The 57671-nt window shown below is 63.9% G+C and carries 54 protein-coding genes, 1 tRNA gene and 1 pseudogene (2 of these 56 only partly in view); 28 read left to right on the top strand and 28 right to left on the bottom strand.

Going from position 1 to position 57671, the window contains the following annotated elements:
- The 13 genes in view from MB901379_RS06350 to nuoN are tightly spaced (at most 49 nt apart) and all read left to right on the top strand, a layout consistent with a single transcriptional unit that may run on beyond the window.
- Nucleotides 1–270, top strand: partial view of a NuoB/complex I 20 kDa subunit family protein gene (locus MB901379_RS06350; RefSeq protein WP_158015848.1) — the final stretch only. Its footprint begins 285 nt before the window's first position; only the last 270 of its 555 coding nucleotides appear in the window; its start codon lies beyond the left edge, outside the window; it ends in the stop codon at nucleotides 268–270.
- Nucleotides 267–983, top strand: coding sequence for an NADH-quinone oxidoreductase subunit C (locus MB901379_RS06345; RefSeq protein ID WP_158015847.1), 717 nt, complete (start codon nucleotides 267–269; stop codon nucleotides 981–983). Before MB901379_RS06350 ends, MB901379_RS06345 begins: the two co-directional genes overlap by 4 nt.
- A 37-nt stretch (nucleotides 984–1020) precedes the next feature.
- Nucleotides 1021–2319, top strand: coding sequence for an NADH dehydrogenase (quinone) subunit D (gene nuoD / locus MB901379_RS06340; RefSeq protein ID WP_158015846.1), 1299 nt, complete (start codon nucleotides 1021–1023; stop codon nucleotides 2317–2319).
- Nucleotides 2316–3077, top strand: coding sequence for an NADH-quinone oxidoreductase subunit NuoE (gene nuoE, locus MB901379_RS06335; protein WP_158015845.1), 762 nt, complete (start codon nucleotides 2316–2318; stop codon nucleotides 3075–3077). Before nuoD ends, nuoE begins: the two co-directional genes overlap by 4 nt.
- Nucleotides 3077–4423, top strand: coding sequence for an NADH-quinone oxidoreductase subunit NuoF (gene nuoF, locus MB901379_RS06330; RefSeq protein ID WP_158015844.1), 1347 nt, complete (start codon nucleotides 3077–3079; stop codon nucleotides 4421–4423). The genes nuoE and nuoF overlap by 1 nt, the downstream gene beginning before the upstream one ends.
- Before the next feature lie 7 nt (nucleotides 4424–4430).
- A complete protein-coding gene (locus MB901379_RS06325) occupies nucleotides 4431–6848 on the top strand; it encodes an NADH-quinone oxidoreductase subunit G (protein WP_158015843.1) in 2418 nt (805 codons plus the stop codon).
- 49 nt (nucleotides 6849–6897) lie between these two features.
- On the top strand, nucleotides 6898–8172 hold the full coding sequence (gene nuoH / locus MB901379_RS06320) for an NADH-quinone oxidoreductase subunit NuoH (RefSeq protein ID WP_158015842.1): 1275 nt from the start codon (nucleotides 6898–6900) through the stop codon (nucleotides 8170–8172).
- On the top strand, nucleotides 8165–8710 hold the full coding sequence (gene nuoI, locus MB901379_RS06315) for an NADH-quinone oxidoreductase subunit NuoI (RefSeq protein WP_158015841.1): 546 nt from the start codon (nucleotides 8165–8167) through the stop codon (nucleotides 8708–8710). Before nuoH ends, nuoI begins: the two co-directional genes overlap by 8 nt.
- Before the next feature lie 20 nt (nucleotides 8711–8730).
- Nucleotides 8731–9519: an NADH-quinone oxidoreductase subunit J gene (locus MB901379_RS06310; RefSeq protein ID WP_158018991.1), complete on the top strand. Its 789-nt coding sequence runs from the start codon at nucleotides 8731–8733 to the stop codon at nucleotides 9517–9519.
- Nucleotides 9516–9815 (top strand): NADH-quinone oxidoreductase subunit NuoK, encoded by a 300-nt coding sequence (gene nuoK, locus MB901379_RS06305; protein ID WP_011740432.1) that lies wholly within the window; start codon nucleotides 9516–9518, stop codon nucleotides 9813–9815. The genes MB901379_RS06310 and nuoK overlap by 4 nt, the downstream gene beginning before the upstream one ends.
- A gap of 10 nt (nucleotides 9816–9825) precedes the next feature.
- Nucleotides 9826–11712 carry an NADH-quinone oxidoreductase subunit L gene (gene nuoL, locus MB901379_RS06300; protein ID WP_158015840.1) on the top strand — a complete coding sequence of 629 codons (1887 nt, stop codon included), beginning with the start codon at nucleotides 9826–9828 and terminating at the stop codon, nucleotides 11710–11712.
- Nucleotides 11709–13283, top strand: coding sequence for an NADH-quinone oxidoreductase subunit M (locus MB901379_RS06295; RefSeq protein ID WP_408632338.1), 1575 nt, complete (start codon nucleotides 11709–11711; stop codon nucleotides 13281–13283). The genes nuoL and MB901379_RS06295 overlap by 4 nt, the downstream gene beginning before the upstream one ends.
- Nucleotides 13280–14866 carry an NADH-quinone oxidoreductase subunit NuoN gene (nuoN, locus tag MB901379_RS06290; RefSeq protein WP_158015838.1) on the top strand — a complete coding sequence of 529 codons (1587 nt, stop codon included), beginning with the start codon at nucleotides 13280–13282 and terminating at the stop codon, nucleotides 14864–14866. Before MB901379_RS06295 ends, nuoN begins: the two co-directional genes overlap by 4 nt.
- Before the next feature lie 115 nt (nucleotides 14867–14981).
- Here the strand turns inward: nuoN and MB901379_RS06285 are convergent, their stop codons facing one another.
- The 8 genes and pseudogenes from MB901379_RS06285 to MB901379_RS06250 form a co-directional block, all read right to left on the bottom strand.
- On the bottom strand, nucleotides 14982–16856 hold the full coding sequence (locus tag MB901379_RS06285; RefSeq protein ID WP_158015837.1) for a PPE family protein: 1875 nt from the start codon (nucleotides 16854–16856) through the stop codon (nucleotides 14982–14984).
- Between the two features lie 369 nt (nucleotides 16857–17225).
- Complete coding sequence (locus tag MB901379_RS06280; protein WP_174236996.1) at nucleotides 17226–17675, bottom strand: hypothetical protein; 450 nt, start codon at nucleotides 17673–17675, stop codon at nucleotides 17226–17228.
- A 1-nt stretch (nucleotide 17676) separates the two neighbouring features.
- Nucleotides 17677–18954, bottom strand: coding sequence for a DUF58 domain-containing protein (locus MB901379_RS06275; protein WP_158015836.1), 1278 nt, complete (start codon nucleotides 18952–18954; stop codon nucleotides 17677–17679).
- A gap of 9 nt (nucleotides 18955–18963) precedes the next feature.
- A complete protein-coding gene (locus MB901379_RS06270; RefSeq protein ID WP_158015835.1) occupies nucleotides 18964–19944 on the bottom strand; it encodes an AAA family ATPase in 981 nt (326 codons plus the stop codon).
- Between the two features lie 39 nt (nucleotides 19945–19983).
- Nucleotides 19984–20466 (bottom strand): hypothetical protein, encoded by a 483-nt coding sequence (locus tag MB901379_RS06265; RefSeq protein ID WP_174236995.1) that lies wholly within the window; start codon nucleotides 20464–20466, stop codon nucleotides 19984–19986.
- Nucleotides 20463–21443 (bottom strand): DUF4129 domain-containing protein, encoded by a 981-nt coding sequence (locus MB901379_RS06260; protein WP_158015834.1) that lies wholly within the window; start codon nucleotides 21441–21443, stop codon nucleotides 20463–20465. The genes MB901379_RS06265 and MB901379_RS06260 overlap by 4 nt, the downstream gene beginning before the upstream one ends.
- Before the next feature lie 254 nt (nucleotides 21444–21697).
- Nucleotides 21698–22563, bottom strand: a pseudogene (locus tag MB901379_RS06255) (SDR family NAD(P)-dependent oxidoreductase).
- Entirely contained in the window at nucleotides 22560–23162 is a 603-nt protein-coding gene (locus MB901379_RS06250; RefSeq protein WP_158015833.1) for a TetR/AcrR family transcriptional regulator, read from the bottom strand. Before MB901379_RS06250 ends, MB901379_RS06255 begins: the two are co-directional and overlap by 4 nt.
- A 44-nt stretch (nucleotides 23163–23206) precedes the next feature.
- On the opposite strand from MB901379_RS06250, the gene MB901379_RS06245 reads away from it, so the two are divergent.
- From MB901379_RS06245 to MB901379_RS06220, 6 genes are all read left to right on the top strand, one after another.
- The gene (locus MB901379_RS06245; protein WP_158015832.1) at nucleotides 23207–24343 is read left to right on the top strand and encodes a phosphotransferase family protein; all 1137 of its coding nucleotides are present in this window, start codon (nucleotides 23207–23209) and stop codon (nucleotides 24341–24343) included.
- Nucleotides 24343–25467 carry a hypothetical protein gene (locus MB901379_RS06240; protein ID WP_158015831.1) on the top strand — a complete coding sequence of 375 codons (1125 nt, stop codon included), beginning with the start codon at nucleotides 24343–24345 and terminating at the stop codon, nucleotides 25465–25467. The genes MB901379_RS06245 and MB901379_RS06240 overlap by 1 nt, the downstream gene beginning before the upstream one ends.
- A 231-nt stretch (nucleotides 25468–25698) precedes the next feature.
- A complete protein-coding gene (locus tag MB901379_RS06235; protein WP_158015830.1) occupies nucleotides 25699–26421 on the top strand; it encodes a class I SAM-dependent methyltransferase in 723 nt (240 codons plus the stop codon).
- 12 nt (nucleotides 26422–26433) lie between these two features.
- Nucleotides 26434–27186, top strand: coding sequence for an SAM-dependent methyltransferase (locus tag MB901379_RS06230; RefSeq protein WP_158015829.1), 753 nt, complete (start codon nucleotides 26434–26436; stop codon nucleotides 27184–27186).
- Between the two features lie 101 nt (nucleotides 27187–27287).
- The gene (locus tag MB901379_RS06225) at nucleotides 27288–28217 is read left to right on the top strand and encodes a ThiF family adenylyltransferase (protein ID WP_158018988.1); all 930 of its coding nucleotides are present in this window, start codon (nucleotides 27288–27290) and stop codon (nucleotides 28215–28217) included.
- Nucleotides 28214–29269 (top strand): nitroreductase family protein, encoded by a 1056-nt coding sequence (locus MB901379_RS06220; protein ID WP_158015828.1) that lies wholly within the window; start codon nucleotides 28214–28216, stop codon nucleotides 29267–29269. Before MB901379_RS06225 ends, MB901379_RS06220 begins: the two co-directional genes overlap by 4 nt.
- A gap of 74 nt (nucleotides 29270–29343) precedes the next feature.
- Here MB901379_RS06220 and MB901379_RS06215 read toward each other — a convergent pair whose 3' ends face one another.
- Nucleotides 29344–30351: a TIGR03617 family F420-dependent LLM class oxidoreductase gene (locus MB901379_RS06215; RefSeq protein ID WP_158015827.1), complete on the bottom strand. Its 1008-nt coding sequence runs from the start codon at nucleotides 30349–30351 to the stop codon at nucleotides 29344–29346.
- Between the two features lie 102 nt (nucleotides 30352–30453).
- Here MB901379_RS06215 and MB901379_RS06210 point away from each other — a divergent pair, with 102 nt between their 5' ends.
- On the top strand, nucleotides 30454–31800 hold the full coding sequence (locus tag MB901379_RS06210) for a flavin monoamine oxidase family protein (protein WP_158015826.1): 1347 nt from the start codon (nucleotides 30454–30456) through the stop codon (nucleotides 31798–31800).
- Here the strand turns inward: MB901379_RS06210 and MB901379_RS06205 are convergent.
- On the bottom strand, nucleotides 31795–32766 hold the full coding sequence (locus MB901379_RS06205; protein WP_197717868.1) for an alpha/beta fold hydrolase: 972 nt from the start codon (nucleotides 32764–32766) through the stop codon (nucleotides 31795–31797). The two genes, MB901379_RS06210 and MB901379_RS06205, sit on opposite strands and share 6 nt — an antisense overlap.
- A 138-nt stretch (nucleotides 32767–32904) precedes the next feature.
- Here MB901379_RS06205 and MB901379_RS06200 point away from each other — a divergent pair, with 138 nt between their 5' ends.
- Nucleotides 32905–34284 (top strand): flavin monoamine oxidase family protein, encoded by a 1380-nt coding sequence (locus MB901379_RS06200; protein WP_158015825.1) that lies wholly within the window; start codon nucleotides 32905–32907, stop codon nucleotides 34282–34284.
- A 164-nt stretch (nucleotides 34285–34448) separates the two neighbouring features.
- Here MB901379_RS06200 and MB901379_RS24480 read toward each other — a convergent pair whose 3' ends face one another.
- The 8 genes from MB901379_RS24480 to prpD form a co-directional block, all read right to left on the bottom strand.
- Nucleotides 34449–34655, bottom strand: a complete 207-nt coding sequence (locus MB901379_RS24480) for a hypothetical protein (protein ID WP_232022003.1) — start codon at nucleotides 34653–34655, stop codon at nucleotides 34449–34451.
- Between the two features lie 13 nt (nucleotides 34656–34668).
- A complete protein-coding gene (locus MB901379_RS06190; protein WP_158015824.1) occupies nucleotides 34669–35046 on the bottom strand; it encodes a nuclear transport factor 2 family protein in 378 nt (125 codons plus the stop codon).
- Nucleotides 35047–35100: 54 nt separating this feature from the next.
- Nucleotides 35101–35826, bottom strand: coding sequence for a DUF2652 domain-containing protein (locus tag MB901379_RS06185; RefSeq protein WP_158015823.1), 726 nt, complete (start codon nucleotides 35824–35826; stop codon nucleotides 35101–35103).
- 159 nt (nucleotides 35827–35985) lie between these two features.
- Entirely contained in the window at nucleotides 35986–36219 is a 234-nt protein-coding gene (locus MB901379_RS24475; protein ID WP_232022002.1) for a hypothetical protein, read from the bottom strand.
- A gap of 150 nt (nucleotides 36220–36369) precedes the next feature.
- Nucleotides 36370–36855 carry a DUF5994 family protein gene (locus MB901379_RS24470; RefSeq protein WP_232022086.1) on the bottom strand — a complete coding sequence of 162 codons (486 nt, stop codon included), beginning with the start codon at nucleotides 36853–36855 and terminating at the stop codon, nucleotides 36370–36372.
- Nucleotides 36856–37406: 551 nt separating this feature from the next.
- On the bottom strand, nucleotides 37407–38540 hold the full coding sequence (locus MB901379_RS06180) for a bifunctional 2-methylcitrate synthase/citrate synthase (protein ID WP_158015822.1): 1134 nt from the start codon (nucleotides 38538–38540) through the stop codon (nucleotides 37407–37409).
- Complete coding sequence (prpB, locus tag MB901379_RS06175) at nucleotides 38537–39454, bottom strand: methylisocitrate lyase (RefSeq protein WP_158015821.1); 918 nt, start codon at nucleotides 39452–39454, stop codon at nucleotides 38537–38539. Before prpB ends, MB901379_RS06180 begins: the two co-directional genes overlap by 4 nt.
- Nucleotides 39451–40959, bottom strand: a complete 1509-nt coding sequence (gene prpD / locus MB901379_RS06170) for a 2-methylcitrate dehydratase PrpD (protein ID WP_162334335.1) — start codon at nucleotides 40957–40959, stop codon at nucleotides 39451–39453. Before prpD ends, prpB begins: the two co-directional genes overlap by 4 nt.
- A gap of 119 nt (nucleotides 40960–41078) precedes the next feature.
- Here prpD and MB901379_RS06165 point away from each other — a divergent pair, with 119 nt between their 5' ends.
- Nucleotides 41079–42524, top strand: a complete 1446-nt coding sequence (locus tag MB901379_RS06165) for a short-chain fatty acyl-CoA regulator family protein (RefSeq protein WP_158015819.1) — start codon at nucleotides 41079–41081, stop codon at nucleotides 42522–42524.
- Nucleotides 42525–42531: 7 nt separating this feature from the next.
- On the opposite strand, the gene MB901379_RS25270 is transcribed toward MB901379_RS06165, so the two are convergent.
- From MB901379_RS25270 to MB901379_RS06145, 4 genes are all read right to left on the bottom strand, one after another.
- Nucleotides 42532–42684: an SDR family oxidoreductase gene (locus MB901379_RS25270; protein WP_158018986.1), complete on the bottom strand. Its 153-nt coding sequence runs from the start codon at nucleotides 42682–42684 to the stop codon at nucleotides 42532–42534.
- 6 nt (nucleotides 42685–42690) lie between these two features.
- Nucleotides 42691–42834: an SDR family oxidoreductase gene (locus tag MB901379_RS25265; RefSeq protein WP_158015818.1), complete on the bottom strand. Its 144-nt coding sequence runs from the start codon at nucleotides 42832–42834 to the stop codon at nucleotides 42691–42693.
- A 214-nt stretch (nucleotides 42835–43048) separates the two neighbouring features.
- Nucleotides 43049–44410 (bottom strand): WS/DGAT/MGAT family O-acyltransferase, encoded by a 1362-nt coding sequence (locus MB901379_RS06150; RefSeq protein ID WP_158015817.1) that lies wholly within the window; start codon nucleotides 44408–44410, stop codon nucleotides 43049–43051.
- Between the two features lie 62 nt (nucleotides 44411–44472).
- A complete protein-coding gene (locus MB901379_RS06145) occupies nucleotides 44473–45321 on the bottom strand; it encodes an SDR family NAD(P)-dependent oxidoreductase (protein WP_158015816.1) in 849 nt (282 codons plus the stop codon).
- Between the two features lie 101 nt (nucleotides 45322–45422).
- On the opposite strand from MB901379_RS06145, the gene MB901379_RS06140 reads away from it, so the two are divergent.
- The gene (locus MB901379_RS06140) at nucleotides 45423–46709 is read left to right on the top strand and encodes a helix-turn-helix domain-containing protein (RefSeq protein WP_158015815.1); all 1287 of its coding nucleotides are present in this window, start codon (nucleotides 45423–45425) and stop codon (nucleotides 46707–46709) included.
- 119 nt (nucleotides 46710–46828) lie between these two features.
- Entirely contained in the window at nucleotides 46829–47296 is a 468-nt protein-coding gene (locus MB901379_RS06135; RefSeq protein ID WP_158015814.1) for a 2,4'-dihydroxyacetophenone dioxygenase family protein, read from the top strand.
- A 106-nt stretch (nucleotides 47297–47402) separates the two neighbouring features.
- Here the strand turns inward: MB901379_RS06135 and mddA are convergent, their stop codons facing one another.
- Together mddA and MB901379_RS06125 are read right to left on the bottom strand one after the other, a co-directional pair.
- Nucleotides 47403–48188, bottom strand: a complete 786-nt coding sequence (gene mddA, locus MB901379_RS06130; protein WP_158015813.1) for a methanethiol S-methyltransferase — start codon at nucleotides 48186–48188, stop codon at nucleotides 47403–47405.
- 23 nt (nucleotides 48189–48211) lie between these two features.
- Entirely contained in the window at nucleotides 48212–49594 is a 1383-nt protein-coding gene (locus MB901379_RS06125) for an FAD-binding oxidoreductase (protein ID WP_158015812.1), read from the bottom strand.
- A gap of 154 nt (nucleotides 49595–49748) precedes the next feature.
- Between MB901379_RS06125 and MB901379_RS06120 the strand changes: the two genes are divergently transcribed.
- The gene (locus tag MB901379_RS06120; protein WP_158015811.1) at nucleotides 49749–52658 is read left to right on the top strand and encodes an ATP-binding protein; all 2910 of its coding nucleotides are present in this window, start codon (nucleotides 49749–49751) and stop codon (nucleotides 52656–52658) included.
- A gap of 3 nt (nucleotides 52659–52661) precedes the next feature.
- On the opposite strand, the gene MB901379_RS06115 is transcribed toward MB901379_RS06120, so the two are convergent.
- Nucleotides 52662–52931 (bottom strand): DUF4242 domain-containing protein, encoded by a 270-nt coding sequence (locus tag MB901379_RS06115; protein ID WP_158015810.1) that lies wholly within the window; start codon nucleotides 52929–52931, stop codon nucleotides 52662–52664.
- A gap of 206 nt (nucleotides 52932–53137) precedes the next feature.
- On the opposite strand from MB901379_RS06115, the gene MB901379_RS06105 reads away from it, so the two are divergent.
- From MB901379_RS06105 to MB901379_RS24465, 3 genes are all read left to right on the top strand, one after another.
- On the top strand, nucleotides 53138–54898 hold the full coding sequence (locus tag MB901379_RS06105) for a putative alpha/beta hydrolase (RefSeq protein WP_232022001.1): 1761 nt from the start codon (nucleotides 53138–53140) through the stop codon (nucleotides 54896–54898).
- A gap of 135 nt (nucleotides 54899–55033) precedes the next feature.
- Nucleotides 55034–55522 carry a hypothetical protein gene (locus MB901379_RS06100; RefSeq protein WP_232022000.1) on the top strand — a complete coding sequence of 163 codons (489 nt, stop codon included), beginning with the start codon at nucleotides 55034–55036 and terminating at the stop codon, nucleotides 55520–55522.
- Nucleotides 55523–55638: 116 nt separating this feature from the next.
- On the top strand, nucleotides 55639–55881 hold the full coding sequence (locus MB901379_RS24465) for a hypothetical protein (protein ID WP_232021999.1): 243 nt from the start codon (nucleotides 55639–55641) through the stop codon (nucleotides 55879–55881).
- Nucleotides 55882–56547: 666 nt separating this feature from the next.
- Here MB901379_RS24465 and MB901379_RS06095 read toward each other — a convergent pair.
- From MB901379_RS06095 to MB901379_RS06085, 3 genes are all read right to left on the bottom strand, one after another.
- Nucleotides 56548–56844 (bottom strand): hypothetical protein, encoded by a 297-nt coding sequence (locus tag MB901379_RS06095; RefSeq protein ID WP_158018983.1) that lies wholly within the window; start codon nucleotides 56842–56844, stop codon nucleotides 56548–56550.
- A gap of 189 nt (nucleotides 56845–57033) precedes the next feature.
- Nucleotides 57034–57110 (bottom strand) — tRNA-Met (locus tag MB901379_RS06090).
- A gap of 312 nt (nucleotides 57111–57422) precedes the next feature.
- On the bottom strand, nucleotides 57423–57671 hold the 3' portion of the coding sequence (locus MB901379_RS06085) for a UPF0182 family protein (RefSeq protein WP_158015809.1). Its footprint extends 2742 nt past the window's final position; 249 of the gene's 2991 nt are visible here — the last part of the coding sequence; its start codon lies beyond the right edge, outside the window; its stop codon occupies nucleotides 57423–57425.

The following is a 57671-nucleotide window of genomic DNA, read 5'->3' as shown; positions in this document are numbered from 1 at the left end:
TGGGTTCTGGCCATGGGTGTGTGCGCGTCATCCGGCGGGATGTTCAACAACTACGCCATCGTGCAGGGCGTTGACCACGTGGTTCCGGTCGACATCTATCTGCCCGGCTGTCCGCCGCGTCCAGAAATGCTGCTGCACGCAATACTCAAGCTGCACGAGAAGATTCAGGAAATGCCGCTGGGCGTCAACCGGGAGCGTGCCATCGCCGAAGCCGAGGAAGCGGCCCTGCTGGCCAGGCCCACGGTCGAGATGCGTGGATTGCTGCGATGAGCTCGCCAGGGCAGGACCCTCGAGAAGCAATCGGCGACAACGGCTCCGCCACCGAAGAAGTGGTCGATGTTCGCCGTGGCATGTTCGGTGTCAAAGGCACCGGCGACACCTCCGGATACGGGCGACTGGTCCGGGAGGTGGTGCTGCCGGGCAGTAGCCCGCGACCCTACGGCTTCTACTTCGACGACATCGCCGACCACCTGGCCGAAGCACTCAAACGTGGCGGTGTCGAATTCGAGGACGCCATCGAGAAGGTCGTGGTCTACCGCAACGAGCTGACTCTGCATGTGCGCCGCGAGTCGCTGACGCAGGTCGCCCAGCTGCTTCGTGACGAGCCAGAGTTGCGCTTCGAATTGTGTTTGGGAGTCAGCGGGGTGCACTACCCGCACGAAACCGGCAGGGAACTGCACGCTGTATATCCGTTGCAATCGATCACCCACAACCGTCGCTTGCGGTTGGAAGTGTCTGTCCCCGACAGCGATCCACACATTCCGTCGATGTTTGCCGTCTACCCGACCAACGACTGGCACGAACGTGAGACGTACGACTTCTTCGGCATCATCTTCGACGGGCATCCAGCGCTGACCCGTATCGAGATGCCTGACGACTGGCAGGGGCATCCGCAACGCAAGGACTATCCGCTCGGCGGCATCCCAGTCGAATACAAGGGCGCGAACATACCTCCACCCGACGAGCGGAGGGGCTACAACTAGTGACCAACAACGAGATGACGACGAAACACGAGAGAAGATGACCGAAACCGAGACCGTCCTGGTCGCCGGCGGGCAGGACTGGAACGAGATCGTCGAGGCCGCCCGCAGCGCGGATCCCGGCGAGCGCATCGTCGTCAACATGGGGCCCCAGCACCCGTCCACCCACGGAGTCTTGCGGCTGATCCTCGAGATCGAAGGCGAAACGGTCACCGAAGTCCGGTGCGGAATCGGCTACCTACACACCGGAATCGAGAAAAACCTCGAATACCGGTACTGGGCTCAGGGCGTCACGTTCGTCACCCGAATGGATTACCTGTCACCGTTCTTCAACGAAACCGCCTACTGCCTCGGCGTCGAGAAACTACTCGGCATCACCGACGAGATCCCGGAACGAGTCAATGTCATTCGGGTGATGATGATGGAGCTCAACCGGATCTCGTCGCATCTGGTGGCATTGGCCACCGGCGGCATGGAACTCGGCGCCATGACCCCGATGTTCGTCGGCTTTCGCGCCCGCGAGATCATCTTGAGCTTGTTCGAATCGATCACCGGTCTACGGATGAACAGCGCCTACATCCGGCCGGGCGGCGTGGCCCAGGACCTACCCCCCAACGCGGCCACCGAGATCGCCGAAGCCCTCAAGAAGCTCCGCCAGCCGCTGCGCGAAATGGGCGATCTGCTCAACGAAAACGCCATCTGGAAGGCGCGCACCGAGGGCGTCGGCTATCTGGACTTGGCCGGCTGTATGGCGCTGGGAATGACCGGTCCGATCCTGCGTTCCACCGGGCTGCCCCATGACCTGCGCAAGAGCGAACCCTATTGCGGATACCAGGACTACGAGTTCGACGTCATCACCGATGACACTTGTGATGCCTACGGGCGCTACATTATTCGCGTCAAGGAGATGTGGGAATCGATCAAGATCGTCGAGCAGTGCCTGGACAAGTTGCGCCCCGGCCCCACCATGATCGAAGACCGCAAACTCGCGTGGCCGGCAGACCTGAAGGTTGGCCCAGACGGCATGGGCAACTCACCCGAGCACATCGCCAAGATCATGGGATCTTCGATGGAAGCCCTGATTCACCACTTCAAGTTGGTGACCGAGGGCATCCGCGTCCCGGCCGGGCAGGTTTACGTCGCGGTCGAATCGCCCCGCGGTGAGCTGGGCGTGCACATGGTCAGTGACGGTGGCACGCGTCCCTATCGAGTGCACTACCGCGACCCCTCATTCACCAACCTGCAGTCGGTGGCCGCGATGTGTGAAGGTGGCATGGTCGCCGACTTGATCACCGCGGTGGCCAGTATCGACCCTGTCATGGGAGGTGTGGATCGATGACCGGTCCGCAAGGTGAGCCGGTGTTCCTCCGTCTCGGACCACCGCCGGAGGAGCCGAATCAATTTCTGGTTGACGGTGCCCCCCAGTCCTACCCGCCTGAGGTTGTGGCCCGGCTGGAGGTCGACGCCAAGGAAATCATCGGCCGCTACCCCAACCAGCGCTCGGCGCTGTTGCCGTTGCTGCACTTGGTCCAAGGTGAGGACTCCTACCTGACACCGGCAGGTTTGCAGTTCTGCGCCGACCAGTTGGGACTGACCGGGGCCGAGGTTTCGGCGGTGGCCAGCTTCTACACCATGTACCGTCGCGGCCCGACCGGCGAATATCTGGTCGGTGTGTGCACCAACACGCTATGCGCGGTGATGGGCGGTGACGCGATATTCGACTCACTCAAAGAGCATCTCGGCATCGGCAACGACGAGACCACCTCCGACGGTGCCATCACCTTGCAACACATCGAATGCAATGCCGCGTGCGACTACGCACCCGTGGTGATGGTCAACTGGGAGTTCTTCGACAACCAGACCACCGAGTCTGCCCGCGCACTGGTCGAATCCCTGCGCTCGGGTGAACCGTTGGCGCCCACCCGCGGCGCGCCACTGTGCAAGTTCCGCGAAACGTCACGCGTATTGGCCGGCTTGCGCGACGAACGTCCCGATGAGGGCCAGGGCGGGGCCGGTGCGGCCACTTTGGCCGGGTTGCGAGTGGCGCAGCAGAACGACATGCAAGCGCCGACGCCTCCGGCAGCGGAAGGCCAGTGATGACTAGCACTTTCAGCGCACAAGCGACCCCGCTGACCCCGGTGATCAGTCGCTACTGGGACGACCCGGAGTCATGGTCGCTGGCAACCTACCTGCGCCACGATCGCTATCGCGGCTACCAGGCCATGCAGAAAGCCCTGGCCATGGCACCCGACGACGTGATCGGCACGGTCAAGGACTCCGGGCTGCGTGGCCGCGGGGGCGCCGGCTTTTCCACCGGCACCAAGTGGTCGTTCATCCCGCAAGGCGACACCGGCCCGGCCGCAAAACCGCATTACCTGGTGGTCAACGCCGACGAGTCCGAACCCGGTACCTGCAAAGACATTCCGCTCATGCTGGCGACACCGCATGTGTTGGTCGAAGGCGTCATCATCGCGGCGTACGCGATTCGGGCCAGCCACGCGTTCATCTATGTGCGCGGCGAGGTGCTGCCGGTGTTGCGCCGCCTGCAGAACGCAGTGGCCGAGGCCTACGCGGCCGGCTATCTGGGGCGCAACATCAATGGTTCGGGCTTCGACCTCGAACTGGTGGTACACGCCGGCGCCGGCGCCTACATCTGCGGTGAGGAGACCGCGCTGCTCGATTCGCTGGAGGGTCGACGCGGCCAGCCGCGGCTACGTCCGCCCTTCCCCGCCGTGGCGGGGCTGTATGGCTGCCCGACGGTGATCAACAACGTCGAAACGATCGCCAGTGTCCCCTCGATCATTCTCAACGGCATCGACTGGTTCCGGTCGATGGGCAGCGAGAAATCACCTGGCTTCACGTTGTATTCGCTGTCCGGGCACGTAACCCGCCCCGGACAATACGAGGCGCCGCTGGGTATCACGCTACGCGAATTGCTCGCCTACGCCGGCGGAGTGCGCGCCGGGCACCGGCTGAAATTTTGGACGCCCGGTGGCTCATCGACGCCCCTACTCACCGACGAGCACCTCGACGTGCCCTTGGACTACGAAGGTGTGGGTGGCGTCGGCTCCATGCTAGGCACCAAAGCGCTGGAAATCTTCGATGAGACCACGTGCGTGGTGCGTGCGGTGCGCCGTTGGACCGAGTTCTACAAGCACGAATCATGCGGTAAGTGCACCCCGTGCCGGGAGGGTACGTTCTGGCTGGACAAGATCTACGAGCGGCTGGAAACCGGCAAAGGCACCCGCGAGGATATCGACAAACTGCAGGACATCTCGGATTCGATCTTAGGAAAGTCGTTCTGCGCGTTGGGCGATGGCGCCGCCAGCCCGGTGATGTCCTCGATCCAGCACTTCCGCGACGAATATCTCGCACACATCGAACAGGGCGGTTGCCCGTTCGATCCCCGAGACTCCATGCTCACGTTGGACGGAAAGGCTTGACGCCCCGATGACAAGTACCGCCGACACCAAAGCTGGCGAGGGGGTCAGCCAGCCCGAGATGGTGACGCTGTCGATCGACGGCGTCGAAATCAGCGTTCCCAAGGGAACTCTGGTGATTCGGGCGGCCGAGCTGATGGGCATCCAGATTCCCCGGTTCTGCGACCACCCACTGCTGGAGCCCGTCGGTGCCTGCCGGCAGTGTCTGGTCGAGGTCGAAGGCCAACGCAAACCGCTGGCGTCGTGCACCACCGTCGCCACCGACGACATGGTGGTGCGTACCCAACTCACTTCGGAGGCCGCCGACAAAGCCCAGCACGGCGTGATGGAGTTGCTGCTGATCAACCATCCGCTGGACTGTCCGATGTGCGACAAGGGCGGTGAATGTCCGCTGCAGAACCAGGCCATGTCCAATGGGCGGCCCGATTCTCGGTTTACCGACGTCAAGCGCACATTCGCCAAGCCGATCAACATCTCCTCACAAGTGTTGCTGGATCGCGAACGCTGCATCTTGTGTGCCCGGTGCACCCGCTTCTCCGACCAGATCGCCGGTGACCCGTTTATCGACATGCAGGAGCGCGGTGCCCTACAACAGGTCGGCATCTATGCCGACCAACCGTTCGACTCCTACTTCTCGGGCAACACGGTGCAGATCTGTCCGGTGGGCGCGCTGACCGGAACCGCCTACCGCTTCCGAGCACGCCCGTTCGACCTGGTCTCTAGCCCCAGCGTTTGCGAGCACTGCGCGTCAGGCTGCGCGCAGCGCACCGACCACCGCCGCGGCAAAGTGCTGCGCCGGTTGGCCGGCGACGACCCCGAAGTCAACGAGGAGTGGAACTGCGACAAGGGCCGGTGGGCCTTCACCTATGCGACCCAGCCGGACGTGATCACCACTCCCCTGCTGCGCGACGCCACCGGCAAGTTGGTCCCGGCCTCGTGGTCACACGCCATGGTCGCAGCGGCTCAGGGCCTCGAGGCCAACCGCGGTCGCGCCGGTGTGCTGGTCGGTGGCCGGGCCACCTGGGAAGACGCCTACGCCTACGCAAAGTTTGCGCGAATCACGTTGGACACCAACGATATCGACTTTCGCGCTCGTCCGCATTCGACGGAGGAGGCCGACTTTCTGGCGGCGCGCATCGCGGGCCGGCCGGTCGCAGTCAGCTATGCGGACTTGGAAACGGCGCCGGTTGTCTTGCTCGTCGGTTTCGAGCCGGAAGACGAGTCACCGATCGTGTTCCTGCGATTGCGTAAGGCGGCCCGCAAGCACGGTCTGCCGGTGTACGCCATCGCCCCGTTTGCCACTCGCGGGCTGCAGAAAATGTCCGGCCGACTGATCAAGACCGTGCCCGGCGGCGAACCCGCGATATTGGACGGCCTGGCCACCGGCGAGGTTGGCGATCGGCTGGCCACGCCGGGCGCAGTCATCTTGGTCGGGGAACGCCTTGCCACGGTGCCCGGCGGGTTGTCCGCCACCGCGCGACTGGCCGACAGCACCGGCGCGCGGGTGGCGTGGGTGCCGCGACGTGCCGGTGAACGCGGGGCGCTGGAGGCCGGCGCGCTGCCCGCGCTGCTGCCCGGTGGCCGTCCACTCACCGACGAGACCGCCCGCTCGCAGGTCTTGGCCGCGTGGCACGTTTCGGACTTGCCCACCACGGTCGGGCGCGACACCGACGGCATTCTCGCCGCGGCCAACGACGGTGCCCTGGGTGCGCTGTTGGTCGGCGGCGTCGAACCTGACGATTTCGCCGACCCGGACGCAGTACTGGCCGCCCTGGATGCCGTGGGCTTCGTGGTCAGCCTGGAACTGCGGCACAGCGCCGTCACCGAGCGCGCCGACGTGGTTTTCCCGGTCGCACCCACGACGCAGAAATCCGGCGCCTTCGTCAACTGGGAGGGCCGCTACCGGGGATTCGAACCGGCGCTGCGCGGAACCACCCAGCAAGCCCGCCAGTCGGATCACCGGGTACTTGACGCACTGGCCGACGAAATGGGCGTCTACCTGGGAGTGTCCACCGTGGAGGCGGCCCGTGAGGAGCTCGCCGCCCTGGGTAGCTGGGATGGCAAGCACGCCACCGGCCCCCACGTTGCGGCCGGCGCTGCCGCCCAGCCCGCGGCGGGCGAGGCCGTGTTGACCGGCTGGCGGATGCTGCTCGACGATGGCCGGTTGCAGGATGGGGAACCGCACCTGGCCGGTACCGCCCGGTCACCGGTGGTGCGGCTGTCGGCTGATACGGCAGCCGAAATCGGTGTCGCCGACGGTGACCCGGTCACGGTCAGCACATCGCGCGGCTCGATCACCTTGCCGCTCAACGTCACCGATATGCCGGACCGAGTGGTCTGGCTTCCGCTGAACTCGCCCGGTTCGGCCGTGTATCGCCAGCTGGGTGCGACCATTGGCAGCGTCGTGCAAATCGGAGCGAGCTCGTGACCCGCCTCAGCGACGACGCAGCGCGAAGCGGTGAGGAGGAGTGACGCCGATGACCGCCTTTGGACACGACGTCTGGTGGCTGGTGGGAGCGAAGGCGATCGCCATCTTCGTGTTCCTGATGCTGACCGTGCTGGTGGCAATCCTGGCCGAGCGCAAGCTGCTGGGCCGGATGCAGCTTCGGCCCGGCCCCAACCGGGTGGGGCCAAAAGGCTCGCTGCAGAGCCTGGCCGACGGGATCAAGCTGGCGCTGAAGGAAAGCATCACGCCCGGCGGCATCGACCGTTTCGTTTATTTTGTGGCACCGGTCATCTCGGTGATTCCCGCGTTTACCGCGTTCGCGTTCATCCCGTTCGGCCCGGAGGTGTCGGTATTCGGCCACCGGACCCCGTTGCAGCTGACCGACCTGCCGGTCGCGGTACTGTTCATCCTGGGGTTATCGGCGATCGGCGTGTACGGCATCGTGCTGGGCGGCTGGGCGTCGGGGTCTACCTATCCGCTGCTGGGCGGGGTACGCTCGACCGCTCAGGTGATCTCCTACGAAGTCGCGATGGGATTGTCCTTCGCCGCGGTGTTTCTCTACGCCGGCACGATGTCGACGTCGCAGATCATCGCCGCGCAAGACCATGTGTGGTACCTCTTCTTGTTGCTGCCGTCGTTCGTGATCTACCTCATCTCCATGGTGGGCGAGACCAACCGGGCGCCGTTCGATTTGCCCGAAGCCGAAGGTGAGCTGGTCGCGGGCTTTCACACCGAGTACTCCTCGTTGAAGTTCGCGATGTTCATGCTCGCCGAATACGTCAACATGACGACGGTTTCGGCATTGGCCGCGACCATGTTCCTTGGTGGCTGGCATGCCCCGTGGCCGCTGAACATGTGGGCCGGGGCCAATACCGGCTGGTGGCCGGTGATCTGGTTCACGGCCAAGGTGTGGGTCTTTCTGTTCATCTACTTCTGGCTACGCGCCACGCTGCCCCGGCTGCGTTACGACCAGTTCATGGCGCTGGGTTGGAAGTTGCTCATCCCGGTCTCGCTGGTGTGGGTGATGATCGCGGCGGTCATCCGCGCGCTACGCAATCAGGGTTATCCGCATTGGACGCCACTGTTGGTGGTCAGCAGCATTGTGGTGGCCGTAGCGCTAGTGCTGTCGCTACGAAAACCGTTTAGCGCCCCCAGCGCCCGGACGCTGGCCCGGCGGCGCCGCGAGCAGCGCGCGGAACCTGTGGAGGACCACGGTAGCCGCCAACCCGCATTCCCGACACCGCCGCTACCGATGAAGCCACTGGCAGGGCCAGTTGGTGCGAGCAAGGAGAACGCCCGTGGCTAGATTCCTGGACGCCATCGCCGGATTTGGCGTGACCCTAGGTTCGATGTTCAAAAAGACGATCACCGAGGAGTACCCGGAGAAGCCGGGACCGGTGGCGCCGCGATACCACGGCCGTCATCAGCTCAACCGGTACCCAGACGGTCTGGAGAAGTGCATCGGCTGCGAGTTGTGCGCCTGGGCTTGCCCGGCTGACGCGATCTATGTCGAAGGCGCGGACAACACTGAAGAGCAACGGTTTTCACCGGGCGAACGCTACGGCCGGGTCTACCAAATCAACTATCTGCGTTGTATCGGGTGCGGCCTGTGCATCGAAGCGTGCCCAACCCGGGCGCTGACCATGACCAATGACTATGAGATGGCCGACGACAACCGCGCTGACCTGATCTATGAAAAGGACCGGTTGCTGGCACCGCTGCTATCGGACATGACCGCGCCGCCGCACCCCCGGGCCGCGGGCGCCACCGACAAGGATTACTACCTGGGCAACGTGACCCCACATGGGTTGCGCGAGAGCCAGAACGCCGGTGGTTCCCGGTGATCGCCACACTCGCCCAGGACCTGGCCCCGACGTTGGCCGAAGACGCCATCGTGCGCACCTCCACCGGTGAGGCGGTCATGTTCTGGGTGTTGGGCACGCTCGCGGTGATCGGTGCGCTCGGCGTGGTGCTGGCGGTCAACGCCGTGTATTCGGCGATGTTCCTGGCGATGACGATGATAATCCTGGCCGTGTTCTATATGGCCCAAGACGCATTGTTTCTGGGCGTCGTTCAGGTCGTGGTCTATACCGGCGCGGTGATGATGTTGTTTTTGTTCGTGCTGATGCTCATCGGCGTGGACTCCGCGGAATCGTTGAAGGAGACGCTGCGCGGACAGCGGATCGCAGCAGTGGTGACCGGCGTCGGGTTCGGAGCGCTACTCATCGCCGGCATCGGCAACGTGGCGACCGGGGGCTTCGCCGGATTGACCGCGGCCAACGCCAATGGCAACGTCGAGGGCCTGGCCGCATTGATCTTTTCCCGATACCTGTGGGCGTTCGAGTTGACCAGCGCGCTGCTGATCACCGCAGCAATCGGGGCGATGGTGCTGGCCCACCGCGAGCGTTTCGAGCGCCGCAAAACCCAGCGGGAGCTGTCGCAGGAGCGCTTCCTTCCCGGCGGCCATCCCACCCCACTGCCCAACCCCGGCGTCTATGCACGGCATAACGCGGTGGACGTCGCCGCGTTGCTCCCCGACGGCAGCTACTCGCAGTTGTCGGTCTCGCGCATTCTGCGGACCCGCGGCGCCGACGGACTGCAGACACCCTCACCGGAAGCGGTGTCCGGAGCTCTGGACAGCGGTGCATCATGAATCCGGCCAATTATCTTTATCTATCCGCGCTGCTGTTCACCATCGGCGCCTCAGGTGTGCTGTTGCGCCGCAACGCGATCGTCATGTTCATGTGTGTGGAACTGATGCTCAATGCGGTCAATCTGGCTTTCGTCACGTTCGCCCGGATGCACGGCCACCTCGATGGGCAGATGATCGCGTTCTTCACCATGGTCGTGGCGGCCTGCGAAGTGGTCGTCGGCCTGGCCATCATCATGACCATTTTCCGTACCCGTAAATCGGCGTCGGTCGACGACGCGAACCTACTCAAAGGCTAAAACCGCCAACATGACTGACTACACCTGGCTGCTGGTGGCCCTGCCACTGGCGGGTGCCGCGATCTTGCTGTTCGGCGGTAGGCGTACCGACGCGTGGGGTCACTGGTTGGGTTGTGCGGCGGCGCTGGCGGCGTTTGGCGTGGGCACCACGCTGCTTGCCGAGCTGCTCAGCCGTCCTGCGGAGGACCGCGTCATCCACCAGACGGTATTCACCTGGATACCGGTGGCCCAACTGCAGGTGGACTTTGGGCTGCAGATCGACCAGCTGTCGATCTGCTTTGTGCTGCTGATCACCGGGGTCGGGTCGCTGATCCACATATATTCGGTCGCCTACATGGCCGAAGACCCGGACCGCCGTAGGTTTTTCGGCTACCTGAACCTGTTTTTGGCATCGATGCTGCTGCTGGTGGTGGCCGACAACTACGTGTTGCTCTACGTCGGGTGGGAAGGCGTGGGTTTGGCGTCCTACCTGCTGATCGGTTTCTGGTATCACAAGCCAACAGCGGCGACGGCGGCCAAGAAGGCATTCGTGATGAACCGAGTGGGGGACGCCGGTTTGGCGCTGGGCATGTTCTTGATGTTCAGCACCTTCGGCACGCTGTCGTACAGCGGAGTCTTCGCCGCAGCACCAGGGGCCAGTACCGGTGTGTTGACCGCGATGGGTCTGTTGCTGCTGTTGGGCGCCTGCGCCAAATCCGCCCAGGTTCCGCTGCAGGCCTGGTTAGGTGACGCCATGGAGGGCCCCACCCCGGTGTCGGCGCTGATCCACGCCGCCACCATGGTGACCGCCGGGGTGTATTTGATCGTGCGGTCCAATCCCCTCTACAACCTCGCACCGGACGCACAACTGGCGGTTGTCATCGTCGGCACCGTCACGTTGCTGCTCGGGGCCGTGATCGGCTGCGCCAAGGACGACATCAAGCGTGCGTTGGCGGCCTCGACCATGAGCCAGATCGGCTACATGGTGCTGGCCGCCGGCCTGGGCCCGGCCGGATACGCGTTCGCGATCATGCACCTGCTCACCCACGGCTTCTTCAAGGCCGGGCTGTTCCTCGGGTCCGGCTCGGTTATCCACGCCATGCACGAGGAGCAGGACATGCGCCGCTACGGCGGGTTGCGCGCCGCACTACCCGTTACCTTTGTCACGTTCGGGCTGGGCTATCTAGCGATCATCGGTGTGCCGCCGTTCGCCGGATTCTTCTCCAAGGACGCGATCATCGAAGCGGCGCTGAGCACCGGTGACACTCGCGGTTACCTGCTCGGCGGTGCCGCGCTGCTGGGTGCCGGAGTGACCGCGTTCTACATGACCCGGGTGATGCTGATGACCTTCTTCGGCGCCAAACGCTGGGCCCCGGCCTCCCGCCCGCACGAGGCGCCGGCCCTGATGACGTGGCCCATGATCCTGCTGGCGGTGGGTTCGGTGTTTTCCGGTGGCCTGCTGGCCATTGGCGGCACCCTGCAGCGCTGGCTCGAGCCCGTTGTCGGTGCTCATGAAGAAACCTCCCATGCCCTGCCCACCTGGGTCAGCACCACGGTGGCGCTTTCCGTCGTGGCCATCGGCATCGCGGTGGCCTATCGGATGTACGGCACCGCCGCAATCCCACGGGTGGCCCCCGCCGAGGTGTCGGTGCTCACCGCGGCCGCCCGCGCCGATCTCTACGGCGATGCCTTCAACGAGGAGGTGTTCATGCGCCCCGGCGCGCAACTGACCCGTGAAGTGGTCGCCATCGACGACGCCGGCGTGGACGGCTCAGTCAACGCGCTGGCGGCGCTGGTGAGCGCGACGTCGAATCGTTTGCGGCATATGCAAACCGGCTTCGCCCGCAACTATGCGCTGTCGATGCTGGCCGGCGCGGTCCTGGTGGCCGCGGTGCTGTTGGCGGTGCAGCTGTGGTGAACTCACACATCCCGTGGCTGACGGTGCTGTGGCTGGTACCGCTGGCGGGTTCGGTGCTGATCATCTTGCTGCCCCCGGGGCTGCGCCAGCTCGCCAAGTGGACCGGTCTGACCGTCAGTGTGCTGACGCTGGCCGTCTCGATCGTCATCGCAACCGGGTTCGAGCCTGGTGGCCAGCCGTATCAATTCGTCGAAAACCGATCCTGGATACCGGCGTTCGGCGCCGGCTACACCCTCGGCGTGGACGGCATCGCGGTGGTTCTGGTGCTGTTGACCACGGTACTGATCCCGTTGCTGCTGGTTGCCGGCTGGGATGACGGTGGCGAGCGCACCAGAGGTGTGCACGCGTACGTCGCCCTGACGCTGGCCATCGAGTCGATGGTGCTGATCTCGGTGATCGCACTGGATGTACTGCTGTTCTACGTGTTCTTCGAAGCGATGCTGATCCCGATGTACTTCCTCATCGGCGGCTTCGGGCAGGGACCCGGGCGGTCCCGTGCTGCGGTGAAGTTCTTGCTGTACAACCTGTTCGGCGGACTGATCATGCTGGCGGCGGTGATCGGGTTGTATGTGGTGACCGCGCAACAGGGCCCCGGAACCTTCGATTTCCGTGAGATCGTGGCCGGCATGCAGGCCGGCCAGTACGGCGTGGACCCGGCGGTATTGAAAGCCCTCTTCGGCGGTTTCATGTTCGCGTTCGCGATCAAGGCTCCGCTGTGGCCGTTCCACCGCTGGCTACCAGACGCGGCAGTGGAATCGACTCCCGCGACCGCGGTGCTGATGATGGCGGTGATGGACAAAGTCGGCACCTTTGGCATGCTGCGCTACTGCCTGCAGCTGTTTCCCGATGCCTCAACATATTTCCGTCCGCTGATTGTGACGCTGGCAATCATCGGCGTGATCTACGGCGCCATCGTGGCCATCGGTCAAACCGACATCATGCGTCTGATCGCTTACACGTCGATTTCGCACTTCGGTTTCATCATCGCGGGCATCTTCGTGATGACCACCCAGGGGCAGAGCGGATCGACGCTGTACATGCTCAACCACGGGCTATCGACGGCCGCGGTCTTCCTGATCGCCGGTTTCCTGATTTCCCGGCACGGCAGCCGCGCGATCGCCGACTACGGCGGCGTACAGAAGGTGGCTCCGGTGCTGGCCGGTACCTTTATGGTTTCGGCGATGGCCACCCTGTCGCTGCCCGGCCTGGCCCCCTTCATCAGCGAATTTTTAGTCCTGCTAGGCACTTTCAACCGCTATTGGCTGGCCGCGGCCTTCGGTGTTACCGCACTGGTGCTCTCCGCCATCTACATGCTGTGGCTGTACCAGCGCGTCATGACCGGACCGCTGGCCAAGGGCAACGAGCAGATCGGCGACCTGGTGCCGCGCGAAGTGGTGGTCGTCGCACCGCTGATCGCGCTCTTGCTGGTGCTTGGCGTCTATCCCAAGCCGGTGCTCGACGTCATCAACCCGGCCGTCGAGAACACCATGACCACCATCGGCCAGCATGATCCCGCGCCCAAGGCGCCGAGCGCGAAGGCCCCCCGGACAGCCGAAGGACCACACCAATGATCCTGCCCAGCCCCAGCATCGAGTACTTCGTGCTGTGTCCGATGCTCATCGTCTTCGGCGTCGCCGTCGTCGGCGTATTGGCCGAAGCGTTCCTGCCCCGTCGGTGGCGATACCGCACCCAGGTGACACTGGCCCTGGCCGGCTTGGTCGCCGCATTCATCGCGATTGTCGCGGTGGCCAAGGCAATTCCAGCGCCTGGGCAGCGAGCCGTTCTGGGCTCGATGGCCATCGATCGACCGACGCTGTTCCTGCAGGGCACCATTGTGCTCGTCGCCGTGATGGCCATCATCTTCATCGCCGAACGCAGCGCACACCGAATTGTGACCCACGGCAAGGCCGCGGTCGCGGCAGGAGGCCGCGGACTGGACTCCTTCACCCCGCAAGCTTCCGCGGTGCCCGGCAGCGAATCCGAACGCGATGCGGACCGGTTGGGGGCTGGTCAAACGGAGATCTTCCCGCTGGTGCTGCTTTCCGTCGGCGGCATGATGGTGTTTCCCGCCTCTAACGATCTGCTGACGATGTTTGTGGCCCTGGAAGTCCTGTCCCTGCCGCTCTACCTGACGTGCGGGTTGGCCCGGCACCGCCGTCTGCTGTCGCAGGAAGCGGCGTTGAAGTACTTCCTGCTGGGTGCGTTCTCCTCGGCGTTCTTTCTCTACGGTGTCGCGTTGTTGTATGGCGCGACCGGCACACTGACCCTGACCGGCATCCGGGATTCGCTGGCGGCACACGGCGATACGTCCATGGCGTTGGTCGGTGTCGGGCTGCTCTCGGTCGGCCTGCTATTCAAGGTCGGCGCCGTTCCCTTCCACTCCTGGATACCCGACGTGTACCAAGGGGCGCCCACCCCCATCACGGGGTTCATGGCGGCCGCCACCAAGGTCGCGGCCTTCGGTGCGTTGCTGCGCGTGGTCTATGTCGCGTTGCCGCCGCTCCACGAGCAGTGGCGGCCCGTGCTGTGGGCTATTTCGATCCTGACCATGGCGGTGGGCACCATCACCGCGGTGAACCAGACGAATGTCAAACGGATGCTGGCGTATTCGTCGGTCGCCCATGTCGGCTTCATCCTCACCGGCGTGATCGCCGACAACTCGGCCGGCCTGTCGGCGACCCTGTTCTACTTGGTCGCCTACAGTTTCAGCACGGTGGGCGCGTTCGCCATCGTCAGCCTGATACGCAACCGCGACGGTGTCGAGGATGCCGACCTGTCCCACTGGGCCGGGTTGGGTCAGCGGTCACCCATTGTGGGAGTGATGCTGTCGATGTTCCTGCTGGCGTTCGCGGGCATTCCGCTGACGAGCGGATTCATCAGCAAATTTTCGGTGTTCAGGGCCGCGGCCCAGGGTGGCGCGGTGCCGCTGGTGGTCATTGGTGTGATTTCCAGCGGGGTGGCCGCGTATTTCTATGTCCGGGTCATCGTGCTGATGTTCTTCACCGAGGAATCCGAGGACACCCCGCAGGTGGTGGCACCTGGTGTGCTGAGCAAGGCCGCTATTGCGGTATGCGCGGCGGTCACCGTCGTGCTGGGCGTTGTTCCGCAGCCGGTGCTCGATCTGGCCGATCGCGCCGCCCAACTGCTGCACTGAGCCAACTCGGGGATCTAGTCCCCGGTGCGTCACTCGTGAGGGACAACGACTGTGCGGCGCAAACGAACCGCGACCATCCCGCGTGGGCGACGTTAACGCCCACGCGGGAGTTCGCTTACGGTTGGCCGAAGAAACCCGCTTGATTGTCACCTTGGTTGAAAGCGCCCGAGGAGTCATTGCCAGAGTTGCCGAAGCCCGAGTCTCCGGTACCCGAGTTCCCAGCGCCGGATCCGATTGAACCCGAGTTGTTGATACCAGCGAGAGCGAAGCCGCTGTTGCTGATGCCCGTGTTGAAATCGCCCGTATTGTTGAGGCCGACGAGCCCGCTGCCGACGTTCATGAACCCTGATGTCGCTGCTGCCGCACCGGCCGTGTTCGTGTTTCCGAAGCCAGACACGCCAACTGCAGCCACGTCATTGGTGTTGTTGAAGCCCGAGGCGCCGTCGCCGGTGTTGTTAAAGCCCGATGAGGTGACCCCGGCCGGGGTGGTCGCACTGCCAATACCGGTGTTCAGATTTCCGGAGTTCAACAGCCCGGTATTGGTGTCACCCGCATTCCCCAAACCAGTGTTCACGCTGCCGGAGTTGAACCAACCCGTGTTGCCGCCCAGCCCACCTGCAGCACCACCCGCATTGAAACTGCCGGTGTTGTAACCGCCCGCGTTGCCGACGCCCATGTTGGCTTGACCCGCATTGTCGAAGCCGACGTTGCGGAAGCCCGCGTTGTTGAAACCAAAGTTCGAAGCACCCGCATTTCCGAAGCCGGTATTGGAATTGCCGCCGTTCCAGAAGCCGCTGTTGATGTTGCCGGAGTTAGCGCCGCCGGTGTTGCCATCCCCGGAGTTCAAGAAACCCCAGTTGCCGTCACCGGAGTTGAAGAACCCGACGTTGTTGTTACCCGAGTTCCCGATACCGATATTGCCGCTGCCCGAGTTCAGCGCACCGATACCCACCTGGTTGTCACCGGTGAGGCCGAAGCCGATGTTGTTGTTGCCGTTGTTGCCGAAGCCAAAGTTAGTGCTGCCCTGGTTACCGAACCCGATATTGGACGAACCCTGGTTTCCACTACCCAAGTTGAACGAGCCAAAGTTGCCGGAACCGATGTTCGCGGTTCCCCAGTTACCGCTGCCCAGGTTCCCGTTACCAAAGTTGCCGAAACCGAAGTTTCCGCTGCCGTTGTTGCCGCCGCCAAAGTTCAGATTGCCCTGGTTGCCGCCGCCAAAGTTGGTGTTACCGATGTTGCCATTGCCCAGGTTGGCAAAGCCAAAGTTCCCACTGCCCAAGTTGAGGTTGCCAATGTTGCCCCCACCCAGGTTCAGGCTGCCGAAGTTCCCGCTGCCCAGGTTGAACGAGCCAATGTTGCCGCCACCCAGGTTCCAGTCACCCATATTGCCCAGGCCCGTGTTGAGGCCCGGCAGGCTGGCCGCGGGCGCCGCGGCCGCGGCGGCGGCCTGACCCAGACCCGGCAGGCTCGACAATGCCTGCTGCCACGACGGTAACGCCGCGGCCGCCGCCGAGACCCCGCCGTGATAACCCACCATCGCCGCCACGTCGGCGGCCCACATCTCCTCGTAAATGCCCTCCGCAGCAGCAATCGCCGGCGCATTCTGACCAAACAGGTTCGACATCACCAACTGCACAAACGCATTACGATTCGCCGCCACCGCCAGCGGATGCACCATCGCCGCTCGGGCCGCCTCAAAGACCCCGGCCACCGCCTTGGCCTGCCCAGCCGCACCCACCGCCCGCGCCGCAGCCGCGCTCAACCAGCTCGCATACGGCGCCGCCGCAGCCGCCATCGCCGCCGCCGCCGGACCCTGCCACGCCTGACCCGCCAACCCTGAGGTCACCGACGCAAACGACTCCGCGGCGGTCGCCAGCTCATCACCCAAGGAACCCCACGCGACCGACGCCTCCAGCATCGGAGCAGACCCCGCACCAGTGAACATCCGCATCGAATTGATCTCCGGCGCCAACATGAAGAAGCTCATCAGCCCACACCTTCCCTAGTGAGTCACTCACTCATCCGCTTGACCGACCTGCTCGCGTCGATCAGGCCCCACCGCATGGCCTGTTGAGCAACTCTAGGAAACTCGTGGCACAAAGTCCGCGATTTCGCAAAACCTGGGAAACTTCGACAATGCACGCCAGAGGGCGCAGCCCGGGTCGGGCGATACGGTGCCCGCCAACGCTTCCGGCGATTCCTGAGAATCCCGCCTGGCTACGCTGAGGCCGATTTTCGGTACGCCGAAATGTGGCGGTACCAATATGCGCCGCCCAGGGCACGGCCGGCGGGTCATCCGCGGGTCGGTAGTGCGGCTGACCGCGGCAACGCCGCCGTCGCGTCAGCGACCATCGGATCACCCCAGGAACGGCCGAGTAGCCAACACGTAGATGGCCAGCACCGCCAGCGGCGCCACCAACGGCAACCATGGCACCTGTAGCGGGAAGGACGTCGCAACCACGCCGGCAAAGCTAAATCCCACGGCGGCAACGATTGTCGGCCAGCTGCCCACGACGCCGCCGACCGGTGCGCCGCAATGGTAGGTACACACCAGGTAGGCGGCGGCGAACAGACCCGACAGCGCGACGAGCAGATGCGGCGGGTCGGCCACAACGATCACAAACACCGACATCAGCACCGCAATCGTTGCGGCCCGGCGAAGAATCGTCCCCACCCCCACGCCGATCAGGCCAGCAATCCCGGCCGCAATGTCCGGCCCATGGCCATCGACGGCGACCAATGCCACCATCAGGTAACCGAATACCGATGCGATGGCGCGGGCCACGGGCTGGGCAATCAGTTGCATCTCAGCGCTCTCCCCGAAGCCGCCCGCGCACTCGATGTCGGCGGTCGGGCAGGGCGTTCATCGACTGATCCAGCGAGAGGTCGGCCGGCCAGGACAGCACATCGACCCCGACGGTGGCCATGTCGCGATACATCGCGGAGCGCTGCAGCGTCCACATCCGCACCACCAGGGCGTCCCGTTCCCCCTCGAAGGGAGAGCTATCGAGAACGTCCACAGCGACCACGACGTGGCCGCGTTTGCGCAGGTCAATCAGCGCCAGGGCAAATTCGGTATCGAGCAGGGTGGAGAACGCGATGACGATGGCCCCGGGCGGAACGGCGGCCCGCGGCGCCAGCGTGCCGGTCGTCTTTTCGAACCGGTCGCCGGTACCCAGCACGGTGTCCAGAACCCGATAGAACTGGCGTTGGCCGATGTCGGCGCCCAGCCACCGCGGGCGGTTGCCTCCTAGTGCGACGATGCCGGCCCGATCGCCGTGACGCAGCGCGGTCTGGACCACCTGGGCGGCGCCACGCGCGATGCGCTCGGTCGCCTCGGTCGCCGGCCCCGGCGGCTGCCGATAGGTGTCGATCAGCACAATCACGTCGGCGGCGCGATCGGTCAAACGCTGCGTCACGTGCAACCGGTGACGCCGGGCGCTGACCGCCCAATTGACGGCACGCAACTGGTCGCCTGGAACATAGGGACGGATGTCCGCATATTCGACACCGGGACCGATGTGCCGGGTCAGGTGGGCCCCCAACCGGTCCAGCAGCTCGGTCTGCGGAATGGTCGTCGCCTGGGGCGGGGTAAGAGGAAATACGATGACCTCGGCGGCGTCGACGCCTCCCGTCCCGACGAGCAACCCGCCGCGCGCGAGGACATCGACCCGCACCTGGATAGGGTATCGCCCCCAACGGTGCGCCACTACCGCAACATTTTTCGCCTGACTGAGGTCCGAATCGAGAACTTCGAGACGCATTTCGTCGTGTGCCGAAACGGTAAGTTCAACGGATCCCGGTCCGAAAGTTGCCGTGGAACCGCTTGTTGCCCAAACTTTTACCAGCGCCTGCTCTTCTTCGAAGCACCGCTGGCAGTCCGGCTCGCCGTGCACATGAATGATCGGGACTGGTCGCTGCCAGTACACGGAGCACAACACGCCAATCAGCGGCGCCGCGAACGCTATTAGCTTCCACTGGTTGGCGATCACCGCAACCACCAGCGCAACGCCGGCGCAGGTTGCGAGCGTCAAGGTCAGTTGCGAAGCACGCCAGCGCAACTCGACTTGACGGGTTTCGATCACGCGGCACCGTCATTCATCGGCTGCCCGTTTCGGCTCGTTTGCCCTGGGGACGGGCAAGCGCCGCAGCAACTCTCCGATTATGTCGGCACCATGTATTTTGCGCACCCACATCTCCGGCCGCAGGGTAATCCGGTGTGCCATCGAAGCAGTCGCAAGCGCCTTGATGTCTTCGGGGATCACGTAGTCGCGACCGAGCAGCAGAGCTCGGGCCCGGGCGAGCTGGACCAGGTCGAGTTCTGCTCGCGGGCTGGCGCCAACAGCCACTTGGGGGTGGTGGCGAGTGGCGGTGGCCAGCGACACCACATAGTGCAGGACGTCCTCATGGACACTCACCTGCTCAACCGATTCCCGCATGGCCAGCAGGTCGTGCACGTCGACCACCTGGTTGACCCTCGGCTCGACCGATCCGCGTTCGAGACGGCGGCGCAGCATCGAGGTCTCGTCCCGCTCGGAGAGATACCGTAGTTCCAGCCGAATCGCGAATCGATCCAGCTGCGCCTCCGGAAGCGGGTAGGTGCCTTCGTATTCGATCGGGTTGTCGGTGGCCAGCACGATGAACGGCACAGGAAGCTTGTGGGTTTGACCGTCAATGCTGACCTGACCCTCGGCCATCGCCTCCAACAATGCCGCCTGGGTTTTGGGCGGCGTGCGGTTGATCTCATCGGCGAGCAGCAGGTTGGTGAAGATGGGACCGGCCCGAAATTCGAAGCGCCCCGACTGCATGTCGTAGATGGTCGAGCCGAGCAGATCCGCGGGCAGCAGATCCGGGGTGAACTGCACTCGTTTGAATTCAAGCCCAAGCGCGGCGGCGAAGGAACGTGCGATGAGTGTCTTGCCCAAGCCGGGGAGATCCTCGATCAGTACATGGCCGCGGGCGAGCACGGCGGTCAGGATGAGGGTGAGCGCGGCGCGTTTGCCCACCACGACGCGTTCGATTTCGTCCAGCACAGCCTCGCAGTGGGCGGTCGTCGCCGCCGCCGGAATCGTCATGATCGACTCATATCCGCATCACCTCCGACTCAATGCGAGTCATACCAACTCCAGCCGATGCAGTATCGCTTCGAGCGTCGCACGGCCGGGGCCAGGCAGACGCCCGCCGGTGGGCGCAACGTTATTCGGATTCACCCATTCCCACAGGTCGTCTCCGAACAGCATTCGTCCGGTGGCCTGAAACGATGCCGGGTCTTTGGCCTGCCGTTGCCCGGTCGCGATCTCGTATCGTCGGGCCAGCATTGGGCGCAAATGCCGGTCCCAATCGGCCCGCGTGGAGTCCGCCCGACGAATGGTCGTCTCAGTGTTGGACAGCCAGCGGCGCAAGCTATCCCCAAGATCGTCGGGATCCGAGTCGGCCTCCGGTTGCGTTCCGTGTCCCAAGACCCGGCGGATATTGAGTAGCACCAGCGCCAAGGCAATACCCGATGCCGCCAGCACGAACCGGCGATCATGCGCGATCAGCGCCAGCAGATCCACACCCACGATCAGGCAAGTACCCAACACGATAAGTTTTTTCATGCCGAACCCCGCTGGCCTCCGACGGCATCGGCACCGGCCGGCGCTGCCAGCTCGTCCAGCACCAGCCGAAGAACACGCATCGCCAGCTCACGGTGCCGCTCGTTCATCACGTGTGAGCTGAACCTTGCCTCGGCGAACAAATTCACCAGCTGCACCGCGTTATCAGCTTGCAGCGCACGATGTTCGACGGCTCGGGCCAACACCTCCGTCGGAGTATCGAAGTCCTGTGGGACGGCTGCGGGCACATTGGCGAGTTCACGTTCCATGGCCGCATAGCACGCGATGATTGCCGCGCGCGGATCTCGGTGTAGGTCAGCCATTTCGGCCAGCCCGACTTCGGCTACCCGCACCAGCAACTCCGAACCCGCGGACGGAACCGGGGGCTCGATGTGGTCTTCGGAGACGGCGCCCGGCCGCGTCACGCGCCCCCGCCGATGCGAGAGCACCGCCGCAGATCCGAGGGTCAACAGGAGCAACGGAGCCGCAAAGACGAGCAGGATCGTCAGAGTGTCTCCGGGATCGTCGGCCGGGCGTTGTGTGGGCGGCGCACCGCTGCTGCCAGCTGACGGCGCCGCGCTCGGATCCGATGCCGGCCGGGCTGGGGCAATATCATCGGGCGCCACCAAGTGCGATAGCAGCATCGCCATCAGCAGCCAGCCAACTAGCACCGCAAGCCCGATCAGCAGCACCCGCCAACTCGTCTGTCCCCTGCCACGCCCGAGTAATTCGGACAGATTCCCCGTGCTGGGTGCCATCGTGCGCGGATCACGCAATCGCGCGATAACCGCGAACGCCACCAGCGCCACGCTGCCACTGAGAACGGCGATCACGAACACCAGCGCTGCCCGACCGCTTCCCGGCTCCACCGCCGACCCGCCATCGCGAGCTGGAAGATAGCCGCGCAGGGCCGCGGCGACCACGATCAGCAGCACGATCAGGCCGACAACGCGTCCCGTTGGCTTGTCAATTCCGGGCATTCGCACACCTGCCTGCCGCCCGTTTGCGGCATGTCTCATCCTGGCACGCCAGGCGCTGCTGTCGCCACCAACTTCGGCACGGGTGCTCGTTGGACGCCCACCCCGGGGTGGGCCGGCGGATGGCACACCGGACGCCGGACGGGCTGACCGACGGGTTTCGTTTGGCAACTCAAGTGGGTGGGCCACAACCATCGAGTCGATGGCCGATCATGAAACAGTCTATAGCGCAATCAATTTAGCTGCCGTAGGCTCGCCTAGGCCGGCTGAAACACCCGGTAGCTGCCGTCGAGAGCCTCGTGATGGCCGACGGCGCGACCCGTGACTGTAGCGGGATCAACCAACGCCAATCCCACCGCGGCCTGCGCGAATTCGTCCGCGGTTGCGGTGTCAACGAATTCGCGAGCGTATTAGGCCAAACCCGGGGTAAGAATCGGATTGGACGGCGCCAACGCGTTGACCGCAATGTTGTGGTCGGCAAGATCGAAGGCCGCGCACCGGGTCAAATGTTCTAGCGCCGCCTTGGATCCACCGTAGCCGGGCAATACCCCACCGCTGCGGTCGGCGTGCGGCCCGTCGCCAGGCAGCCGGGATGCGACCGAGGTGATGTTGATAATCGAGCCCTGTCCCGCGGCAATCATGTCCGGGCAGGTCAATTACATCAACTCGTACGCGGCGAACACGCAGATATCGAAGTGGCGGCGGCGATACGCAGCCAACGGCGTCCCGACAAACCCCGGCCAGCCCGGCTTGTCAGCGGCCGGTTCCGCGGGCCTTGAGCGCGGTTCGGCACCGCGCGCCGGCGGGCGCCCCGGGGCGGTAAAAGCGGCGTTGTTCACCAGAAGTGTGATGGGGCCCAAAGCATCCCGGGCGGCCGTCACCAACTACGTGACGTCGTCTCGGTCGGTCAGATCGGCACGCACCGCCACCGCCCGCCTGCCGCCGCAATCTGGCCGACCGTTTCACCCAACGTTCCGGGCAACCGGGCGTCCCACACCCGTTCGGTGCTCCCGACAACTGCTACCGCTGCGCCCTCCGCGGCGAATGCCAGCGTGATCGCGCGGCCCAGCCCGCGGCTGGCGCCGGTGACGATTGCCACCCGTCCCGCAAGTGCGCCAGTCACCGAGTGACGCCGTGCACGATGATCGCCGTGGTCTGATCCACCCAGCTATCATCGAGCATTTGGTCCGGATACAGCAGCATCCGCAGCATCGTTGCCCCGCCGATCAACTCGATCAGCCGGTTCGGGTCCACGTCGGGATGGGCTTCACCACGGTTGATGGCCTCTTGCAGCCGCATCCGCACGGTGGCGAACAAGTCGACGAACCGCGACAACACCCGAGCGTTCAAGTCGGGATCGGCTGTCATATCGGCCACCAACCCCGGCAGCGCGGCCCGGACCACCGGAGTGGTGAACACGTCGCGCGTGGCCTGAATCATCATCCGGATATCCGCGGCGAAATTTCCCGCCGGCGCCTCCAACGCGGTGGGGGCCGCGGGGAACGCCGCCTCGTGGACCAGTTCCGCCTTGCTCGACCATCGGCGATACAGTGCCGACTTTGTGGTTCCAGCGCGCTCTGCGACGGCCGCCAAACTGAGATTGGCATAGCCGATTTGCACCAGCAGATCGGCTGTCGCCAACAAGATGGCCGAATCAATGCGAGGGTCCCGCGGTCGTCCGGCGCCGGGGGCCTTGTCAAGGGAAGACAGGTCTGCTTTCATAACGCTACCTACCGTATCGTAATTACCGTACGAAGGAAGTACCCGTGGCCAACGAACCGGCGCTCGAAGATGTGGGCCGCCTACAGCGCTCAAGCCGTGATGTCAGCGCACTGCCGGCGGTGATGTCGCGATGGCTGGCCAGCGTACTGCCCGGCGACGCGGCGCCTGAGGTGACCGTGGAAAGCGGTGTGGATTCCACGGGAATGTCGTCGGAAACCATCATCTTGACCGTGCGTTGGCAGGAGAACCGCCAACCGAGGCAGCAGAGGCTGGTCGCCCGGGTGGCACCGGCCGCCGGCGACGTGCCCGTGTTCCCGACCTATCGACTTGACCACCAATTCGAGGTCATCCGGATGGTCGGCGAGCTGACCGATGTCCCGGTTCCTCGAGTGCGCTGGATTGAGACCACCGGCGACGTGCTGGGAACGCCATTCTTCCTGATGGATCATGTCGAGGGCGTGGTTCCGCCCGATGTCATGCCTTACACCTTCGGCAGCAATTGGTTCGCCGACGCACCCGTAGAACGCCAGCGCGAATTGCAGGACGCCACCGTCGCGGTGCTGGCCAAACTGCACTCAATCCCCGACGCACAGAGCAAATTTGGCTTCCTGTCCACCGGGCAGGACGGCGGCAACGCAATGCGCCGCCATTTCAACTGGGTGCGTTCCTGGTACGACTTCGCAGTGCCAGACATCGGCCGCTCCCCGTTGCTGGAAAGGACTTTCGAGTGGCTGGAACGGCACTGGCCGGATCAGGTGTCCTCGCGCAAATCGGTGCTGCTATGGGGCGACGCCCGAGTGGGCAACGTCCTGTACCGAGACTTTGCGCCGGTTGCGGTGCTGGACTGGGAAATGGTGACGTTGGGACCGCGTGAACTCGACGTCGCGTGGATGATCTTTGCCCACATGGTTTTTCAAGAACTCGCCGGATTGGCCACGTTACCTGGATTGCCTGACGTGATGCGTGAGGACGACGTCCGCAGCACGTATCAACGACTTACCGGTGTGAAACTTGGTGACCTGCATTGGTTCTACGTATATGCGGGAGTCATGTGGGCGTGTGTCTTCATGCGCACAGGTGCCCGACGGGTGCATTTTGGCGAAGTGTCGAAGCCCGACGAAGTCGAATCGCTGTTCTACCACGCCGGATTGATCAAGCGCCTAATCGGAGAGGAGCGCTAATGCCGCAGTCACTAGGCCCACTCGACGAGTACCCGGTACATCAGGTTCCCCAACCGATCGCATGGCCAGGTTCCTCGGACCGCAATTTCTACGACCGCTCCTACCTGAACGCACACGACCGCACCGGGGACATCTTTGTGATCAGCGGCATCGGCTACTACCCCAATCTTGGGGTGAAGGATGCCTACCTGCTTATCAGGCGTGGGGACACACAGACCGCGGTGCACCTTTCAGATGCCATCGACCAGGACCGGCTGCACCAGCGTGTCAATGGCTACCGGATCGACATCATCGAGCCATTACACAAACTGCGACTCGTACTCGATGAAACCGAGGGCATTGCAGCCGATCTCACGTGGGAGGGGCTCTTCGATGTCGTTCAGGAGCAACCGCACCTGCTGCGGTCGGGTAACCGCGTGACCCTTGATGCACAACGCTTCGCGCAACTGGGCACCTGGAGCGGCCGGATTGCCATCGACGGGGAGGAAATCGTCGTCGACCCGGCAACGTGGATCGGTAGCCGGGACCGGTCTTGGGGCATCCGGCCGGTCGGCGAGCCGGAACCGGCGGGACGACCGGCAGATCCACCCTTCGAGGGCATGTGGTGGCTATACGTTCCAATGGCCTTCGACGACTTTGCCATCGTGCTGATCATCCAGGAGGAGCCCGACGGGTTCCGTTCGCTCAATGACTGCACCCGGATCTGGCGTGACGGCCGTGTCGAACAGCTCGGCTGGCCCCGGGTCGAAATCCACTACCGCTCCGGCACCCGCATCCCAACCGGGGCCACCATCGACGCGACCGCCCCCGACGGCACGCCGATTCATTTCGACGTGGAATCAAAACTGCCAGTGCCCATTCACGTCGGTGGCGGCTACGGCGGCGATTCAGACTGGCTGCACGGCATGTGGAAGGGCGAGAAGTTCGTCGAACGGCTCAGCTACAACATGACCGACCCGGCGATCGTCGCACGGTCGGGTTTCGGCGTCATCGACCACGTGGGCCGGGCGGTATGCCGAGACGGCGATGCGGATCCGGTTGAGGGTTGGGGTCTCTACGAACACGGAGCGCTGGGGCGCCACGACCCGTCGGGATTTGCCGACTGGTTAACGGTGGCGCCCTGACGAGCCGCGCAAGCCGCCAGCATCAGCGGCGACGATAACGCCACATCAAGCAGCCGCCCGGGTCACCCCGTGCACTGTGCATAATCGTGCGCAGCACAGACAAGTGAATTTGCCCTTGAAGCTGTGTTGGTGCATTCGCAATCGTCGTACTGCCCGGATCGAGCATCGCCACGTCCTGCCAGTGTAGGCGACTGGGCGTTCCGTCGCCTTGTTACCAACAGGAGCACTGCCATGCCGCTGCCCTTCCCACCCTTCAGAGACGACACCTCGACCTACTCGTGGCTGCATGGATGGTTCTACGAAAACGTCGTGGCGCCCGCGGTCCTGCACACCCGCTACGTGATCGACGAGCACTTTCTCAAAGCCCTGCCATCAGGTGCTCACGTCCTCGACGTCGGCTCGGGAGGCGCCCAATTTACGCAGTACCTGGCCGATCGTCGACCCGACATCAACATCATTGGCATTGACCTTTCGATCCCGCAGATCCAGCGTGCCAACAAGCGCATGCGCGGCTATGGCGAGCGGGTGCAGTTTCAACGGGGTGACGCGACCCGGCTCCAATTCGGCGATTGCAGATTTGACGGGGTGATTAGTTACGGGTCCATCAAACACTGGACCTCGCGCGAAGCCGGCCTCGCCGAATGTCTCCGGGTACTCAAACCCGAAGGGCCGTTGCTGATCGTCGAGGTTGATCGCAGCATGACCTTTGACACCGCCTACACATTCGTGTCGCAATACCGTGCTCCGCGACTACTGCACGGCCCGATTCTGGCGATGTTTCGAACGTGGGTCGCGGGTCGATCGATCGATCTGGACGACGCACGCACCATCGCCGACGGGCTTGATCTGATCAATAAGGATGCCCGCCGGATCCCAGATTCGCCGCTGCTGCTGATCTCCGGACGGCGAACCCCGGCTCAGGTAGGCGGTTCCCCCGTCCACGCTCCCGCATAGGCACGACGAGTCATGAACGGTTCAGCGCCGGAAGCCCCGGACGCGAGTCCGTTTTTCTTACCCCGAACCTACAGCTGGCCGGATGACGACAGCGGCCACACGATCGTGCTATCGCAACCCGAACGCGAACCCGAATTATGGAGGCAGTACGTGACGGGGGCGTTGCGCAGCTACCGCAAGTACGGCGTCCAAGACGCGCTCGACTTTGACCAGATGTGCGACGGACACGACACCACAATCTTCTATTCCGCCGTCGACAACTACGGACAGGTGGTCGGGGGCGTCCGGATGAAGGGGCCATTGCGCAGCGCCAACGATGCGCACGCAGTCGTCGAATGGGCCGGCCATCCCGCTCAGCGGGCGGTTCGCAAAATGATCGCCGACCGGTTATCACTTGGCATCGTCGAAACGAGGACGGCTTGGGTGGTCGACACCGATCATCCCCACCGACTTGCCAGAACCCTGGCCCGAACCGCACTGCCGACGCTGGCGTTACTGGGTGTTCGGTTCATGCTAGCCACCGCCGGTGCTCACGTATTGGACCGTTGGCGTTCTTCGGGTGGCGTTGTGGCTGAGGATATTCCGGCGGCTTTCTACCCCAACGAGCAACATCGCACGAAAATGCTGTGGTGGGATCGCCAGACCCTAGCCGCTGTCAGCGAAGCCAGCCAGCTGAACAAGTCGCGGCAGGAAATGCGAATCCTGGCAGCACAGTCGGCGCAATTCCATAGCAGCTGCAGCAATGGGGTGGCCTGTGATCTTTGACATCGTGGTGGTCATCGGCCCAGCCGAGACCGGTGCGCGACTGCCGACATCGCCTAGTTCCGTGGGGAATCCGCCCGAAGGCCAACGAAAGGATCGGCTTTATGTCTAGTGACACAGTCTCTTCCACCGGCCAAGAACTCCAGCCGGCTGGCCAATGGTCTTATGAGGAAGCGTTTTCCCGAAATCTCGGATTGATCAATCCAAGCGAGCAACAGCGCCTGCGCGGCAGCCGCGTGGCGATCGCCGGCCTCGGAGGAGTTGGCGGAATCGATTTGGTTGCACTTGCCAGACTGGGTATCGGGAAATTCACCATTGCCGATCCAGATGTGTTTGAACCCTGTAACACCAACCGGCAGTATGGCGCTACCCGATCGGCAGAAGGCCGTTTCAAAGCCGAGGTCATGCGTGATGTTGTCCTCGATATCAACCCCGAGGCCGAAATTCGCATGTTTTGCGAACCGATCGGTCCCGACAACGCGGCCGGCTTTCTCGCCGGGGCAGATGTTTTCGTCGACGCCATCGACGCCTTCGAAATCGACCTGCGCCGCCTACTGTATGGCAAAGCGCAGCAAAACGGGATCTACGCGTTGGGGGCGGGCCCGTTTGGTTTCAGCACCGGGTGGTTCGTATTCGACCCTAAGGGCATGACGTTCGATCGATATTACGATCTGACCGACCAGATGACTGCCGCGGAGAAATTTGCGGCATTCGTGGCGGGCGCGGCGCCGGCTTCCACACACCGACCCTACATGGATATGTCCTACGTCAATGTCGAGAAACAGACGGCCCCGTCAGCGGGCTTCGCTTGTCACCTGGCGTCGGGCGCGGTTGCGGCCGAGGTCCTGAAAATCCTGCTGGGCCGTGGACGCATTTACCCGGCACCCTATGCACACCAGTTCGATGCCTATCGCGGCATATACGTGCGAAAGCACCTCTGGGGAGGCAATCGCCATCCACTACAGAGGTGGAAACGTCGCCGGTTGCTCACCGTGGTGAGCCAGCAAACAAGCGGCGGGCGACACCACACATGACAGAGCTGAATTCGCACGAGTTCATGTCGCTGCTGGACGCGGCGATGTTGGCGCCTTCGGCGGACAACAAGCGGATATTTCGGCTCCAACACGTCCACAGTGGGGTGCGGCTCTGGGGGGACGAAACGTTTACTTCCGGACCGAAACACCGCCGAATCCTTGGACTAGTTGCCGTGGGCGCGGCGGTAGAAAACATGAGGGTACGTGCGATCGGTCTGGGTTTCGACTCGGAAGTGACGTGGTTTCCCGATGAAAAGAGGTCGAAGCTGATCGCAGAGCTTGTGTTCCAACGCACTTCTTCGACGACGCCGGATCCTCTGGAGGTCGCTCTTGGGCAACGCCACACCAACCGACGAGTATTTTTCCGTGGACCCGGTCTATCGCGCAGCGAATTATCCGCTCTCGCGGCAGAAGTAGACGAAGTCGAAGGAGTCCATCTGCATTGGTTCGACTCGCCCGAGAAACGGCAGCAGATCCTGCGGCTGGTGCGAATCGCCGAAACCGATCGGTTCCGGTTACGTGAGCTGCACGACGAGCTGTTCTCTGCGGTGCGCTTCGACCTGGATTGGAAGACCAGCGCCAATGATGGTTTGCCGCCCGGCTCTCTCGAAATCGAGCCTTGGATGCGGCCGATGTTTCGTTCACTTCGGCATTGGAAGGTCAGCGGTCCGCTACGGGCCATGGGAATCCACCATTTACTGGGTCTGCGCGCGGGCTATCTACCCTGCCGGCTGGCTCCCCACGTCGGCGTTTTGACGACATCGCTTGACCCCGAAGCCGGTCCGATTGCCGCCGGTGCCGCCTTCGAGCGCATCTGGCTACGCATGACCGTGCTCGGCATGTCGCTGCAACCGCTGGCGGGATCGGCCGTGCTTGCTCTGCCAGATTGCGAATGGGTGTCGCCCAGCGCTCGTGCGAAGCTCACCGAAGGCTGGGCGCAGTTGGCGCCGGGGCGGCTGCCGATGATGCTGTTCCGGGTAGGTCGCGCGCGACCACCATCGGTTCGCACCGTGCGGCCAGCACGCCAGGACTATTGCTATGTCCCCGGTTGAGCGACCAAAGGCGCGTTGAACCCCTTCGCCGGCGTCTCCGCCATGGCCGAACCAGTGCCAATCCGATTGAGTGCCTAAGCTTTCGGCTGTAGTCCATCGATGATCGCGGTAAGTGCGGAAAGAGCGAGGGGCGCCGCCTGGTACAGGCAGACTGTGTCAGCGATACCGTCGACGCGATCGCGAATGTGCGCCGCGACGTCCGCGGGGGTGCCGCAGGCGGCGATAGTGTGCAGCATCTCGTCGGTGATGAGAGCGCCCATCTCCTGCCAGCGCCCTTGCTTGGACATCGCGTTGAGCTCGGGCTGCATGTCCTCCCAACCGTGTGCGGCCAGGACCGGACGGTAGGCCGGGGTAGAGCCGTAGAACGCCAGCAGTCGTCGGGTACCCACGGCAGCTTTTTCCCGGTCGGCGTCGGTGTCCCCGGCCGAGACGATGATCTCGGGAATGATCGTGAACTCGTCCTGTCGCCGCCCGCTGGCCTGCAGGCCGTCACGCACGGCGGGCAGCGTGCTGTTGTGCAGAAATCGCTTCGTGCCGAACGGCATCACCAACAGACCGTCGGCATGCTGGGCGGTGGCCCGAGTCAGTTTGGGCCCCAGGGCACCAACGTAGATCGGGGGTGGACCGTAGGGGTTGGGCCCGGGACTGAAGGTCGGTGTCATCAGGGTGTGCCGGTAGTAGTCACCGCGAAAATCTAAGCGGGTACCGGAATTCCACGCCTCGAAAATCGCGCGCAACGCGGCGATCAACTCCGTCATCCGACCCACCGGATTGTCGAACTGGGCTCCGAACCGCTTCTCGATCTGCGCGCGTATTTGGGTCCCTAGGCCCAGGAAGAATCGCCCGCCGCTGAGCAGCTGGTGGTCGTTGGCCTGATGGGCCAGGTGTATCGGATTTCGCGGAAAAGCGATCGCCACATTGGTCATCAGATCCAAACCGCCCACTGCGGCGGCCACCGTCAATGGAGCAAATACGTCGTGCGGCCCCTCGAAGGTGGCGACCCCGCCGGCGCCCGCGTCACGCAGCTCGCGTGCGCGCTGGGCCGCGTCCGCCAGCCCATAAAGGGGGGTGAATACTCTCAATCGCGCCTGCCTGACGACGATGCGTGCGGTGCCAACGCCTGACTGGAATTCGGGCAACCAAAATTTAGCCTACAAAACGTTGAAAATGGTTCACTATAGGGCGTGACAAACCCACCGTGGATTGTCGACGTGGTGATAGTGGGCGCCGGCTTCGCCGGGCTGGCCGCAGCCCGCGACCTGACGCAACAGGGCCATGACGTGCTGGTACTCGAGGGCCGCGACCGCGTGGGTGGCCGCTCCCTCACCGGTAGTGTTGCCGGGCTACCAGCGGACATGGGCGGCACGTTCGTAGGCCCCACGCAAGACGCGGTCCTGGCCCTGGCCGCCGAACTGCAAGTTCCGACCATCCCCACCTACCACGACGGCAAGAACGTGATCCTCTGGCGGGGCGGGGCCCGTCCGTACAGCGGCACCATCCCCAGGCTTTCGTTGGCCGGGCTGCTTGACATCGCACGGCTGCGCTGGCAATTCGAGAGGCTGGCGCGAAGCGTTCCGATCGCGGCGCCCTGGGATGCGCAGCGGGCGCGCGACCTCGACGGGGTGTCGCTGCAGGAGTGGTTGCGATCGGTACGGGCCTCGGCCTCCTCACACAATCTGATGGCCATCATGTCCCGGGTGACCTGGGGTTGCGAACCCGATGGTGTGTCCATGCTGCACGCCGCCCGCTATGTGCGTGCGGCCGGCGGGCTGGACCGGCTGCTCGACGTCGACAACGGTGCGCAGCAAAACAGATTTGCCGGCGGCACCCAGCAAATCGCTGAGCTGGCCGCAGCCGAACTCGGTGCCCGCGTGGTACTCGACGCGCCGGTTCGCCGCATCGAAAGACACGGGGCCGGCGTGACGGTCACCTCCGATCAGGGCGCGGCAGAGGCCGGGTTCGTCATCGTGGCAATCCCGCCCGCTCATCGGGTGGCCATCGAGTTCAATCCTCCGCTGCCGCCGGAATACCAGGAACTCGCCCAGCACTGGCCGCAGGGCCGGTTGAGCAAGGCCTACGCGGCATACAAGACGCCGTTCTGGCGGGCCAACGGGTTCTCCGGGCAGACGCTGTCGGACCGGGGCCCGGTATTCATCACCTTCGATGTCAGCCCAAACGATGATGGGCCGGGCGTCCTGATGGGTTTCGCAGATGCTCGCGCATTCGACTCGCTACCTCCCGAGCGCCGACGTCACGAGGCGTTGCACTGCTTTGCCTCGCTTTTCGGAGACGAAGCGCTCGAACCGGTCGACTACATCGATTATCGCTGGGGCACTGACCAATTCGCTCCTGGCGGACCCACTGCCGCGGTACCCCCGGGGTCTTGGACCCGATACGGGCCGCTGCTGCGCAAGCCCGTTGGCCCGATTCACTGGGCCGGCACCGAGACCGCCGACGAATGGACGGGGTATCTAGACGGTGCCGTCAGATCCGGCCAACGCGCGGCCGCCGAAGTCTCCGCTCTACTATGAACTGATCCGCCGGACCTCGGCAGGCCGGGTGACCGATTCGGCGAGCGCACGCAGGTGCCGGTTGACCTGTTGATGCTGTTCCAACATCGAGCAGTGGCCGCCGGGCAGCTCAACGAGATCGACGATATTGGGCGCGCTACCGGCGATCTTGCGGGACTGACTGATCGGCGTCAGCCGATCACGTTCGCTGCCGATAACCAAGGTTGGCACCGTCAGACCGTCCAATTTGAGGTGGCGACGCCCTAGTTCTTCGACCAGCATCCGCGCACATCCCCCACGTCCGGCTGATGACGTGCGAGCAAAGAGCTCGTAGACCAACCGCGCCGCACTCGGGTCGGCATCGGCGCCGACGGCCATCATCGCAATAACGTATTGACTGGGGATCCGGGCTACTCCGGGAAGCGGGAATCCGCCGAACGCGTTGACCAAGCCGCGGCCGGCCAGCACCCGGGCCGCCGAGAGTTCCCGCGGTACCGGCAACAATTTGACTTTACGCAGCAGGTCTCCGGTGGTGGTGTTGATCAACGCGACCGCGTCGGCGCGCCGAGACACCTTGTGGCGGTAACGTTCCGACCAAGCCGAAATGGTGATGCCACCCATCGAATGTCCGGCGATCAATGCGCGTTCATGCGAGGCCAACGTAGCGTCCAACACCGAATCCAGGTCGGATGCAAGGTGTTTGAGGGTGTAGCAGTCGCGGCGCGGGATACCGCTCTGCCCATGTCCGCGATGGTCGAAAGCGATCACTCGGTAATCGGTGGCCAGATCAGCAATCTGGTATGCCCACGCCCGGATTGAGCAGACAAAGCCGTGCGTCAGCACGATCGGGTAGCCATCGGCGGGCCCGAAGACCTGGGTGTGCAGTGGAGTACCGTCGGATGCCCGAACAGTCAGGGTCTGACTCGGCGGAAGCGCGTCCGGCAATTCGCCAGCCGCATTGCCACGGGTGGCCTTCCGAGCACTCATCGCCGCTCCCCCTTCAACGCGGCTCCATTGCCGCCCTCTGGATGGACGCGAGTTTACCCGACCGTAAAGGCGCTCCGGTCGCATTTCGCCGAACACAATCGGGTAACGACGCCTGGCACGGCATGAGACCCTTAGCGCGTGTCCGGGCTATCCCGTAGGAAGTTCTTCGCGGCAACAGCCGGCCTGAGCTGCACCGTCGGCGCTGGGCTGGCGGCCGGTTGTGCATCGGGTCCGCGATCGGCGCGAAGCAGCAACGCTCCGTCGTCCGACACAAAGTCGGTCCTGATCATCGGCGCCGGAATGGCCGGACTGGCAGCCGCCCGTGGCCTGGTCGACGCAGGATGGCCGGTGCGGGTCATTGAGGCCCGGGCTCGGATCGGCGGCCGGGTTCACACGAACCGGGACTGGGGTGTACCGGTAGAAATGGGCGCCTCCTGGATTCACGGCACTACCGACAATCCCCTGGTCGATTTGGCCCACAAGGCGGCCGCGCAGCTGGCCAGCACCGACTATGACTCACCGGCAAAGCTTGCCATTGATCCTCGCCTGCAGCCGATCACCTATGACGAGAGCACCTGGCGGCAGCTGGTGGCCGAAGCTCGCGGTGAGGTCGACGGCGGGAGTCTGGGAGCGGCAATCGATGCCGCGGCGACGCGCGAAGAACTCTCCGAAGCGGAACGCGCCGAGTTGGCTTACTACGTCAACACCGTGATTGAAGACGAGTACGCCGCAGATTCGGATCAGCTTTCCGCTACCACCTTCGATCGGGGCAACTATTCGGATGGACCACAGGTCGTTGTCACCACCGGCTACGACGCCCTGCCACGGTCACTTGCCGACGGGCTCTCGATCGTCCTCAACGCCGCGGTCAATACCGTGGTACGAAAAGACAACTCGGTGCTGGTACGGGCCGGCGACCAGTCGTTTGAAGGACCAGCCGCCATTGTCACGGTGCCTCTTGGGGTCCTCAAGGCCGGCTCGATCACCTTCGATCCACCCCTGCCCGATGGCCACAGACAAGCCGTGACCGCGTTGGGATTCGGCGCCTTGTCCAAGAGCTACTTCCGCTTCCCGCGACGTACCTGGGATGTGGAGAACGCGTTCTATCAATACCTGGGCTCCGACACATTGTGGGCGCAATGGTTGACCTTGCCGGCCGCGGCCGGGCCGATCGTGTTGGCTTTCAATTCCGGTCACCGTGGTCGGTCCGTGGAGTCCGGCTCCCCCGCCGAGTTGATGGCCAGCGCGCTGCCGGTCGCCAGGCAGCTGTTCGGCGACGACATCGCACCCGTTGAGGTCCGGTCATCGAGATGGACGATCGATCCTTATGCCCTTGGCTCGTATTCGTTCCATGCGACGGGTTCCGGTCTCGATGATCGTCGTCGGCTGCAAGAGCCGATCGGTGACCGGCTCTATCTGGCCGGCGAAGCCGTGGCTGTGGACAACCCAGGCACCGTACACGGCGCGCTGCTCAGCGGTCGATCTGCTGCTACCGAGTTGATGCGCCGGCTCGGCTGATCCGCAGACTGGGCAGAACGCAGGTGGTCGGCTAGGACCAAAACCAAGCGCTTTCATTGGGTTTCGCGTCAACCATGTGGCATACCGTGATCTGTCCGGCCACCACCCGCAATAGGTGCGCCGCGTAGTTGTGCAGGGTGCCATCGCCCTTGCGAGCGCGAACGTCAACCATCACCAAGACCTGATTGGTGTCGACCAATCGCCTCGATTCGGCGCAGGTATTCGTCCTCGTTGATTTCGTCCGTCCCACCCTCAGCGTTGGTGACATGCGCAACCAGGTCTGCAGCCAACAGCCTGCGCATCGCGGGAAAGTCGGCAGCCGAGAAGGCCCAAATGAAATCCTGGGCGATCGCCGCTGGTTCAGGATCCACGGTGAAAATATGGTCAGTAGGTCTCGAGCGCGGCCACGTTGCGCCAACTCGGCCACGTCGTCTCCCAAATTCGGTAGATTCGGCCCCCGCGGAAGGCGGCAATGAGCACTACTTCGATTCGAGTCGGCTTCTCACCTGGGCGAGACGTGGTGATCCAGAGCCGTCCCGCGACCCTGTCGGTGGCCTCCACCCACGCCTGCTCGTCGTATTCGACCGCGTAGCCGATTGCGCTGGCGTAGATCTTGCGGTGACTGTCACGGAATTCGGTGAAGCCTTGACACAACCCGTCGGAGTACATCAGAAAGTCCGGATGATAGTAGCGTTCGATCAGTTCAGCCTGTTTGGCGACGACCATGTGCTCGAACATCTCACGCAGCAGTGAAATCGACATCCGGCGATCGTAGCCGCAATTCGGAGTTCCGATTTCGACCACGCCCGGGCTATCTCAGACCGGCTGCTCTCCCGCACGATCCAGGTTGCGAAACCCCGCGCACGCCTCCCGGGCGCCCACCAGAAATGGCAGCGTCTGCATCTTGAACCGCGTCTTCTCGGTCAATCGGCCGAAGAAGCCGCGTTCCGGCACTGCTGGCCGGATTTCGGATGCGGCGAGATCGATGTAGTACGTCGGCGTTTGACCGAGCCCTTCGAAATCGTGTGTCAGCGGCATGGACAGCACGCGCGTCGAGTCGTCGAGGCAATCCGCCACGACCTCGGTCATCAGCACATATTCGGCCACAGGCACGATGTTCTTCAGCATTCGATGCACCAAGATGACGTCGACGCCGGCCAGCTCCAGCCGGCGCTTCACCTTTTGCTCGGCAACTTCACCCTGGTGAGTGACGAACTTCAGTGACAGATCATCCAGTTGCCCACAGCTGTCGCATTCGCACGCGACGTCCTTCTTTATCCGCTCCCGTTTCTTCAGAAACGCGTTCCGCATCGCCGATACCCGTTCGCAAACAACCACTTTGGCGTCGCCACCCGGCGCCCAAAAAAACGCGGCATCGCCCTCAAGCTTGGCTAGCTTCAGCCCCTTGCCGGCGTCGATGACCGACTCGAGCAGCTCGGCCACGGCCCACTGCGCGTGGGCCAGGTGCATTCTGTTCCAATTCATGAAGTTCGTGTATCCGCCGATATCAGCGATGATGAGGACGGCGCGACGAATGGCCATGAGCCGTAGATTTTAGTGACTCATGTCCAGTTGGTCGATCCGGCCATCGATGCCCTACCGCAAACAGTACGGCGGCGATGAGCGGATCTGACGGTTCTGCGGTTCCGGTCGAGCGGAGCTACCGCCCAGGGCACTCGGTTCGCCACATTGGGGAGGCGGTCACGACTGTCGGGAGTACCTACGGACCAACTGGTCTTCACAAACCGTACTCACGTGTTGGCGGCCATTATCGTCCTGGCCAAAAAATGTCCACTGTTTCGGACTTCTCTGGGGCTCAGTGATTAGCTTTACCCTGAAGGGGAGATGGGTTGGTTGCATCGTGCCGATGATGTCACCAACGCGGATCTCCGACGGATGTATCTCGGGCGCTACCCGCCAATCCTGAATAGCCATGCCGCCCATCCTTTCTCACCGACCTCCTCGAACGAGGTACTTGCCGATTCGGCACAGTTGCGACGTCGACGGCGCCATCCTGCCCCCGAATGCCTTATTGACCAATAACATTGGCGCTGCCGAGCGCTCGGCGATACTGATGGCAGCCCGTCATCTTGTCATTGCTGGATCCACAGCGGCAGCTGCAAGTTCGGGCCCCTGCAAGCGTTGGCCACACAATCTGCTTTCGGCGAATGCCGCATGCATGATGACGTCACTGGTCTGGAATTCTCTGGTTTCCCGTTCTGTCGGCATGATAAAAAGGCCGGCAGTCTTCCGCAGCACCATCTTGGCCAGGACAGCGGAGGTTCTGGACGGTATCACCAGGAGAGTAGCCGAGGCGCGACTGCCAGTGATCATCATCAGCCGCTGATGTCCACAAACCCGGCCATGGTCGCCCTTCGTCGGGCAATTCAGCGCGTCGAGATCCGGCGAACTCTCCAACGACGACCAATTCACACTGATCGCGAGGACATTGCCCAAACGCCCGGCAAGGGCATCGACGAGCTCGGGTAGCTCGCGCGCTATCGAGGCCGAGTGCGGCCACCATGCCCCGTCGAGGGGAGCGCCCAATTCAGGCGCCAAGGCAAGTCGCACCGGACTCGCCAGTCTCCGCCCACGCGCTACCGTGGTCACGGCGCTGACGTTGCCGCGATGGCTGGCACGCCCTGCGACGCGCCAGCAAAACGAAACTGCGCCATAGGCACCGAAGCGCCCGGCGATAACGAGAGCGGTTCACTCATTGATTTCTCTGAACCCAACGCTCGATGACTCATCGACGATCCCTTCGCCTCGGGCTGACCCGGCACACGAATGCGGGGATCGACACAAGCCAATAGCAGACCACCATTTGCGTTGCGGTTGCACATACGAGGCACGCGATGGCTACGAAAAAGCTCGTCACCGACACTACACCCCGTAGCTCGCGACCGCACCGATTCGAAATATCAAGGGAAAGCCGATACACCAAGACGGTCTTCCGCCAAGAACCACAGGCTCGCGACGACAGCGATGCGGTGCTCTACCCCACTCCCCACGGCGCCTGGTCGGCCCCACGGTGCAGTTTGCGACGTCGACCAATGCCCGACAGCCGGTGCCCGCACCACCTCCTCGAGAGCGGCAAATGCCGATAGGCTGACACCCACTGCTCAACGGGTCAGCTTGAGCGCCCGAGGTGCGGTTCCGACGTACTCGCTGAGCGGCCGGATCAAAGCATTGGACGCGGTTTGTTCCATGACGTGGGCGGTCCACCCGGTGATCCGGCTCATTACGAAGATCGGCGTAAAGCAACCGATGTCGAAGCCCATCAGGTGATAGGCGGGCCCGGTGGGGAAGTCCAGATTCGGCCTGATTCCAGTCGCCGCCGCCATATCGCGCTCCAGAATGTGGTAGATGTCGAGCCACCGCTGACCATTGCGGGCCGTGGCCACGCGGGTCAGGGCCTGCTTCATCGTCGGTACACGTGAGTCACCGTTGCGGTAGACGCGGTGGCCGAAGCCCATGACTTTATCTTTGCGGGCCAGCTTTGCGCGCAACCACTCCGATGCCCTGCCAGATGATCCGATGTCCAACATGTCGCGCATAACCATTTCGTTGGCGCCACCGTGTAGCGGCCCCTTGAGCGCACCGATAGCCGCTGTGACCGCGCTGTAGATGTCGGATTGGGTGGAGGTGACCACCCGGGCGGCGAAAGTAGATGCGTTGAAGCTGTGTTCGGCATAAAGGACCATGGACTGTTCGAAGGCGTCCACCACCACCTGTTCCGGTACATCACCAAAGCACATATGTAGGAAGTTCTGTGCATAGTTCATGTGGCTGTGCGGCGCAATCGGCGGCAGACCGCGCCGTCGGCGCATGTCGGCGGCTACCACGGTGGGCAGCATGGCGAACATTCGCAGCGACTTGGCGTAATTGGCCCGCGTACCGCCGTCGTCCTCGTCGGGGTCTTCGGCGCCCAGATAGCTGATCAATGTGCGCACCACGTCCATCGGGTGACAGGTATCGGGCAGCTTCGCCAGCAACGACAGCGTGGATCGATTCAATGCTCGGGCAGCGCGTTCGCGCTGGGTGAACAACGCCAATTGCTGATCGTTGGGGAGTTCGCCGTGCCACAACAAGTAGGCGACCTGCTCAAAACTGCAGTGCGCCGCGAGGTCTTGCACCGCATATCCGCGATAGGTCAACGAGTTGGTCTCGGGGACAACTTTGGAGATTGCCGTGGTGTCGACGACGACGCCGGCTAGCCCCTTGAATATGCGTGGCTTGTCGTCGATCGCGTTCACGGCATAGCTCCCGTCAGGGCGAAGTTGTAGATCTCGGAATCGAATTGGTTGTAATCGGCATATTGCAGCAGCTGGTAAAGTCGGCTCCGGTGCTGCATGCGGTCTAGGAGACCGGATTGTGTTCCGGTGTAGGCAATTTCGCGCAGACCGGCCTCGATGGCGTACAGGGCCAACCGCAGGGTGGTCACCGGGTAGATCACCATGTTGTAGCCGAGTTCGGACAACTGCGTAGCCGTCAGTAGCTCGGACTTGCCGAACTCGGTCATGTTGGCCAGCAACGGGGTGTCCAACGCGGCTCGGAACCGCTCGAACTCGGCCGCTGTGCGTAGGGCCTCGGTGAAAATCAGGTCGGCACCCGCGTCGGCGTAGGCCTTGGCCCGATCGATCGCCGCGGGCACCCCTTCCACTGCGGCCGCGTCGGTGCGCGCACAGACGATGAAATTGGGATCACGCCGAGCAGTTACCGCGGCCCGGACCCGGCTGACCATCTCGGAGGTGCTCACCACCGCCTTGCCGTCGAGATGCCCGCAACGTTTGGGGTTTACCTGGTCCTCGAGATGGCAACCCGCCACACCGGCGTCTTCCAGCACCCGCACCGTGCGTGCCGCGCTCATCGGCTCGCCGAAGCCCGTGTCGGCGTCGATCAACGTGGGCAGGTCGGTCACCGCCGCTATCTGCGCGCCCCGCGCGCTGACCTCGGTCAGGGTCGTCACGCCAATGTCGGGCAGACCGAGGTCGGCCGACAGAGCCGCACCGGACAGATAGACCCCGTCAAACCCGAGTTCGGCGACCAGCTTGGCGACCAATGGTGAAAAGGCACCCGGAAATCGTTGCAACAGTCCGCTTTCCAGTGCCTCCCGGAAGGCGATTCGCTTTTGGGCAGCGGGCAGCGCGCTACCGAACTGGGCGCTCATCCGAGGATGCCCGACGAGATCGTGGGCGCCTTGTCGAGCACGGGCGTATCGACGGTGATGTTAAGTTCACCCAACGCTGCGGATTTCAGGCCGGCCAGATTTTCGGCCACCGACAGGAACCGTTGCTGCTCGGCCTCGGTAACGACGCCGTCGGCTAGCTTTACGAACTTCTCGACGTACTGCTCTCGATGAAATGGCCTGGCGCCCATCGGATGCGCATCGGCAACCGCAAGCTCGTCGATGATCACCTCGCCGCTTTTCAGGGTGATCTCAGCGCGGGCGCCGAACGCCTTCTCGGCCGGGTCGGCTGAGTGGTAGCGCCGGGTCCACTCGGGATCCTCGACGGTGGAAACCTTGCGCCACAACGCGATGGTGTCGGCCCGATGGATACGCTCCGGCGCGTAGGACCGCTCGTGGTGCCAGCTGCCGTCTTGCAACGCGACCGCGAAGATGTACATCACCGAGTGGTCCAGTGTTTCGCGTGAGGCATCCGGGTCGAACTTCTGCGGGTCGTTGGAGCCAGTCCCGATCACCTGGTGGGTGTGCTGACTCGTGTGCAGCAGGATCGTCTCGACCTGCGCCAGGTCGCCGATGCGCGCACGCATCCGACCGGCGAGGTCGATCAGAGCCTGACTCTGGTATTCCGCCGAATACTCCTTGGTGTAGCTGTCCAGGATGGCGCGTTTGGGCTCGCCCGGTTCGGGTAGCGGTACGTGATAGGTGTGCTCAGGGCCGGACAGCAGCCAAGCGATCACCCCGTCCTCGCCCTCCCAGCAGGGTGCCGGCGCGCCTTCCCCGCGCATGGCGCGGTCGACGGCCTCAATCGCGACCTTGCCGGCCCACGCGGGCGCGAATGCCTTCCAACTCGAAATCAGGCCCTTGCGGGATTGCCGGGTGGCCGTGGTCAGATGCAACGCTTGACCGATCGCGGCGTAGATGGTCTCCGGCGACAAACCAAGCATGGTGCCCAGACCGGCGGCGACCGACGGACCGAGATGTGCGACGTGGTCGATCTTGTGCTCGTGCAAGCAGATTCCGCGAACCAAGTCCATCTGGATCTCGTAGCCGGTGGCGATGCCACGGATGAGGTTGGCACCATCGAGGCCGAGGTGTTGGGCGACCGCGACCAGCGGGGGGATGTTGTCACCCGGGTGGGAGTAGTCCGCCGCGAGAAAGGTGTCGTGGAAGTCCAATTCGCGCACCGCGACGCCGTTGGCCCAGGCCGCCCACTCCGGTGAGAAATCCCCGTCGACACCGAACACCTTTGCTCCCGCTACTGGGCGGCGATGTGCGAGCGCTTGTGCCCGCGCGACGGCGACCGGGCGACGAATGACCGACGCGGCCGACACCGCCGCGTTGTCGATGACGCGGTTGATCACCATCGCCTGGGTTTCGGGGGGCACCGCAACCGGGTCCGCGGCTACCTCGGCAATCTTCCACGCCAGGTGTTCAGTGCGGGGAAAGTCGTCGGCGCTGCGCCGGGCTCGAACGTCATGGATCCGCATAAACCGCACAGTACGCAGCTGCCGGAGCTAGGTAAATCCCCTGTAAAAGCGTAATTTTGTGTCCCGATCCGTGCCATTTTGCAAATCTTGTGAAAGCCGGTGAGCGTACTGTGTGACAGATGGCGAAAACCTTCGCCGGCGCGCGGCTACGGCGGTTACGCGAGGAGCACGGGCTAACCCAGGTGGCGCTGGCCCGTGCCTTGGGGTTGTCAACGAGCTACGTCAATCAGCTCGAAAACGACCAGCGCCCGATCACCGTTTCGGTGTTGTTGGCCCTGACCGAACGTTTCGATCTGCCGGGTCAATATTTCGCACCGGATTCCGATGCCCGTTTGATTTCGGACCTACGCGAGGTGTTCGCCGAAGGGCCCGCCACGGCCGCCCAAATCGACGAGCTCGTCGCCCGCATGCCGGCGGTTGGTCAAATGCTGGTCAACCTGCACCGGCGGATACACGATGTCACCACTGAACTCGAAGCACTGCACGGTCGAGCCAACGTCGACGTGCCCGGCGACCCGCAGCAGCCGATGCCCTTCGAGGAGGTGCGGGACTTCTTCTACGACCGAAAGAACTACATCGGCGACTTGGATGTCGCGGCCGAGGAGCTGTTCAACCGAAGTGGGCTGCGGATTGGCGGACTCGACGGCCAACTGGCACTGCTGCTCGGTGACAAGCTCGGTATCGCCGTGGTCATTGACGACGGCGAGACGCTAAATCCGAACTCCAAAAGGCGCTTTCACGTTGATTCCAAGACGCTGTACCTAGCGCGATGGTTGCATCCGGGCCAGCGCGCCTTTCAACTGGCGACCCAGATTGCGCTGCTCACCCAGAACGATCTGATCACCGGCATCATCGCCCGCGATCACCAGCTCAGCGACGACGCCCGCGCAGTGGCCCGCATCGGCCTGGCCAACTACTTTGCCGGCGCGCTGCTCCTGCCCTACCTGCAATTTCTGGAAGCCGCCGAGCGGGTCCGCTATGACATAGACCAACTTGGCCGACGTTTCGAGGTGGGTTTCGAAACGATCTGCCATCGGCTGTCGACTCTGCAACGCCCGAGTGCACGCGGTGTCCCGTTCATCTTTGTCCGCACCGACAGCGCCGGAAACATCTCTAAACGCCAGTCCGCCACCGCATTCCACTTCTCACGGGTGGGCGGGAACTGCCCCCTCTGGGTGGTGCACCACGCCTTTGCCCGGCCGGGCCAATTCCTGACGCAGGTGGCACAGATGCCTGACGAGCGAACCTATTTCTGGATCGCCAGAACCACCACCTCAGACCCCGGCCGCTATCTAGGGCCGGACAAGAGCTTCGCTATCGGACTGGGATGCGACATCGGCCACGCCGACAAGCTGATCTACTCCGTCGGGATCGAGCTGACGGATACCCAGGCGTTCGTGCCGATCGGGGCCGGCTGCAAGATCTGCGATCGACCCACCTGCCCGCAGCGTGCTTTCCCATACCTGGGCCACCGGGTGCAGGTGGATCCGCATATCAGCACCGATTTGCCCTATCCGCCGGCGGTGGTGGGCGGTGTCGAGCACATCGGACCCGGCCGAACTTGAACTCTGTTCACGTTTCCCCACCCGCTCTGAGTATCCAGCCACCATCGACAATGACATCGGCACCGGCCGGGTAGCTGGCTTGTTCGGACGCCAGATATACGATGGCGCACGCAACTTCGTCCGGCTGTCCCCTACTGTCTAAGGGGAGTCCCTTTTCGATAGCCGGTCACCCGATGGGATCCGTCCAGGCATGACGACTCACGTCTGTCGCTATTCCTCCCGGGGGCACACTATTTACCCGGATGCCATAAGAACCCAACGTGTAGGCCAAGCCCTTCGTGGCGATCAACAGACCCGCGTTAAGCCGCACAATGAGACGTCATGCCGCTAGCTGCGGAGTAAGTCGCCGTCGAACATACGTTGATGATCGAGCCGCGAACACCTTGGTCAAACATGCGCTCTGCCACACGTTGGGCCAAATATGGAGGGACCCGTCGAAAGTCTCTCGACCAGTTGATCGGATTGCTGTTAAACGTGATAGACGGGCGCCAGCTCCCCGCTTGGGATGTCGGCGATTGGGTCGATCAGAGTCCCACAGCGGATTCCAACTCTTTCAACGAAGTCTCCAGATGCCCAAGCAGGCGTTGTAGATGCGGCACCGCGCGGCGGCATCCGACAAGACCGAAATCCAAGCTGTCGGCGCTGGTCGCCAGGGTGATGTTCAGCGCCTGCCCATCGGTCACTATGGACATCGGGTAGTTACCGTCGAGCCTGGCGCCATTGCGGTACAACGGGTCTCGCACTCCTGGGACGTTGGAAATGCACACGTTGAACGACGGCGCGATCGATGTACCGATCCCGGGAAGTGTGCCCAGCAGCGTCGGGGCAAGAGTGGTGGACATCCCCAAGGCTATCGCCTGCGTCCGCGGTAGCTGCGCGAGAACGGCCTTGTTGTCGCGCATTGACGAGTGAATGGTCGCCAGGCGCTGGTCGGGATCGTCAAGGTGGGTGGCCAGGTTACACAACACCGCCGAGGCGACATTACCGCCGTCAGCGTCATTTTTGTTGCGCAAGTTCACCGGAACCATCGCCACCAGTGGCGCCGCCGGCATCGCGTTCTGTTCAGTGAGATAGCGGCGCAGCGCGCCGGCGCACATGGCCAGCACCACGTCATTGACCGTCACTCCGGCCGCGTTCTTGACGTCCTTGACGCGACCCAGTGACCAGGACTGGGCCGCGCACCGGCGGGCACCACCGATGGGCACGTTGAGCATGGTGCGGGGTGCGCGAAATGGCAGAGTCAGCTGCTGCTCAACGAGCGCGGCACGGCCCACTGCGATCGGTGACGTGGCGTGTCGTGCCATCGATTGCATTGCGGCCCTGGCCTTTACCCAGCGCCCCACATGGTCGGTCGGCTGGTCGGTAGCGCGCGGCGGCAGTGCCCACGGAACCTGAATCTGCTGATCATCGCGGTCAGAACTCAGCGACCCCTGGAGTAGATTGAGCGCGGACACCCCATCGACGATGGCGTGATGCATCTTGGTGTAGATCGCAAAGCGCCCATCCTTGAGGCCGTCGATCAGATGCATCTCCCACAGGGGTCGATGGCGGTCCAACAGGGTGCCGTGCAGCCGAGAGGTCAGCTCCAGCAATTCGCGGACGCGTCCGGGCGCCGGCAGGCCCGACCGCCGTACGTGGTAATCCAGATCGACATCGTCATCGAATGTCCAGGCCAGGTTGGTGATTCCGCCCAGGGTCTTGGCGGGGTGCTTGCGGAATGCGGCCGTCACGTCGTGCGATACGCGCATGGCCTGGTAGGTCTCCTGCGCAAACAACGGGCCGGCGCCCGCCGGTGGGGTGAACAGCTGTAGGCCGGCCACGTGTAGCGGATGTTCACGGGACTCGGCACGCAGGAACATCGAGTCAAGTGGCGAGATGGGTTGCATTGCGTTTTCCTTATCGAGTTGATGGATTGCTGTCGGATTGATGGATTGATTCAGCGGTCAGTTCACTTGGCTATTTCGGCCATTCGCGCGGCGATCCAGCGAGCGAGCGGCGGAGCGACGCGGGATAGCACATACATGAGGTGGGCCTCAGCGGCGATCGGTGCCACCGCGCGATTGCGCCCGATCGCGCGCAGAATGTTGCGGGCCGCGCGCTCCGGGGTGTACCCGCGCCGTTTGTAGGCCGCCGTGAGACGCTGTCGGCGCGCGTCACCGTCGCCGGCTCCCCGGATTGGGCTCGCGGTGGCGATGGCCGTGTTGATGACGCCGGGGCAGATGGCGGTGACACCGATGCCGTAGGGCCTAAGTTCGATGCGCAGCGCCTCGGACAGGCCCAGCACGGCGAATTTCGTGGCGCTGTAGGCCGAAAGCTGAGGGTTGGCAAGCAGTCCCGCCGCCGACGACACGTTGACCACCTGTCCGCCGCGTCCGGAGTTGATCATCGCCGGCAGGAAAGCGTCGCAGCCGTGAACAACCCCCATCAAGTTGATCGATACCAACCAGTCCCAGTCCTTGCGGCTGGTGTCCAAGAAACCGCCGACGAGGCCCACTCCGGCGTTGTTGACCACGACGTCCACGCCGCCGAAGTGAGTAAAGGTGGCTTCGGCGAAGGCGCACATCTGTTCGGGATCGGCGACATCTACCCGACGCGTCATCACGTCTCTACCGAGTTGCCTTGCGGCCATACCGGTTTCGCTCACCGACGATTCGTTGATGTCGCACAACGCCAGGTTTGCGCCGCGTCGCGCACACAGCAGGGCCAGTTCGCGGCCCATGCCGCTGCCGGCTCCGGTGATCGCAACCACGCCACCGGACAGGTCTGAGATGTTGATAGCTGATCGGAAGTTGAACATGCTGGCAAACTACGTACAGGCGGCCGACGCGGTCTCGTGCCCGGATCCCAACGTGGATCCACCTCATTGTGATGGCGCGACAATCGGACTAGATTCCGGCCATGGAGCTTCAGTGGCCAGCCGCTCGAGAGCCCGCCGCGCAGCGAGTCTGGCAGCAGGTGCTGGTCCCGATCTCTGCCGAGCTGCGCGCCGGCGCCGCCGACCTGGCCCAGCGGGCCGTCGACCGGATGCGATCGGAGCTGCCCCAGCTGTTCCCGGACCAGCAGACCGTCAATGAAAACCTGGTCAGCACCGAGGCCAGCCTGCGCCAACTGGCGCACCTCATCGAAGTCGGCGGTGATCCACGTCGGGTCGAGTTGCCCCCGTCGACACTGGCCATCGCGCGCGCGGCGGTCCCGCGACATGTTGTTTTAGCGGATTTGATGCGCTTCTATCGGTTGGCCCAAGAACTGGTGTGGCAGTGGATCCACGCGCGGATTACCGCCGCCGTGTCCGATCCGGCGGATTTGGCCAAGGCAATCGAGCTGGCCACCGGCTGGATCTTTGGTTATGTGGACGCCGCGCTGGTGCACGCCGAACAGGCCTACTCCGAGGAGCGGGAGACCTGGCTACGCGGAGCCGCCGCGGCCCGGGCGGCGGCCATCGACGACATTCTGGCCAAGCGTGAACATGACCCCCAGCATGCGTCCAAACGGCTGCGCTACGACGTCAACCGCCAACACCTCGGTGTCACCGCCTGGGTTGAGCAGGTGCCGCAGGATGGTGACGCCCAACCGTTGCTCGGCAACGTCATTGCCGAGGTCGCACGGGCGGTCGGGGCGGATAGCAACGTAATTCACCCCCTGGGGTCACTCGCCGTGGCGGGCTGGGTGAGCCGCCGCCGGCCCTTCACCCAGACCGAGGTGACCGCGGCCAAAGTTGGTGAGCTGTCCGGGGTTCGACTGGCCTTCGGTGATCCGGACGGCGGGTTACCGGGATTTCGCCGCACCCATGTGCAGGCCTCCCACGCTCGCCGGGTCGCATCGCTGATCGGACCGCACGGTGGCGCCGTCACGCACTATCACGACGTCGCAGTCGCGGCGCTGGCCAGCGCCGATACCGAGCACGCCGCCTCGTTTGTCACCAGAGTGCTGGGACCGCTGGCCGCCACAGACGAGGACACGTATCGGGTGGCGTCGACGCTGGCGGTGTACTTACAGGAAAACCGCAGTCGCGCGCGGGCCGCCCGTCGACTCATCGTGCACCCAAACACCGTCAGCTACCGCGTTAACCAGGCCGAATCGGTGTTGGGCCGGCGCATCGACAGCGACACCCTGGAGCTGTCGGTCGCGCTGGCGCTACTGCCCGCCCTGCCCCGGCTGGCACAGCGGCACGCCACCGAACTGTGACGCGATAACAAACCCGGCTCGCAGCGTTGTGGTCGCGGTCCGAGCGGATGGACCCACCACCCTCCTACTTTTGGGTATCAGCCGCAGCGCGGCAGCAAACACCCACACGAGGAGAAGTCATGCAGACACTGCAAGAACTCGACGTCAACTACATGAACGGCGCCGACAACCCTTGGATCCCGTTCACCCCGCTTAGCGACCAGGTGTTCTTGAAGTACTGGAAGGTCGACCCGGTGCGCGCGGAGATCATCGTATCGATGAAATTTGCTGCCGGACTGATACTTCCGACTCACTACCACACCGGCATCGTGGTCGGACACACCATCAGTGGGGCGTGGCGATACCAGGAGAGCAACTGGATTTCCCGGGCCGGAGACACCGTCTACGAAGTGGCCGGCTCGTCGCACACCCCGGAGAGTATGGAGGAAACCGAGGTGTTCTTCTTCCTGGTGGGCGAGCTGCTGTTCCTCGACCAGGAGAACAAGATCCTCTGGCAGGAGAACCACAAGACCTCGATCGAGCGGTACAACAGCTACTGCGCCGCCAACGGCATTGCCGCACGCGACCTCAGCAGCTGGGATGCCTGAACCATGAGCCCTAGCGCACCCGATGAATCCAGCTGGCTACCCCGGCGGCGGGCCAGGACCCAGCGCACTCACCTCGTCGCCGCACACCCATGGCAGCTCGATAGCACTACCGCCGATCGGCGGCCGGGTGGATATCGGAATCACCGGGCGCGGCGGTAGCGCGTCGCCGCCGCGGCCGGGGACACAGCATGGGCACTTCACCGCGATAGCGGCGGTACTGTTCCCCCAACGCTGCGACCAGGTCACGTTCCTCCCACCGCACTGCCGCCAGGATGTAGCCGGTCATCGCGACCGCGAAGAGCAAGTGGCCGGCGGTCATTGATGGGGTTGCCCAGAACGCGATCAGCAATCCCACCATGAGGGGATGGCGCACCAGCCGATACAGCAGCGGCGAGCGAAATGCCAGATAGGTGTAGGGCTGTCCGCGCCAGGCCAGGTAGACCTGCCTGAGGCCCATCAGATCGAAGTGATTGATCAAGAACGTCGATACCAAGGCCGTTGCCCAGCCCACCCAGAACAGCAGGTGCAGACCAAACCACCCCGGCCACCACGTCACCTCCCAGATCACCACGGGAAGGGTTCGCCATTGCCAGAACAGTAGCCAGAGCACCAAGCCCGTCGCCAGAACGTAGGTGCTGCGTTCGACCGACTGCGGCACCATTCGCGTCCACCAACGTTTGAACGCGGGCCGCGCCATCACGCTGTGCTGCGCCCCGAACGCGCCAACCAGCAGCGCATTGACCACGACCGCATCCCCGATCGGCGCCGCGATGCCGCGGTCGATGCTGCGCGGAACCGCGATGTTGCCGACGAAACAGATTCCATAGACGAAAGCGGTAAGGCCAAGCAGGTACCCGGCGACGCCGTATCCGAACGTCAGCAGACCCTTCATCGCGTCTCCGAATCCGTTTGTGCTCAGCGCGATTCGGCCGGCAAGATGTTCTGGTTGATGTGGAACACGTTGTCCGGATCGTATTCCGCCTTGACCTCGGTGAGTCGGCGATAATTTGCACCGTAGGTTGCGCGGACGCGTTCTTGGCCTTCCTCCATCATGAAGTTGACGTAGGCTCCGCCCGCCGAGTACGGATGTGTGGCGTCCCAATAGTCCACCGTCCACTGCTTCAATGCCGCCGCATTGGCAGGGTCCGGATCGACTCCGGCGATGACCTGGGAGAAGTTGACGTCCCGATACGCCCACGCGCTGTCGGTCTGCCCGACACGATGGACCGCGCCGTCGATCGGATACAGGTGCATGGTGGAATGCATGGTCGGTAGTTCCTCAGTGAACCGGGCGTGGGCCTGCACCGCGGCGTCGTCGACGGTGCGGAAGAAATCGCCACGCCAATACCACTGCAATCCCTTGGGATACAAGGCATCGAACGCGGAATTCAGCACCGGATAGGGGGCCTCATGGAGGCCATCGAACGCCGGCTTCATCTGCCGGACCGGCGCGAACGCCTCCTCGGCCCGTGCCGGATCTCCGGTGTAGCACCAGACCACGGCGCAAGCCTTGTGCAAGTGAAAGGCCTCGGGGAAGGGTGCGACCGGCGGCACGGTCATGGCCGCGAAGAACCCGTAGAGATCCTCGTCTTGGGCGGGGATGAAGTCCCGGAACCACCCAAGGATGTCGGCTGTGGCCGCCGACGGCCACGCCGTGGGACCGCCGATCACCGTGTGCACCGGATGCAGGCGGAAGGTAAAGGCGGTAGCCACGCCGAAATTCCCGCCGCCGCCCCGCAACGCCCAGAACAGATCGGTGTGCTCGGCCTCCGACGCCGTCACCACCCGACCGTCGGCCAGCACCACCTCGACCTCCAACAGGTTGTCGATGGTCAGGCCGTGCTTGCGGGACAGATAGCCATGCCCGCCACCGAGGGTGAGCCCCCCGACGCCGGTGGTCGAGATGATGCCGGCCGGCGTCGCCAAACCATGCGCGTCCGTCGCGGCGTCCACCTGGCCCCAGGTCGCGCCGCCCCCGACCCGAGCCGTGCGCCGGTCGGGATCCACCTCGATCCGATTCATCGGCGACAAGTCGATAACGAGGCCCCTTTCGACAGTGCCGAAACCCGGTCCGTTGTGGCCGCCCCCGCGGATGGCGACCGTGAGGTTCGACGTGCGCGCGAACTGCAAAGCGCCGGCAACGTCGGCGGCGGATCCACAACGCACGATCATCGCTGGCCGCTTGTCGATCATGGCGTTGTGCAGCGCCCTTGCCTCGTCGTAGCGCGGGTCGTCGGGCAGGATTATCTCCCCGCCCAGCCGGGTCCGAAGTTCGTCGGTTGCCGTTGTCACACTCATGCGCACAGCTCCTTCGCCTTGCAGGTCATCATCCCCCGACGCTACGAACCCAAGCGGTGACGCGTCATGACCACAACGAGGCATTTCCCAGCCGCCGGTGGATAGTCAGATCTGACTATCGACCGGCCGACCGCGCCCCGGTTACGTTGAGACCATGGCGCCGTGGATGCCACCACCGCTTCCCGCCGAGCTGACGGCACGTCGCCGCAGTGCGCTGGTGGGGCGCACGGCAGAGCTCGCGGCCTTCGAGCAAGTATGGGAGCGCGTTGAGGACGGCGGCCGCCAAGCGGTTTTTATTGGCGGTGAACCCGGAGCCGGCAAGACGCGGCTGGCCGCCGAAGTAGCGGGACGACTGGCCGACCACGGTGTCGCGGTGTTGGTGGGTAGTTCCACCGCCGACGCCGATGTCCCGTACGCACCGTTCGCCGAGGCATTGGACCGTCTGCTGATCGCCGCCCCCCCGGGCTCGGTGGCCGACGCGCTGGCGGACGCCGGACCGCAGCTGCGGCGACTGACAACCCACGTCGATCGGCATCTGGCCGAAGACCGCGCGGAGGTGGACGTCGGGTCAACCCGACAGGCGCTTTTCGACGCGTTGACCGGTTTCCTGCGGCGGCTGGCGATCGATCGCCCCATTGCGCTGATCCTCGAGGACCTGCACTGGGCACAGCTGCCCACCCTCGCGATGCTCGAACACGTGCTGATCGGCTGCGCCGATATCCGCCTGTTGTTGGCGGCCACCTTTCGCACCACCGAACCGGACCGCTCTGCGGAACTCACCACCCGGCTGGCCGAGCTACACCGGTTCGACGGCATCCGGCGCCTGGATCTGGCGGGTCTAGACACCGAGGCGATCGCCGAGTTCGTGCGGCGCACCCAACGGCTGGCTCCCGGGTCGGCGCGCATGGCTGCTGCCCTATTGCGCGACAAGACCGGAGGCAATCCGTTCTTCATGACCGAACTCTGTAACGACCTGGAAATCCGGGGCGGGATCACCACACTGGGTTTGCAACAGATCGTTCCCGCGTCGATCGGAGACGCCATTACCCGCCGCCTGAGCGGCCTGGGTTGCGCCGTCCGCAAGGTGATCGAGCAGGCCGCGGTGCTCGGCCAAACGTTTGATCTGCCCGCGCTCATCGCCAGCAACGACAACGACCTTCCCGCGACCTTGACCGCGATCGATTCGGCCCAAGGCCTGGGGTTGATCCGGCCAGTTCACGACTCCGACGGGGAGTTCACGTTCGTCCATGCGCTCACCCGCGAAGCCGTCGTCGCCGCCATGGCGGCGTCGGCGCTGCGAATCATGCACGCGCGGGCGGCCGAAGCGCTGGAGGGTCGCGCCGATCCAGCGGTGGTGCCCCGTTTGGCCAACCACTACCTGCAGGCCCATGTGTTGGGCTTCCACGATCAGGCCCTGCGGTACGCGCGGAAAGCGGCCCAGATGGCCGAACAAAGCCTCGCCTACGAGGACGCGGCAAAATGGTTCGAGCGGGCGGCATCGCTTCCCGAACTAAATCCCGAGGATCGCGCACGGATGAATTTTGGTGCGGCGGCAAATCACGTGCGGGCCGGTGATTTCGCTCGAGGCCGGGCCATCTACGAGCGCATCAGCACGATGGACAGTCCACTCATCCGGTTGGAGGCAGCGGTCGGCTACGAGGACGCGAGTTGGCGTCCCGGGCTTGCCGATTCGAAGGCGGCCGACCTGCTGGCGTCGGCGCTGGAATCCTGCGGATTGGATACCCAGGACCCGCGCTACGTGCAGGCACTCGGCAGTTTCGGGCGAGCGCTGGCGTTCGCCGGCGAGGCCGAACACGCCCGCGAAATCGGCGACCGCGCCATCGAACTTGGCCGAGCGATCAACGATCCAAGGGTGATGAAACACGCTCTGACCACCAGCCTTTGGCACGGCTTGGCCCCCGAGATGTGCGAAATCCAATCGGACCGTTCCGCCGAGCTATTGCGCGTTGCGCAATCGTGTCGCGACTACGACGCACTGGGTTCGGCCGCGCACTTTCGCGCCACCGTCAGCTATCTGGCGGGTCGACCCGACGATCTGGCCGCGTCGGCCGCCGACATGCAGCGAGCGGTCCAGGCTTGCGGGCAACCTTTCTACGGCTTCGTCAGTGCATGCGTGGAGCATGCGCTGAGCTATCTGCGCGGCGATTTCGCGGGCGCCGAGCATTGGGCCGACATCGCTTTGCGCACAGGAAGTTTGTTCGGTGTCGACGGCACAGAGGGCTCCAACGGAGTCCAGATGTTCATGATCCGCCGCGAAACCGGAGACCTGAAGCGATTCGCCGGATTCGTCGACGGCAGCGAAAAGTTCGCTGGCCGTTGGGTTCCCGGGCTGCTCGCGCTGTACACCGAACTCAAGTGCGAACGCGGCATGACGCGAGCTCTAAATCATCTGCTCAACCGCAATCTCGGCGACCGCACCACCGAGGCGCAGTGGCCGATGGAGCTGGCCTTCATGCTGGAGGCGGCCTTCGAACTGGACAACCGCGAAGCGATTCATGTACTGCGCCCGTACATTGCCCGCTACGCCGGAAGGAATCTGCTGGCCGGCCAGTTCGTGGCGGTGTTCGGCAGCGCCGACCGCTATCTCGCCCGGATCGCCGCGCTCAAGGGCGACCACGACTCGGCGGAGCGCCATTTCGGCGAGGCGTTGGAGATGGACCGGCGGATGGGTTCGGTTGTCCATGTCACCGAGACGATGATTCGGCAAGCGCTGTTTGCCGAGTCACGCGGTCGTACTCAGCAGGCCCGGCAATTGGCCGACGAGGTGCGTCGCATCGCCGGGCCGATGGGCCAGAGCCGGGTTGTGGACCTGGCGGACTCGTTGCTCACCATGAGTCCGCAGGGTCCCGACGGACTGACCGACCGGGAGGTCGACGTACTGCGGCTGCTGGCTGAGGGACTGAGCAATCGGGAAATCGGCCAACGCCTCTATATCAGCACAAATACCGCGGCCAACCACGTGCGCAGCATCCTGCTCAAGATCGGTGCCGCGAATCGCACCCAGGCCGCGATGTACGCCGCCGATCACGAACTACTCAGGTAGGCATCAGATCTGGGCCGAAGCGCCATCCGGCAAGACCCGCTCGCTTACCTCGACGACGACATCGGCGGGCAGACCCGCGCGCGTGGCGGCGGTCCTGATGGCCTCCGGCGACGGCGCCTCATACAGGCAATACGTCTTTCGTTTGTCCGCGGAAAGAAACGAGTACAACCAGCGGACGCCTTCCTGTTCGTTGATCCGATTGATGCCATCGGCGACTTCGAGGCTGGGTTCGAGCACCTCGGCGTAGTTGCGCTCGACCATGAATATCGGCACGGCCGCCTCCTTACACCTCGTATGGTCGAACCCTACGTCACGGCCGGTGTCGTTCCGATCGAACCACCGCGTGGCGCCGTAAGGGGCGGCGGTAGCGGTCGCGTTGGTGAATTGACCCGAAGATTGATGGTAGTAGGGTTACACCAGCTCAGGAGGGGACGGGCAATGGTCGTCGGTGTTGACTGTCTGCTGGCGGTGCGAAGCAGTTGCGGTATATAAGCAAACCAGCGCTGATCGCCGAAGCTGGCGGTGATCCGTGGGCGATCAATCAGAGCCTGCAGGCCGGCCGTCCCTTTCAGATTTCTCACTTGGCGGAGGCGTTTCATGCCGCAGGGCGATGCACCACCGAAGCCAACTACGCGTTCGAGCAAGCCCGTAAGCGCTTCGATGCGGCATGGAACCACCAGAATGGTGATCACCCAACCAACGACTCCGCCGAAGTGCTGCGGGTGACCAGGTCCCTTGGCGCGCAGTCGCTGCAGTTGCCCAAAATCGGTGTGGACCTGGAAAACATCGCCGCAGCGTTGGCCGAGGCGCAGAAGTCCGCGGCCGGACAGATCGCGACGCTAGAGGGTCAGTTGCAGCAGCTCGACACCGTGATCGGCCAAGCGGTGGCGATGGAAAACGATCCCACCCTAAGCGTTCAGGATCGGGATGCGCTCGATGCGTTAATCACCTCCTGTGAGGACAACGCGATCCACGACACCAAAAACTCGATGGGCCAGCTCGAATCGACGCGCAACGGCTACTCGGGCACCCTGCAGAAGGCGTTGGCCACCCTGCGCGCCCACGGCTACCACCCGGCGGCCATTCAGGGATTGGACGGGCCACAGTCCCCGGTGCCGGCGCTGCCGGAAGACCCTGCGCAATTCGCTCAAGCCTGGAATACCCTCACGCCGCAGCAAAAAGACGCCGAGTACCAACAGAATCCGTTCATCGGCAACCATCCGGGAATGCCCTGGGACCCGCCGGACCATTTGGGCAAGGACCACTACAACCGGCTGCAGCTGTCGGATCTGGAGCAGCAATCCCAAGCCGACGTCGACCGGATGCAGCAGCGGGTCGATCAGCTGCTAGCCAAGCTGTATATGGGTGACCACGGCCAGGCGACCACCGACGAGCTCAACGGGCTAAAGCCTCAACTGTTGGCGGCCAGACACGCGCTGCAGGGCTATCAGACGGTGCAGGCAACCCTGAGCCGCGATGACGGGGTCAGGCGCTACCTTGGCCTCATCGACGACCAGGGCCACGCCGCCGTAGCCATCGGGAACCCCGACTACGCCGGCCGCAACGCGCTGTTCGTCCCCGGCACCGGCCAAGATTTGCCCACCTTCGAAGGCAGCGACCTAAAGTCGCTGCGCATGTACTACGCGGCGCTGGCGGCGAACCCCGACCTGAAACCCGGCGATGTCGCGGTGACGACCTGGATGGGATATGACCGCCCGATGAATCTCTTCGAGGCGGCATCGCCCGATCGCGCCCGGGCCGGCGCCCAGGCTCTCGGCTTGTTCGAACGTGGCATGCGGGCCACCCATGTCGGAGCGCCGTCGATCGACACCGTGATCGGGCACAGCTACGGCTCCACGGCGGTCGGTGCCGCGGCCACCGGCGGAAATCACCTCGCCGCCGACAACGTCATCGCGGTGGGCAGCCCCGGGATGCTCTCGCACCATGCCAGCGAGCTCAACCTCGATCCCGGTGCCAATGTTTACGGCATGCGCGCCCGCAACGACATCATCGAATTGGTCACCGACCTGACCCTCGGTCATGACCCGGCGGCCCAGGAGTACGGCGGCAGACGGTTGTTGGCGTCACCAGGTCCCAGCAGTGACCCGATTGGGCTGACGCCCAGCGTCGCCGCCCACAGCAGCTACTGGAGCGAGGGCAACCCCGCACTATTGAACATGGGCGCGGTCATCGCCGGTGTCCCGCCGCCAAACACCATCCCTAGCGAAGGGGGGCGTTGAGCACCCATGGTCCGCCACCGACTAGCCGTCGTTGCGGCTGCGCTCGTGCTCGTCATGTTCGTCGGCGCCTGCAGCCACGACAGCCCGCTCGGGCCGCCCACCCCAACCGGGGCCACCGAACTGGGAGGACCAACCATGGAATCCAAGCCACCGCCGCCGCCGGGATGGAAGCTGCAACCCGCGATCCCGACATCCCAGCAGCAGGCGCAGGACACGGTGATCAGCTACCTGAAAAAGACGCTGCAGGCCCTGCCGCCGGGAACCACCCTGGACGCCACCCGCTACCACGGCGGCGCCAGCGTCGCCCCCTGCCAGGACGTCACCGACCGCACCTCACCCATGGAGTTCGCGACGAACGGTGATCTGACGCTGCCGGCCGGCGCCGATCCCGAAGCTGTCATCGCCCAGACCGGTGACATTTGGAAAGGCTGGGGCTGGTACGTCTATGAGCGAGACGGCTTCTACAAGCCCAACCGATTTGGCTATTCGCCGGACGGCTACATCCTGCAAATCATGGCCCGCTACAAGCCCGGCTATCCCCCTACCCTGCAAGGCATCTCGCCGTGCTTTCCGCCCAATCTGCCCGGTGACCGCATCCCCTTCCCCATGGTTCTCACCGGGTGACTCGATGCGAATGCGTGCGAATTCGACTAAGACCATCGGAAGATGGTTGCACCGACGATGAGCGGTTACGGCTCGCGGCGCCGCATTCGCGCGACGGAGATAGGGGACTGCCACGCATGACCCCCACCAGCAAACGGCAGGTGCCACACAGCGGAGGAAAGATCCGCAACGAGCCCGTCACCGGCCAACCGTGCCGACCACCGTGCGCAAGACCGATTAACACCCAAGGCGGACACGCGGTGCGCCGATTCCCTCGGCGGCGTCGTCGACGCATGGTGAACGGCCCCCAGGATCGGTGGCCGGCCCAGCAGCTGGCGGAGGACCTCTCGGGCCGCTACGGTCCGTTGGCGTTGGCTTAGGAAAACGCCAACGCCAATGCCGAGGTCGTTATCGAGGGATGCAGTGTTGGAAGGGGTGGATATGCGCGGGCGTGGAGAGGCTCCGACTGGGATCCCGATCCCGTTCTGTTGAGCGCATCGTTCGCCGATGTTCGTCGTCACATGGATGAACTGACCTACAATTCGGCGACTGATCCTACCGACCAGCAGCTTCTCCGACAGATGCGTGAGCGCCTCAACGAGAATGCCCCAGGTGAGGATTGGCCGACGCGAACGACACTAACTGCTATGCCATCTTCCCGCCCAGTGACGAGGAGGCTGAGTTATGGCACGTGGCCGGCAGTGGGCCGAGTTGCGAGGCCGTCATGCCCAATGAATGGGCATGCTGTTCCGAAAATTCTTGCAACTCAATCCGACCATCGATTTCGACCTCGACGAAGACACCTGGACGCAGGAGCAGACGGCCCAGTGGCGGCAGTTCACGGCCGCTAGAAAGCGAGCGGTTTGCAAAGGAACGCGAACAGCGCGCAATACAACTGAGGCGTGAGCGCGGTTTCGCTTAGCCTCTTCGTCGCGAAAATCCCTGCGACCAACTCGACAACGGTCAGCGACGTCACGAATGACCCGCCGGCGGCGTCCAGTCAGCACGTAGTCGCGCGCTCTCTGAACCCGCGGAGCGGCCGGTATTTAATCGGCGCGGACGGCATCGAGGCGCTCGTTCACCCGAGCCAACGCCTCGTCGAAGACCTCCACCTTTTCCCGACGTCGTTCGTTGGCCGGCTGGGCGGCCCCGCGTGAGCCTTCGGCCTCCACGCGGGCCGCACCTTGGCGCCTTAACAGACTGAAGTTCTTCTCACGCGCAGTCCGCAGCCGGCTCTGTAGATCCTTCAGTTGCTTCTCATTCATGCGCGCCAGAGCGTGGGGATGACTCTCGCCGATCAACGAGTTTTCCTGCTGGGTCAGGTTCACCTGGTGGTTGCTCACCATGGATTCATAGCCTGGGTCACCGCGGCGGCGCATCGAACCGCCGGAGCGCACGCCGAACCGTCACGTCGGGGCCATCGCGAGTTCACATCGCCCGACCGCATGACGACATGGTCAGCTGCGAATCTTCCGGAATCCCCAAAGGGCATGAAAATGGCCCCCGGAATCTCCTCCGAGGGCCATTTCCGCTGGTAGCGGGGACAGGATTCGAACCTGCGACCTCTGGGTTATGAGCCCAGCGAGCTACCGAGCTGCTCCACCCCGCGTTGGTAGACGCAAGGTTACCGAACACCGAGAAGCTCTCCAAATCGCGGGCTCAAATCCCACCTGCGCCGAGAGTGAACTGCGCGAAGCGCCCACGAAATGTCGCCTAGGCAGATTCACAGTCGACGAGGTGCCCGCCTCGCCCTAGCGCTTTCCGATGGTCGAGGGATCGGCGTCGCCGGCATCGTCGGTGCGCCGTGCGCATCGTGGCGATGCGGGCGCAGATCTCGGAAGTACCGGACCAAACCACGGTCTTTCTCCACCATCTCGGCACCCGCCGGATGGCCTACCGGGCACGCAGGCTCGTAGCCGCGCTACTTGGTGTTGTTGAACTTGGTGATGGCGTCGTCAAGCCGTTGCAGTGCCGCCCCGTAAGCGGCAAAGTCGCCCTTCTTCTGCGCGTCGCGCGCCGCGCCGATGGCCGCCTGGATCTCCTTCATGGCGGCGGCCTTGGCCGGGGACAACGTGGCCGAGCCGTCCGGCACCGGGGGCACGGCGGTAGGTGGCGGCGCCGGTGATCCTGGCGGCGCTTCGGCGGGCGTGGGCGTGTTGTTAGGCGGAGC

It is taken from the genome of Mycobacterium basiliense (assembly GCF_900292015.1).
In the GTDB taxonomy this organism is placed as follows: Bacteria; Actinomycetota; Actinomycetes; order Mycobacteriales; family Mycobacteriaceae; genus Mycobacterium; species Mycobacterium basiliense.
The sequence above is the reverse complement of the archived record's forward strand: the minus strand, read 5'-3'. Positions and strand labels throughout refer to the sequence as shown.

Excerpts from the sequence above, each read along its gene's own strand:
- MB901379_RS06235 (WP_158015830.1), top strand. The coding sequence starts at position 25,699 with ATGCCGCTGCCCTTCCCACCCTTCAGAGACGACACCTCGACCTACTCG.
- MB901379_RS06120 (WP_158015811.1), top strand. The coding sequence starts at position 49,749 with ATGGCGCCGTGGATGCCACCACCGCTTCCCGCCGAGCTGACGGCACGT.
- MB901379_RS06145 (WP_158015816.1), bottom strand. The coding sequence starts at position 45,321 with ATGTTCAACTTCCGATCAGCTATCAACATCTCAGACCTGTCCGGTGGC.
- MB901379_RS24475 (WP_232022002.1), bottom strand. The coding sequence starts at position 36,219 with ATGGCTATTCAGGATTGGCGGGTAGCGCCCGAGATACATCCGTCGGAG.
- MB901379_RS06285 (WP_158015837.1), bottom strand. The coding sequence starts at position 16,856 with ATGAGCTTCTTCATGTTGGCGCCGGAGATCAATTCGATGCGGATGTTC.
- MB901379_RS06225 (WP_158018988.1), top strand. The coding sequence starts at position 27,288 with ATGTCTAGTGACACAGTCTCTTCCACCGGCCAAGAACTCCAGCCGGCT.
- MB901379_RS06125 (WP_158015812.1), bottom strand. The coding sequence starts at position 49,594 with ATGAGTGTGACAACGGCAACCGACGAACTTCGGACCCGGCTGGGCGGG.
- MB901379_RS06260 (WP_158015834.1), bottom strand. The coding sequence starts at position 21,443 with ATGCCCGGAATTGACAAGCCAACGGGACGCGTTGTCGGCCTGATCGTG.
- MB901379_RS06190 (WP_158015824.1), bottom strand. The coding sequence starts at position 35,046 with ATGTCGATTTCACTGCTGCGTGAGATGTTCGAGCACATGGTCGTCGCC.
- prpB (WP_158015821.1), bottom strand. The coding sequence starts at position 39,454 with ATGAGCGCCCAGTTCGGTAGCGCGCTGCCCGCTGCCCAAAAGCGAATC.
- nuoK (WP_011740432.1), top strand. The coding sequence starts at position 9,516 with ATGAATCCGGCCAATTATCTTTATCTATCCGCGCTGCTGTTCACCATC.
- MB901379_RS06165 (WP_158015819.1), top strand. The coding sequence starts at position 41,079 with ATGGCGAAAACCTTCGCCGGCGCGCGGCTACGGCGGTTACGCGAGGAG.
- MB901379_RS06345 (WP_158015847.1), top strand. The coding sequence starts at position 267 with ATGAGCTCGCCAGGGCAGGACCCTCGAGAAGCAATCGGCGACAACGGC.
- MB901379_RS06135 (WP_158015814.1), top strand. The coding sequence starts at position 46,829 with ATGCAGACACTGCAAGAACTCGACGTCAACTACATGAACGGCGCCGAC.
- MB901379_RS06250 (WP_158015833.1), bottom strand. The coding sequence starts at position 23,162 with ATGAAAGCAGACCTGTCTTCCCTTGACAAGGCCCCCGGCGCCGGACGA.
- MB901379_RS06270 (WP_158015835.1), bottom strand. The coding sequence starts at position 19,944 with ATGACGATTCCGGCGGCGGCGACGACCGCCCACTGCGAGGCTGTGCTG.
- MB901379_RS06325 (WP_158015843.1), top strand. The coding sequence starts at position 4,431 with ATGACAAGTACCGCCGACACCAAAGCTGGCGAGGGGGTCAGCCAGCCC.
- nuoN (WP_158015838.1), top strand. The coding sequence starts at position 13,280 with ATGATCCTGCCCAGCCCCAGCATCGAGTACTTCGTGCTGTGTCCGATG.
- MB901379_RS06205 (WP_197717868.1), bottom strand. The coding sequence starts at position 32,766 with ATGAGTGCTCGGAAGGCCACCCGTGGCAATGCGGCTGGCGAATTGCCG.
- MB901379_RS24465 (WP_232021999.1), top strand. The coding sequence starts at position 55,639 with ATGACCCCCACCAGCAAACGGCAGGTGCCACACAGCGGAGGAAAGATC.
- nuoH (WP_158015842.1), top strand. The coding sequence starts at position 6,898 with ATGACCGCCTTTGGACACGACGTCTGGTGGCTGGTGGGAGCGAAGGCG.
- MB901379_RS06280 (WP_174236996.1), bottom strand. The coding sequence starts at position 17,675 with ATGCAACTGATTGCCCAGCCCGTGGCCCGCGCCATCGCATCGGTATTC.
- prpD (WP_162334335.1), bottom strand. The coding sequence starts at position 40,959 with ATGCGGATCCATGACGTTCGAGCCCGGCGCAGCGCCGACGACTTTCCC.
- nuoD (WP_158015846.1), top strand. The coding sequence starts at position 1,021 with ATGACCGAAACCGAGACCGTCCTGGTCGCCGGCGGGCAGGACTGGAAC.
- nuoF (WP_158015844.1), top strand. The coding sequence starts at position 3,077 with ATGACTAGCACTTTCAGCGCACAAGCGACCCCGCTGACCCCGGTGATC.
- MB901379_RS06185 (WP_158015823.1), bottom strand. The coding sequence starts at position 35,826 with ATGGCCATTCGTCGCGCCGTCCTCATCATCGCTGATATCGGCGGATAC.
- MB901379_RS06140 (WP_158015815.1), top strand. The coding sequence starts at position 45,423 with ATGGAGCTTCAGTGGCCAGCCGCTCGAGAGCCCGCCGCGCAGCGAGTC.
- nuoE (WP_158015845.1), top strand. The coding sequence starts at position 2,316 with ATGACCGGTCCGCAAGGTGAGCCGGTGTTCCTCCGTCTCGGACCACCG.
- nuoL (WP_158015840.1), top strand. The coding sequence starts at position 9,826 with ATGACTGACTACACCTGGCTGCTGGTGGCCCTGCCACTGGCGGGTGCC.
- MB901379_RS06240 (WP_158015831.1), top strand. The coding sequence starts at position 24,343 with ATGCCGCAGTCACTAGGCCCACTCGACGAGTACCCGGTACATCAGGTT.
- MB901379_RS06150 (WP_158015817.1), bottom strand. The coding sequence starts at position 44,410 with ATGCAACCCATCTCGCCACTTGACTCGATGTTCCTGCGTGCCGAGTCC.
- MB901379_RS06265 (WP_174236995.1), bottom strand. The coding sequence starts at position 20,466 with ATGAAAAAACTTATCGTGTTGGGTACTTGCCTGATCGTGGGTGTGGAT.
- MB901379_RS06100 (WP_232022000.1), top strand. The coding sequence starts at position 55,034 with ATGGAATCCAAGCCACCGCCGCCGCCGGGATGGAAGCTGCAACCCGCG.
- MB901379_RS06230 (WP_158015829.1), top strand. The coding sequence starts at position 26,434 with ATGAACGGTTCAGCGCCGGAAGCCCCGGACGCGAGTCCGTTTTTCTTA.
- mddA (WP_158015813.1), bottom strand. The coding sequence starts at position 48,188 with ATGAAGGGTCTGCTGACGTTCGGATACGGCGTCGCCGGGTACCTGCTT.
- MB901379_RS06220 (WP_158015828.1), top strand. The coding sequence starts at position 28,214 with ATGACAGAGCTGAATTCGCACGAGTTCATGTCGCTGCTGGACGCGGCG.